Here is a 56840-nt window from a genome sequence, read left to right as displayed (position 1 = left end):
GACACAAAAGGAGTTCGGTGCAATCCGTTGCTGGCAACTTCTTGCCGCTGACGTTTCGTTCGTCATTAAACATTATGCCGCGAAAGGAAGAGTTGAACCAAATCATAAAATCGATTCAGCTAGCGCTTTTCCTGTAACGATTAATTTCGCGCATCAAAATAATTAGTTTGGTTAAATACCAGTTCCGGCGGGCTGAATCAATGCCAGGCGAGTTGAAACTTTGAAGCAGGCCACAAAAAAGCACCCAAAAGGGTGCTTTTTTACGCGTTTTTAACATGCTGGCACTACTGTTGCAGTTCTTTCTCTGTAAAGAGATCGGCAAACAGTGCAGTGCTCAGATAACGCTCACCCGATGACGGTAGAATAACCACTATATTCTTATTGGTAAAGGTTTCATCTTCCTGGAGCTTAAGCGCGGCAGCAACCGCAGCACCGGAAGAGATACCCGCCAGAATACCTTCTTCTTCCATCAGGCGACGCGCAGTAGAAATAGCTTCATCATTAGTGATGGCAACGACTTTATCGATAAGCTTCAGATCAAGGTTACCCGGAATGAAGCCTGCGCCAATGCCCTGAATTTTATGCGGGCCTGGTTTGAGTTCTTCACCTGCCAGCGCCTGGGCGATAACCGGGGAGTCGGTAGGTTCAACCGCGACGGTGATCAGATCGGTTTTGCCTTTAGTGCCTTTAATGTAACGGGTCACACCAGTCAACGTACCGCCGGTACCGACGCCGGAAATAAAGACATCAACCTGGCCATCGGTATCTTCCCAGATTTCCGGGCCGGTGGTTTTTTCGTGGATTTCCGGGTTTGCCGGGTTGCTGAACTGCTGCAGCAGCAGGAATTTTTCCGGATCGCTGGCCACAATTTCTTCCGCTTTCTGAATCGCGCCCTTCATACCTTTTGCGCCTTCGGTCAGCACCAGGTTCGCGCCCAGCGCTTTTAAGAGCTTGCGGCGCTCAATGCTCATGGTTTCAGGCATGGTCAGAGTCAGTTTGTAACCGCGAGCTGCGGCAACGTAGGCCAGCGCAATCCCTGTGTTGCCGCTGGTTGGTTCGACCAGCTCTACACCCGGTTTCAGTACACCACGTTTTTCGGCATCCCAAATCATGTTGGCACCGATACGGCATTTGACGCTAAAGCTTGGGTTGCGTGATTCCACCTTCGCCAGAATGCGTCCGTTACCGATACGGTTCAGTCGAACCAGCGGCGTATGACCGATAGTCAGCGAGTTGTCTTCAAAAATCTTACTCATGGCCTGTCCTTAACTGTATGAAATTGGGATACCGCTTCAGCATACCTGTTGAGAAAGTATGGGGAAGTAAGGAATTCGTATATCTATATGCCACCAGGAAATAATGCGTTGCAGTATGGAATAAGAGCGGGCATAAGCCAGCCCGCTTTTACACATTTTTGCATTACTTCCATAACGCGTGCTTAGCACGATAGCAGTCTACCCACATCGCCGTGGCACCACAAACCGCGACCGGCATGATGAACAGATTGAGCACCGGAATCATGGTGAACAGGCTGGTCAATGCGCCAAATTGCATATTGGTGACCTTGCGTGTGCGCAGCGCGACGCGCATCTCCTTAAAAGGCACCTTATGGTTATCAAACGGATAATCGCAGTACTGAATGGCCAGCATCCACGCGCTGAACAGGAACCACAGCACTGGGGCGACGGTCTGACCAATACCCGGAATAAAATAGAGGATCAGCAACACGACGGCGCGCGGGAGATACCATGCCAGCTTTTGCCATTCACGTTTCATGATACGGGGAACATCTTTCATGATGCCGAGAACGCCGGTATCAGGCGGTGTTGCGCCCGTTAAGCGTGCTTCCAGCTGTTCTGCCAGCAGACCGTTAAACGGCGCGGCAATCCAGTTGGCTATGGTGGAAAACAGGTAGCCGAACACCAGTAGTACGGAGATAGTGACAATCGGCCACAGCAAGTAGCTGAGCCACTGAAGCCAGTCAGGGACGTGACTCATCAGCGCGGGGATCCAGCTATCGAGTTGTGTGAATAGCCACCAGAATGCGCCGCCCATCAGCAGGATATTCACCAGCAAAGGCAGGATGACAAAGCGACGAATGCCCGGTTGGGTGATGAGCTTCCATCCCTGTGAAAAGTAATAAAGGCCGCTGCGAGGTACGACTGCAGATGATGAAACCATGGTCAGGACATACTCCTTGTTATATAAGCTCTGGTAAACTTTGCGTATCTTACCGGGTTGTTGAGCGTTAAGCTGTTCAGAAATGTTCGAAAAAACAGCAAAAAGCACAATTTTGTTCATCTTTATGCCGTGAAAGCCAAGAGTGCACTTGCACTTGGCGTAATCGACAAATACTCTTAGTGAGTAAATGTTTGCCGTGGTGGCAAGGTGTTAGAACAACAGAGAATATAATGATGCAGGATTTGCGTCTGATATTAATCATTGTTGGCGCGATCGCCATAATCGCTTTACTGGTACATGGTTTTTGGACTAGCCGTAAAGAGCGGTCTTCTATATTCCGCGATCGCCCACTGAAACGCATGAAGTCTAAACGTGAAGACGAGGATTCGTTCGACGACAACGTCGAGGAAGACGAAGGCGTGGGCGAAGTTCGCGTTCATCGTGTGAATCATGCTCCCGGTAACGCGCAGGAACATGGTGTTCCTCCTCAGTCGCCGCAACACCAGTACCAGCCGCCTTATGCGTCTGCTCAGCCGCGTCAATCCGCGCCGCAGCCTGCACAAGCGCCGGTACCGCCGCCGCATGCTCAGCAGCAGCCGCAGCCCGTGCAACCGCAGCAGCCGGTGCAACATCAGCCTGTTCAGCAACAACCTGTGCAGCAGCCGATGCAGCATCAGCCCGTTGCTCCGCAGGTTCAGCAGCCCGTGCAGCAAGCACCGCAACCTGCGCCGCAGGCTTTCCAGCCCGCAGAGCCTGCCGTTGAACATCAACCGCAGCCTGAGCCGGTAGTTGAAGAAGCGCCTGTTGCTGAAAAACCGCAGCGTAAAGAAGCGGTCATTATTATGAACGTTGCGGCGCATCACGGTAGTGAGCTCAACGGTGAAGTGCTGCTCAACAGCATTCAGCAAGCCGGTTTTAAATTTGGCGATATGAATATTTTCCATCGTCATTTGAGCCCGGATGGCAGCGGTCCTTCGCTGTTCAGCCTTGCCAATATGGTTAACCCAGGAACGTTTGACCCCGAAATGACGGGTGATTTCAGCACCCCTGGCGTGACTATTTTTATGCAGGTTCCGTCCTACGGTGACGAGCTGCAAAACTTTAAGCTGATGCTGCAGTCCGCACAGCACATTGCCGATGAAGTGGGTGGTGTGGTGCTCGACGATCAACGTCGCATGATGACGCCGCAGAAACTGCGCGAGTATCAGGACCGCATCCGCGAAGTTAAAGAATCTCACGCCTGATTTTCCTCTGGCGTGACATATCCTTGCTAAACCCCCGCCTGTCGGGGGTTTTTTATCATTGATGGTGCGATATGGAATCAATCGAACAACAACTGACAGAACTGCGAACCACGCTTCGCCATCATGAGTATCTCTACCATGTGATGGATGCGCCGGAAATTCCCGATGCGGAATACGATCGCCTGATGCGTGAACTGCGCGAGCTGGAAGCGCAGCATCCGGAACTTATCACCCCCGACTCGCCAACCCAACGTGTTGGCGCCGCTCCGTTAGCAGCGTTCAGCCAGATTCGCCATGAAGTGCCAATGCTGTCGCTGGATAACGTGTTTGATGAAGAGAGTTTTCTCGCCTTCAACAAGCGCGTGCAGGACAGACTAAAGAGTACGGATAAACTAACCTGGTGCTGCGAACTGAAACTGGACGGGCTGGCGGTCAGTATCCTGTATGAAAACGGTGTGCTGGTCAGTGCCGCAACGCGTGGTGATGGTACTACGGGTGAGGATATTACCTCGAACGTGCGCACCATCCGTGCGATCCCGTTAAAACTGCGAGGCGATAACATTCCGACGCGTCTGGAAGTGCGCGGTGAAGTGTTCCTGCCGCAGGCCGGATTTGAAAAAATTAACGAAGAGGCCCGCCGCACTGGCAACAAAGTGTTTGCTAACCCGCGTAACGCAGCGGCCGGGTCATTGCGCCAGCTCGATCCGCGTATCACAGCGAAGCGACCGCTTACTTTCTTCTGCTATGGCGTTGGTGTGCTGGAAGGTGGTGTGCTGCCTGATACCCACCTGGGCCGTCTGCTGCAATTTAAAGAGTGGGGATTGCCGGTGAGCGACAGAGTTACGCTTTGCGACTCTCCGGAGGAAGTACTTGCTTACTATCACAAGGTTGAAGAAGACCGACCGACGCTGGGATTCGATATCGACGGTGTGGTGATCAAAGTCAACTCTATGGTGTTGCAGGAACAACTGGGTTTTGTTGCCCGCGCGCCGCGCTGGGCGGTGGCCTTTAAGTTCCCGGCGCAAGAGCAGATGACCTTCGTACGTGATGTTGAGTTTCAGGTTGGACGTACCGGGGCGATTACACCTGTCGCCCGCCTTGAGCCAGTTCAGGTTGCCGGGGTGTTGGTCAGTAACGCCACCTTGCACAATGCGGATGAAATTGAGCGTCTTGGTTTGCGTATTGGCGATAAAGTCGTCATTCGCCGTGCGGGCGATGTCATCCCGCAGGTAGTGAATGTCGTGCTTTCCGAGCGCCCGGACGATACGCGTGAAATTGAGTTTCCCACACACTGTCCGGTATGCAACTCAGACGTTGAGCGTGTGGAAGGCGAAGCGGTTACTCGCTGTACCGGTGGTTTAATCTGCGGAGCGCAGCGTAAGGAATCGCTGAAACACTTCGTTTCCCGCCGCGCGCTGGACGTTGACGGCATGGGCGACAAAATTATCGATCAACTGGTCGAGAAGGAGTATGTCCACACACCAGCGGATCTCTTCACACTGACCGCAGGTAAGCTGACCGGTCTTGATCGTATGGGGCCGAAATCGGCTCAAAACGTGGTGAATGCGCTGGAAAAAGCAAAAGAAACGACGTTTGCCCGTTTCCTCTACGCGCTGGGTATTCGCGAAGTCGGCGAAGCTACGGCGGCTGGTCTGGCGGCGCATTTTGGCACCCTTGAGGCGCTGGAAGCGGCCTCTATTGAAGAGCTGCAAAAAGTGCCGGATGTCGGCATTGTGGTAGCGACCCACGTGTTTAATTTCTTTGCTGAAGAGAGTAACCGCGAGGTGATCGTCCAACTGCTGGCGCAGGGGATTCACTGGCCAGCGCCGGTGGTCATCAACGCTGAAGAAATCGACAGCCCCTTCGCGGGGAAAACGGTGGTGCTAACCGGGAGCCTGAGCCTGATGTCACGCGATGACGCCAAAGCGCGACTGACTGAGTTGGGTGCAAAAGTGGCCGGCAGCGTATCGAAGAAAACCGACCTGGTGATTGCCGGTGAAGCGGCGGGTTCGAAGCTGGCAAAAGCGCAGGAACTGGGTATTGCCGTGATCGATGAAGCTGAAATGATCCGCTTACTGGGTGCCTGAGATGGAAAAAGAGCAGCTGGTTGAAATCGCCAATACCGTGATGCCCTTTGGCAAATATAAAGGGCGTCGGCTGATTGATGTACCGGAAGAGTATCTGCTGTGGTTTGCCCGTAAGGATGAATTCCCGGCGGGCAAGCTCGGCGAGCTGATGCAAATCACGCTGCTGATTAAAACTGAAGGGCTGACGCAACTGGTGCAGCCCCTGAAACGCCCGCTCTAAGCCTTTGCGGCGTGGCTTTTCTGCTGCGCCTGCAATGCGTCCGTTTGTTGCTTGTAGCGACGTGCCAGCACGGCACACACCATCAGCTGAATTTGATGGAAGATCATCAACGGCAGCACCATCATTCCTATCACTGACGTCGGGAACAGAATATTTGCCATTGGGATCCCATTCGCCAGGCTCTTTTTCGATCCGCAAAAGACAATGGTGATCTCATCGGCTTTGTTGAAGCCGCATTTCCGCGCAACAAAGACGTTGATGCCAATCACAATTGCCAGCAATACGATGCTGACCACCACGATAAACAGCAGTGAGCCAATCCCCACTTTGTGCCAGATCCCGTTAACCACGGCTTCACTGAAGGCGGAGTACACCACCAGCAAGATGGAGGATTGGTCCGTTTTGGCTATCCATTTTTTATGTCGGGACACCCAGTTACCAATCCACGGACGTGAAAGATGTCCCAGTACGAACGGCAGCAGCAGCTGCAGCATGATTTTCCCCACCTGCTCCAGACTGCCTTCTGCGCCATGCATATTCATTACCAGGCCAACCAGTAACGGCGAGAGAAAAATACCCAGCAGGCTGGAGGCCGAAGCGGAACACACGGCGGCAGCAACGTTACCCCCCGCCAGCGACGTAAAAGCGATTGCCGACTGCACCGTGGCCGGCAAAATACACAGGTACAGGAAACCGGTGTACAGCATCGGGTCAACATTTACCGGTGCCCACCAGGCGAACAGAACGCCCAGCACCGGGAAAACAACAAACGTGCTGCACATCACCCACAGATGTAAACGCCAGTGACTACCGCCGGCAATAATGGCTTCACGCGAAAGCTTCGCCCCGTGCATAAAAAACAGTAGGGCAATGGCAGCGGTGGTTAAGCCTTCAAAGAAAGGTACAAAGCCACCTTCGGCCGGGAAAAAGGACGCCAGTAAAACGACCGTAATCAACGTTATCGTGAACGGATCAAGGATACGAAAAAGTTTCATAAAAGCTCCTGAAATTCGGTAGGAACATTTTGCGTTTTTCTGTTTGAGAAATAAAATTGATTTATTGCATCCATATATGAATCGAATAGATGAATTACTCTCTGCGTCAGCTCCGTATTTTTGTTACCGTCGCTCAGGCCAAAAGCTTTAGCCGGGCGGGGGATATCATTGGCTTAAGCCAGTCTGCGGTCAGCCACAGCGTTAAAGAGCTGGAAGGGCAGACGGGTGTGCGGTTGTTAGATAGAACAACGCGGGAAGTGGTGCTGACAGAAGCAGGGCACCAGTTGGCGGCGCGGCTGGAACGTATTCTGGATGAACTGCACAGCACGCTGCGCGAAGCAGGCCAGGTGGGAACGCAGTTAACCGGAACGGTGCGCGTTGCCGCCAGCCAGACAATATCTGCTCACCTTATTCCACAGTGTATTGCCCAGAGTAATCAGCTTTATCCAGCAATCGATTTTGTGCTGCACGATCGTCCGCAACAGTGGGTGCTGGAGAGTATTCGTCAGGGCGAGGTGGATTTTGGCATTGTGATAGATCCAGGTGCTGTGACCGATCTACAGTGTGAAGCGGTGTTATCCGAACCGTTCCTGCTGTTGTGTCGAGAGGATCATCCGCTAGCCCAACGCGAATGGGTAAATTGGCAGGATTTATATCATGAGCGCCTGGTATTACAGGATTACGCTTCCGGCAGTCGACCGTTGATCGATGCGGCACTGGCTCACTTTTCCATTGAGGCCAATATCGTTCAGGAGATAGGTCATCCTGCCACGCTTTTCCCGATGGTTGAGGCGGGGATTGGTATCAGCGTGCTGCCTGCGCTGGCGCTTCCTCTGCCACAGGGCAGCCATTTGCAGGTTAAACGCCTGACGCCGGTTGTGGAACGACAATTGATGCTGGCACGACGTAAAAATCGTTCTTTATCGACTGCGGCCCAGGCGCTGTGGGACGTAGTACGGATGCAGGCCAGTGAATTAACCGCCGGTCGGGCACGGGATCCTTTGTACCAGCTTTAACGATATGGCTGGTGTTTGTCATGTCGTTAAGTTTGGCTTTCAGTATCGATGAACTGATCGTTAACTTTTATATTTTTACCCGGCACCGGACTACCTCTTTATATTTATAAATTCTCCTGCGATATTCTTAGGCAATTGCTTAGCTTGCGGATTTGTAAGGCTATTTTAAATTATTACTTTTTTTCTTGACCTTCCACTTGCTGGAAGGTTGATACTCTTTATACGCAAGTACGGATAGCAGTATCTAATACAATGATGTATAGCGATTGATTAATGAAATGACTAAGCAATTTATACAGTAACTCGTTATAGGTAGAATTAACACGATCCCGATGGAGTAATATTAGTGACATGTTAAATAATCCTACAATAGCTGGTTGCTGAAACTAATCCGGTAAATATATTTAACTAATGGGGTATTGGCGGCGATGATAAGAAAAAATAAAATTTTAATTGCAATGCAAATTAGTATGCTGGCATGGTCTGGTTATACGTTTGCAGCAGACAGAGTGTATGTAGCAAATGAAGGTGCAGATTCAGTTAATGTACTTGATGCTGCGTCTTTAAAGACTGTAGATAAAGTACATGTTGGTAAAATGCCGCATAACGTTCAGGTGTCACCAGACAATAAAACAGTTTGGGTAACCAACCTTGGTGCTAACGGGACACATTCATCAGGCTCTGAACATATGGATATGAGTAAAGATGCTCATTCTGAGAAAATGGATATGGGCAAAGATTCTCATGCAGGCAAAAAGGAACATGGCGAAGTTTGGGTTATTAATGCCGAAAATGATACGGTTATTGCAAAACTTCCGGTTGGCGCACACCCTGCGCATGTTGTCGTCACCCCTGATGGGAAAATGGCGTATATCTCAAATAGTGCAGATAACACTATCAGCGTGATTGATGCAGAACATTTGAAAAATTTAACGACAATTAATGTAGGTAAATTCCCTCATGGCCTCAGAGTGAGTCCTGACGGTAAAGAAGTTTATATCGCGAATATGAAAGGGGGCTCGGTATCCGTTGTCGATACAGCCAGTAATAAAGAAGTCGCGCAGATCCCATTAGGTAAAATGCCAGCCCAGGTAGGTTTCTCACCGGACGGAAAACGGGTGTTTGTTTCCCTGTCTGGTGAAGACGCTGTAGCGGTGATTGATACAGCAACGCGTAAAGTTGTGAAGAAAATTAATGTCGGTACCGTACCAATCCAGCTGTTTGGCACTCCGGATGGTAAAAGCATGCTGGTAACCAATCAGGGCTCGAAGAGCAAGCCGGGTAACACAATAAACATGATTGATATCGCAAGCCTTACGGTAGCGAAAACCATCACCACTGGCGATGGGGCCCATGGCGTGGTTGTCGATAAAAATGGCAAGTATGCTTACGTAACTAACTCATTTGCAAACTCTGTTTCGAAGATTGACATTAATGAGCATAAGGTAGTGAACACGCTCCCGGTAGACAACAACCCAAATGGTATCAGCTGGGGCTCTGTCGAAGTGACGCCTAAATAACTGTGCTAGCATTTATCAATACCCGTCATTCGCTGGCGGGTATTTTCATGAATATTCTATAAATAAAGGAACGACAGATGAGAAAGCCGGAGCGGACAAAAACGCTGCCTAGTAAGTTCAATTTTGATGATACTGTAAACAGACTCGTCAGCGTATTAAATGCTAAAAATATTCGTATTTTTGTGCAGGTTGATCAACAGCAAGCGGCAACGGAAGCAGGTCTTGCTCTGCGACCGACGATGTTATTTCTGTTTGGTAACCCAAAGGGTGGTACTCCTGCCATGCAAGCAAATCCTCATGCGGCAATAGAGTTACCCCTACGGGTGGTTATTTGGCAGGATGACAATGGTGATACCCATATAGATTATCAGGATGCAAGTACTGTTCTGGAGTTTGACTATGGTGTTGCACATAATATTGTTGCTCCAGTTAGCATCCTGACAACCCTTCTTAACGAAGTGGCCGGTAATTAATTGCAAATAACACTAAATGCCTCGTGGATATTTAGTGTTATTTTTCTGCGTTTATTATGAAATATTTAACCCACTATAATAAACCTATTGAATAATACATATGATGTTCATTACTCTTCAATGTTTGTCGATTCGTCTATTTTATAAATAGGAGGGTTTTTGTTTGCAATATTATGTGAAGAGTATATCTTGATGCTCAAATATTAATATGTAAGTTATGAGGATAGTTATGAAAAAGACATTAGTCACATCATTGGCCGCTTCTTTGTGTTTTCTCAGTCTGTCTGCCTTTGCTGCTACAGAAATCTCGCAACAAGAAGCCAATAGTTTAAAGCATGTCAAGTCAATCACCGTAACGGAAAATACGGTGAATCAATGTATGCACAAAATTTCGAAAATGGCAGATAAAGAAGGTGCTGATTTCTTTGTTATTAAGAACTTCTCTTCTATAGGCAATGGTTCTCAGGCTGTAGTGACCAGCGAACTCTATAAGAAGTAAACAGCTGTTTCCCCCGTTTTAATTATTGATTAGCGAAAGTGTGTTGTTGTACCTGCTTTCGCTTATTAATAATCAACAAATGTTTGTCAGTCATTTGCAAGGCGGGCTTTGTCTGCCCACTCGTCTGACGAATTCCTGATGTGTTGGTACTCCTTGCCATTTCTGGCAGAAAAAAAATGTGAGTTCAGGCCGATTTAGCACATGCCATCTATACCGATTTACTATCGGTTATCGGGATAAACGGTATTGGTAATCGATTGCGTAGTCTCGCTATAACAATGCGGTACGCTACGTTATTTCGATTACTCAGTATTAAGGACATCTCATGAGCCACTCTCTTTTCTCGCAAAATCCCTGGTATAGCGCTGATATCATTCGTGGTTACAAACCGGATTTTACGCCGCGCGTAGCCTTTATCCTCGGCTCTGGCCTGGGGGCGTTGGCGGATCAAATTGAGGATGCGGTTGCCATCTCTTACGAGAAACTACCAGGGTTCCCGGTGAGTACCGTACACGGTCATGCTGGTGAACTGGTGTTGGGAAATCTGGCGGGAATTCCGGTGGCCTGTATGAAAGGACGTGGACATTTCTATGAAGGTCGCGGTATGACGGTGATGACGGATGCCATTCGTACGCTGAAGCTGCTGGGCTGTGAGCTGCTGTTTTGCACCAATGCTGCAGGCTCTTTGCGTCCCGAAGTCGGACCGGGTAGCCTCGTTGCGCTTAGCGATCACATCAATACGATGCCGGGTACGCCGATGGTAGGGCCAAACGATGAGCGTTTTGGCGAGCGATTCTTTTCACTGGCGAATGCCTATGATGCTGACTACCGCGCGATCCTGCAAACTGTTGCCGCTGAGGAAGGATTCCCGCTGAGTGAAGGGGTTTTTGTCTCTTATCCGGGGCCGAACTTTGAAACCGCGGCAGAAATCCGCATGATGCAAATTATCGGTGGTGACGTGGTGGGGATGTCGGTGGTGCCTGAAGTTATCTCTGCGCGCCACTGCGGTTTGAAAGTGGTTGCGGTGGCGGCCATCACCAACCTGGCGGAAGGTCTGGGTGATGTTAAATTATCTCACGCGCAGACGCTGGCTGCAGCGGAACTCTCCCGGCAGAATTTCATCAATTTGATCTGCGGATTCTTGCGCAAACTGGCCTGAATAACTAAAAAATGACCCCGCTTGCGGGGTCTTACTTTATGGCAAGGAACGGAAAAATGGGTATCGCATCTCGCTTAAAGCTCATGTCGTTTTTGCAATATTTCATCTGGGGAAGCTGGTTGGTAACCCTGGGTTCCTACATGATTAATACCCTGGATTTTACCGGTGCGAACGTCGGTATGATTTACAGTTCGAAAGGGCTGGCGGCGATTATCATGCCGGGCATTATGGGCATCATTGCCGATAAATGGCTACGCGCCGAGCGCGCCTATATGCTTTGTCATCTGGTGTGTGCGGGCGTGTTGCTATATGCCACAACCGTTACCGATCCGCAGACCATGTTTTGGGTGATGCTGGTTAACGCAATGGCGTATATGCCGACGATTGCGTTATCGAATAGCGTCTCATACTCGTGCCTGGCGCAATCAGGTCAGGATCCGGTCACCGCGTTCCCGCCAATTCGTGTATTTGGCACCATTGGGTTTATTGTGGCGATGTGGACTGTCAGCTTGATGGGATTGGAACTGAGCAGCGCGCAGTTGTATATCGCTTCAGGCGCATCGCTGCTGCTGGCTCTGTATGCGCTTACGTTGCCGAAAATTCCGGTTGCTGAGAAGAAAGCAAACACCACGCTTGCCAGCAAGTTCGGTCTGGACGCCTTTGTCCTGTTTAAAAAACCGCAGATGGCAATCTTCTTTTTGTTTGCGATGATGCTGGGGGCGGTGTTGCAAATCACCAACGTCTTTGGCAATCCGTTCCTGCATGATTTTGCCCGTAACCCGGAATTTGCCGACAGCTTTGTGGTGAAGTACCCCTCCATATTGCTTTCCGTTTCACAGATGGCGGAGGTGGGCTTTATTCTCACTATCCCGTACTTCCTTAAACGCTTTGGCATTAAAACGGTGATGCTGATGAGCATGCTGGCATGGACGCTGCGCTTTGGCTTCTTTGCCTTTGGCGATCCGTCGCCGTTTGGTTTTGTGCTGCTGCTGATGTCGATGATCGTCTACGGCTGTGCGTTTGATTTCTTCAATATCTCGGGATCGGTATTTGTCGAGCAGGAGGTTAGCTCTAACATTCGCGCCAGCGCGCAGGGGCTGTTTATGACGATGGTAAACGGCGTTGGCGCGTGGGTGGGATCAATTCTGAGTGGTATGGCGGTGGACTATTTTTCTGTCGATGGCGTCAAGGATTGGCAAACTATCTGGCTGGTGTTTGCCGCGTATGCGCTGGCTCTGGCGGTTATCTTTGCATTGTTCTTTAAGTACAAGCATGAGCCTGAACGACTGGCACAGAAATCACCGGCACATTAACACTCCATTGGCGGCGGGTTCTGATACCCGCCGTTTCATTTTCTGCGAGGCAATGTGGTAACTTTGCGCATTATCCTTTTTTCAGGAGCGCATTATCCATGGAACGCACGCACCGCATCGATCTGAAGTTACTGCGTTATTTTCTTGCTGTCGCAGAAGAACTGCATTTTGGACGTGCTGCTGCTCGCCTGAATATGTCGCAACCGCCGCTCAGTACCCATATTAAAGAGCTGGAGCAACAGCTCGGCACTTTGCTATTTATCCGTCATTCCCGCAGCGTGGCGTTAACTCACGCGGGAAAGATATTGATGGAAGAGTCGCGCCGACTGTTATCCAGTGCTAATCAGGCGCTGGCGAGAGTGGAGCAAATTGGTCGTGGTGAGGCAGGGCGAATTGAGCTTGGCGTTATCGGTACAGCGATGTGGGGAAAAATGCGTCCGGTGATGCGGCGTTTTATGAAGGATAATCCCAATGTTGAGGTGCTGTTTCGCGAGAACATGCCCGCGATGCAGATGACGATGCTGGAACGGCGTGAACTGGATGCGGGAATTTGGCGGATGGCTACGGAGCTTTCTCCCGGGTTTACCAGTTTGCGTTTGCATGAGTCCTCTTTTCTGGTTGCCATGCCGGAAGAACATCCTCTTACTGCCTGTGAGTCCATACCGCTGGAGGCGTTGAGAAATGAATATTTTGTCACAATGCCTTCCATTCATACTGACTGGGCATTTTTGCAGCGAGTTTGCCTGAGTGCTGGATTTTCCCCGATGATTATTCGTGAGGTGAGGGAGCCGCAAACGGTGCTGGCGATGATCAGCATGGGGATTGGTATTACGTTAATTGCTGACAGCTATGCGCAGATGAATTGGCCTGGCGTGGTATTTCGACCGTTAGAGGAACGTATTCCGGCGGATTTGTATATTGTGTATGACCAACTGCAGGCGACACCCGCGCTGGAGAAACTGGTAGCGGCATTGACGATGTGATGTCTGTGCCGGATGGCGACTGACGTCTTATCCGGCCTACGCGTGTTGTGTTGTCTGTGCCGGATGGCGACTGACGTCTTATCCGGCCTACGCGTGTAGTGTTGTCTGTGCCGGGTGGCGACTGACGTCTTATCCGGCCTACGCGTGCGGTATTGTCTGTGCCGGATGGCGACTGACGTCTTATCCGGCCTACGTGTGTAGTGTTGTCTGTGCCGGATGGCGACTAACGTCTTATCCGGCCTACGCGTGTTGTGTTGTCTGTGTCGGATGGCGGCTGACGTCTTATCCGGCCTACGCGTGTTGTGTTGTCTGCACCGGATGGCGACTGACGTCTTATCCGGCCTACGCGTGTTGTGTTGTCTGTGCCGGATGGCGACTAACGTCTTATCCGGCCTACGCGTGTTGTGTTGTCTGCGCCGGATGGCGACTGACGTCTTATCCGGCCTACGTGTGTAGTGTTGTCTGTGCCGGATGGTGGCTGACGTCTTATCCGGCCTACGCGTGTTGTGTTGTCTGTGCCGGATGGCGACTAACGTCTTATCCGGCCTACGCGTGCGGTATTGTCTGTGCCGGATGGCGGCTGACGTCTTATCCAGCCTACGTGTGCGGTATTGTCTGTAGGCCTGATAAGCGTAGCGCATCAGGCGATGCAGGTTCGAATCTTATAAATCGCAGATAGCAAAAAGGCGCCTTTAGGGCGCCTTTTTACATTGGTGGGTCGTGCAGGATTCGAACCTGCGACCAATTGATTAAAAGTCAACTGCTCTACCAACTGAGCTAACGACCCGAAGTGGTGGGTGATGACGGGATCGAACCGCCGACCCCCTCCTTGTAAGGGAGGTGCTCTCCCAGCTGAGCTAATCACCCCCGCTGTGTGGAGTCGCATTATAGGGAGAGTTGAAAATGAGTCAACGCATTTTCTAAAGAATTTGTTCGTTCGTCGTAAATTTAAACAAAACGATCGCAAATCAATCCATGCAGCATGATTTGTATACGAAAATGGCAAAGCGTGATGTTCCAACCTGAACAACATTGAGGAATCAGACCACAGTGATAGAATACGAGCCTGATAATCTTTCCAGGATTTGCCGGTTGTCGGCATCTTTATAAACGTAAGGCCATTTCATGAAAATCAAAACTCGCTTCGCGCCAAGCCCGACAGGTTACCTGCACGTCGGTGGTGCGCGTACTGCTCTATATTCCTGGCTTTTTGCACGTAACCATGACGGTGAGTTTGTGCTGCGTATTGAAGACACCGATCTCGAACGCTCCACTCCGGAAGCTATTGAAGCCATTATGGATGGCATGAACTGGCTGAATCTGGAATGGGATGAAGGCCCGTACTTCCAGACCAAACGTTTTGATCGCTACAACGCCGTGATTGATGAGATGCTGGAAGCCGGTACCGCGTATAAATGCTACTGCTCCAAAGAGCGTCTGGACGCACTGCGCGAAGAGCAGATGGCAAATGGTGAGAAGCCACGTTACGACGGTCGCTGCCGCCACGGCCATGAACATCATGCTGCTGATGAACCCTGCGTGGTGCGTTTTGCCAACCCGCAGGATGGATCCGTTATTTTTGACGACCAGATCCGTGGGCCGATCGAATTCAGCAACCAGGAGCTGGACGATCTGATCATCCGCCGTACTGACGGTTCCCCGACCTACAACTTCTGTGTTGTTGTCGACGATTGGGATATGGAAATCACCCACGTTATTCGTGGTGAGGACCATATCAACAACACTCCGCGTCAGATTAACATCCTGAAAGCGCTGAATGCGCCGGTGCCGGTTTATGCACACGTGTCGATGATCAACGGCGACGACGGTAAAAAACTCTCTAAACGTCACGGTGCGGTCAGCGTTATGCAGTATCGCGACGACGGTTACCTGCCGGAAGCGCTGCTGAACTATCTGGTGCGTCTGGGCTGGTCCAGCGGCGATCAGGAAATCTTCACCCGTGAAGAGATGATCAAACTGTTCTCCCTTGGTGCGGTGAGCAAGTCTGCCAGTGCGTTCAACACCGAAAAACTGCAGTGGCTGAACCATCACTACATTAATTCGCTGGCACCTGAATATGTGGCAACGCATCTGCAATGGCATATTGAGCAGGAAAATATCGATACTCGCGTCGGCCCGCAGCTGTCTGAGCTGGTTAAACTGCTGGGTGAGCGCTGCAAAACGCTGAAAGAGATGGCGCAGAGCTGCCGCTACTTCTACGAAGACTTTGCTGAGTTCGATGCGGATGCAGCTAAGAAACACCTACGTCCGGTAGCGCGTCAGCCGCTGGAAGTGGTTCGCGATAAGCTGGCTGCTATCAGCGAGTGGACGGCAGAAAACGTGCATCACGCGATTCAGGCAACCGCTGATGAGCTGGAAGTGGGTATGGGTAAAGTTGGGATGCCGCTGCGCGTAGCCGTAACCGGCGCGGGTCAGTCTCCGGCGTTAGACGTAACGGTGCATGCGATTGGTAAATCCCGCAGCATTGAGCGTATTAATAAAGCGCTGGCGTTTATTGCTGAGCGTGAAAGCCAGCAGTAAGACCGGTTGAGCGATGAAACAACGGCAGGAGCGCATCCTGCCGTTTTTTTTGCCTGTTATTCAGACTCATCAATACCCAGACGGGTAAGGAAAGTGCGAATACCTTCGCGCGAAATATACATTGCCAGCTTTTCTTGTTCCGTTGGGGACATGTTGTCCAGTGCGCTAATTATCTGGCGACAGGCGTGACTACGCACCACGTGGGTGTATTCTGCCAGCGGTTCCTCAGCCTGATAAATTTCAGGGGCTTTGCGAAAAGCCGGAATATTGAGCAGAAACGTACGGACGCTGGAGTCGATATGGATCAGTCTTGCACGACCCCCTTTAATGCCGGGAAACTTTTCGGTGGTCCAGTTTTGTTCTCTGATCCAACGATTGACGGTTTGTTTGGCAACCCCGAGACATTCCGCCAGTTCTTCGGTCGTCATTTTGCTGCGTAATTTTTTCATATTATTTGTTGTCGCGGATCCCTAAGCGTTGTAACAAACCCGTAATGCCTTCACGCAGGATCAGTGACGTAAACATTTTTTGTTCTGACGGAGTCATCTCTTTGGCGAGCCTAATCAGTAGAGCTTCGATAGAGGTATCGCCGGATAACGATAAATTATCTGATAAACCTTCGGCTGAACGCTCAGCACTGCGAATGTATTCACGAACTTGTTCGGTGACGTGAACCAGACGCGCTTTACCGCCCTGTACGCCTGGTTTTGGTGATGTAGCCCAACCCTCCTTGCGCACCCATTTATTGATGGTCTGTCGGCTGTATCCGGTCAGATTAGCAAGTTCTTCTGGCGTCATCCGTTCCTTGAACATAACGATTCCCTGAATAGTCGTGGGGTTAATTAGTGGCTCATTTTATAGCACCATTTTAGTAGAAACCGTGACGCGTTTAACTACTGAATGCGAGTTGTTACGCAATGTTCTTCATTTGACTGCTTTTTCAGCGATTGAATTCTATGAGTTAATTTTGCCGTTGACACACGCGAAGGGAATTCATATGATGCCGCCCGTCAACTCGACAAGCTTTACGTAATGGGGCTATAGCTCAGCTGGGAGAGCGCTTGCATGGCATGCAAGAGGTCAGCGGTTCGAGCCCGCTTAGCTCCACCAAATTTAATCCCAATAAATTTGGTACGTACGTAATAGCATCGTGGGGCTATAGCTCAGCTGGGAGAGCGCTTGCATGGCATGCAAGAGGTCAGCGGTTCGATCCCGCTTAGCTCCACCAAAATTTAAACCCTCGCTGAAAAGCGGGGGTTTTTTGTTTCTGTTTCCACCCTGTATCTCTTCGGTTTGCTGAATAGCAGGCATAAAAAAACCGGGGAGAAGAATCTCCCCGGTCTTATCAATACGACGTTATCTTACGCTTACAGCACCAGTGCGGCGATAGATGCAGACAGTACGCTCACCAGCGTAGAGCCGTACACCAGCTTCAGACCGAAGCGGGAAACCACGTTACCTTGCTCTTCGTTCAGACCTTTAATCGCACCGGCGATAATACCGATGGAAGAGAAGTTAGCGAAGGAGACCAGGAACACGGACAGGATACCTTCTGCACGCGGAGAGAGCGTGGCGGCAATTTTCTGCAGATCCATCATCGCAACGAATTCGTTGGAAACCAGTTTGGTTGCCATGATACTGCCCACCTGCAGCGCTTCGCTGGACGGCACACCCATTACCCATGCAACAGGGTAGAAGATGTAGCCCAGGATGCCCTGGAAGGAGATGCTGTAGCCAAACCAGCCGGTCACGGTGGCGAACAGGGCGTTCAGGGCTGCGATTAGCGCGATGAAACCAATCAGCATCGCTGCAACGATAATTGCCACTTTGAAACCTGCCAGGATGTATTCACCCAGCATTTCGAAGAAGCTCTGGCCTTCGTGCAGGTTAGACATCTGAATGTTTTCTTCGCTGGCATCAACGGTGTACGGGTTGATCAGCGACAGCACGATAAAGGTGCTGAACATGTTCAGAACCAGCGCTGCAACCACGTACTTCGGCTCCAGCATGGTCATGTACGCGCCGACGATAGACATGGAAACGGTCGACATCGCCGTTGCAGCCATGGTGTACATACGGTTGCGAGACATTTTGCCGAGAATATCTTTATAGGCGATAAAGTTCTCGGACTGACCCAGGATCAGGGAGCTGACGGCGTTGAAGGATTCCAGCTTGCCCATACCGTTCACTTTGGATAACAGGAAACCAATCGCGCGGATGATAACCGGCAGAACGCGGATATGCTGCAAAATACCGATAAGAGCGGAAATGAAGACGATTGGGCACAGCACTTTCAGGAAGAAGAATGCCAGGCCTTTGTCGTTCATGCTGCCGAAGACAAAGTTTGTCCCTTCATTAGCGAATCCGAGGAGTTTTTCAAACATCTCGGAGAAGCCTCTCACGAAGCCCAGACCGACATCAGAGTTCAGGAAGAACCATGCCAGTAACACTTCAATAACAAGCAATTGAATAACATAACGAATGCGGATTTTTTTACGGTCACTGCTTACCAGCAGTGCGAGTACCGCAACCACGGCAAGGGCCAGGACGAAATGAAGAACGCGGTCCATATTTGCTCCAAATATGAGGCAGGTTTAGTTTTCGTGCACATTCTATGTAACAACCATAAAGAAAACGAGATCAAACACACACTATAATAAGGACCTGTGACGAGATTCAAAATTAGTGATCGGTGATACACTTCTGTTATGTTTAGTATGGAAGTGAAAAGTTATGTCATTGTGCTAATCTCATAACAATAATTAAACATCTCACCGGTATTTCCAGAATCCTTATCGATCCATAGACAAACGCTATCAGAGAAATCAACTTCACCCATTAAAATGAATTTGATAATCATTCTCAACAGGCGTAGCTTGAAACATAGCAAAGGCTATGTTTCTGAGGCACTAAAATGACTAACGATCGCGTTGAGAGTAGCACTGGACGGGCAGCGCGCAAGTTGAAGCTCGCATTAATGGGACCTGCGTTCATCGCGGCGATCGGCTACATCGATCCGGGCAACTTCGCCACCAACATCCAGGCAGGGGCCAGCTTTGGCTATAAACTATTGTGGGTGGTGGTCTGGGCAAATCTGATGGCGATGCTGATTCAGGTGCTGTCGGCAAAGCTGGGTATTGCCACGGGTAAAAACCTGGCGGAGCAAATTCGCGATCACTATCCTCGTCCGGTGGTGTGGTTCTACTGGGTGCAGGCCGAAATTATCGCCATGGCGACAGACCTTGCTGAATTCATTGGTGCCGCGATTGGTTTCAAATTGATCCTCGGCGTGTCGTTATTGCAGGGGGCCGTGCTCACCGGTATCGCGACTTTTTTGATTCTGATGTTGCAGCGCCGTGGGCAAAAACCGCTGGAAAAAGTGATTGGCGGCTTGCTGCTGTTTGTAGCTGCGGCTTACATTGTGGAACTGATCTTTTCCCAGCCGAACTTCGCGCAACTTAGCAAGGGAATGGTTATCCCGAGCCTGCCTAATTCTGAAGCGGTGTTCCTGGCGGCTGGCGTGCTCGGCGCGACTATCATGCCACACGTCATTTATCTGCACTCTTCCTTAACTCAGCATCTGCACGGCGGAACACGTCAACAGCGCTATGTGGCCACGAAATGGGATGTGGCAATCGCCATGACGATTGCTGGATTTGTCAATCTTGCGATGATGGCGACGGCTGCCGCTGCATTTCACTTTAGCGGGCATACCGGTATTGCCGATCTCGATCAAGCGTATCTGACACTTGAACCGCTGTTGAGTCACGCTGCGGCGACGGTATTCGGTTTAAGCCTGGTGGCTGCGGGACTTTCTTCTACCGTGGTCGGTACGTTGGCCGGGCAGGTGATGATGCAAGGGTTTATCCGCTTTCACATTCCGCTTTGGGTACGCCGTACCGTTACTATGATGCCATCATTTATTGTGATTTTGATGGGACTGGATCCGACGCGTATTCTGGTGATGAGCCAGGTATTGCTCAGTTTTGGTATTGCACTGGCGCTGGTGCCGCTACTGATCTTTACCAGTGACGGTAAGCTGATGGGCGATTTGGTGAATACCCGTTGGGTAAAACAGGTAGGCTGGGTGATTGTTGTGCTGGTGGTGGCGCTCAATATCTGGCTGTTGGTAGGAACCGCACTCGGTTTGTAAAAACAAAAGGGCCCGTTGGCCCTTTTGTTACATTAATGATGATGTTTGTGGCCACGCCCGCGACCGCGGTGGTCGTCACGATCGTTCCAGCCTTCACGATAACCACGCTCATAAGCTTTGCGTTTGTCCCAGCCACGATGGTAGCCATTGTCATGACGCCACCAGCGATTTTTGCGCCACTCATAGTTATGGTGCCAGTAATCCCGGTCGCGCCAGCGGCCGCCATCCCAGTAGTTACCGTAGTTATCGCGATCGCCAATTTGTAATTTTATTGATGGCAGCAGGGTGATTTCGCCAGCGTTCGCGGCCAGCGGTGTAAAAGCCAATAAGACTGCCGCCAGAATCAGTGACCTGAACATGTTTTCTCTCCTTCACGATCGAGCCGTAGCCGGCCTGTTAACGTAATATTACGGGGCAGTAAAGCCCCGTTTCATCGCCTTAACTCTTAAATCGCAAGTGAGAGCACTTTTTGTTAATAAATGTGTCTTTATTTCAATCAACTCAGGATAGCATCAATCTCCGCGCACTCTTCAGACGTAAAGTGACGGTTTGCCAGCATACCGACAGCGTCTTCAATCTGCGCCGTTTTACTCGCGCCAATCAGCACGGACGTGACTTTGTCATCCCGTAACACCCATGCTAGCGCCATTTGGGAAAGCTTTTGCCCGCGTCGTTCTGCCAGCACATTCAGCGCCCGCACTTTTTCCAGTTTTTGTGGAGTGATCTGGTCCGGATTCAGAAAGCGACTGGTGCTTGCCGCACGAGAATCCGCAGGAATGCCGTTCAGATAGCGGTCGGTTAACTGTCCGCCAGCCAGCGGTGAGAAGGCGATACTGCCGACACCTTTTTCCTGTAATAACGACAGCAAGCCACCTTCGACCCAACGTTCAAACATGGAATATTTGGGCTGGTGAATAAGGCATGGCGTACCTAAATCGTCGAGTATTTCAATCGCCTGCCTGGCAAGATCTGCCGGATAGTTAGACAACCCGACGTACAGCGCTTTGCCCTGACGGACGATGTGATCCAGCGCGCGCATGGTTTCTCTGAGCGGTGTTTCAGGGTCGGGGCGATGGTGGTAGAAGATATCGACATACTCCAGCCCCAGACGCTTCAGGCTTTGATCGAGACTGGCAATCAGATATTTGCGTGAACCCCAGTCACCGTAGGGGCCTTCCCACATGGTGTAGCCCGCTTTTGTGGAGATAATAAGCTCATCTCGCCACGGTAAAAAATCTTCCTGCAGGATCCGACCAAAATTACGTTCTGCCGAACCCGGTGGTGGACCATAGTTATTTGCCAGATCAAAATGGTTGATCCCCAGATCGAATGCGCGCTGTAACAATGCGCGACTGTTCTCGACCTGTGTGGTATCGCCAAAATTGTGCCACAAACCCAGAGAGACAATCGGGAGCTTGAGGCCGCTCTGACCGCAGCGGCGGTACTCCATTGTCTGATAACGATTTTCATCTGCGTGATAAACCATGTCACCCCCCTTCCACGATGCGTGTGCCTTTCAGTGTATACGGTTACACCGTCGATTCTTCAATGAATTTTTACCGCCAAAACTGTAAATCCTGCTTTCCACCCCTTCACAGCGACTTTCCTGGACAGTCATCACAGTTCTTCGATACTCAACATGAGGTTACCGTCAGAAGGATAGCTGTCATGCAAACCCCGTATTCCGTTGCTGATTATCTGCTGGACAGGCTGGCAGGCTGTGGTGTCGGCCATCTCTTTGGTGTGCCGGGCGATTATAATTTGCAGTTTCTTGACCGCGTGATTGAACATCCCAACGTATGTTGGGTCGGGTGTGCGAATGAATTGAATGCGGCTTATGCGGCAGATGGCTATGCCCGGGTATCCGGGGTTGGGGCGCTGCTCACCACGTTTGGTGTGGGGGAGTTAAGCGCAATTAACGGTATCGCGGGTAGCTTCGCGGAATATGTTCCTGTTTTGCATATTGTCGGCGCACCCTGTCGCGGCGCGCAGCGTCGCGGAGAGTTGATGCATCACACTTTGGGTGACGGTGACTTTCAGCATTTTTACCGCATGCAGCAGGCAGTAACAACGGCCAGCGCGATACTGGATGAACAAAATGCCTGCTATGAAATTGACCGTGTGTTGCGAATGATGCTCAGCGAGCGCAGGCCGGGCTATCTGATGCTACCTGCTGATGTGGCTAAACAGCCTGCTACGCCACCGAATGATATTATGAGAGTTCCTCTGAGCGAGCCGGAAAGCAGCGTGATAGAGGCGTTTCGCTACCATGCCCGTGAACGATTGCTGGACAGCCCACGCGTAGCGTTGCTGGCCGACTTCCTCGCGCTGCGTTTTGGTCTGCAGCCGGTTTTACAGCGCTGGATGGCGGAAACGCCGATGGCTCATGCCACGTTGTTGATGGGCAAAGGACTGTTTGATGAGCGTCACCCGGCGTTTGTTGGCACGTACAGCGCTGGAGCCAGCAGCGATTATGTACGTCAGGCGATAGAAGATGCCGATACGATAATGTGTGTCGGCACACAATTTGTCGACACCCTCACTGCTGGGTTTACACAACAGCTACCGCAGGATCGCACCATTGACGTTCAGCCCCATGCGTCACGAATTGGATCCCACTGGTTTAACATCCCGATGGAGCAGGCGGTCACCACATTACGTGAGTTGTGCCTGGAAATGTCGTTTTCTCTACCGCCAGAACGTCCGCCAATTAGGCGTGTTCAGGTTGAGAAGGGCCCACTGACGCAGGAAAACTTCTGGCACACGGTGCAGCAGTTTCTGAAGCCTGATGACATTATCCTCGTCGATCAGGGAACCGCCGCCTTTGGCGCGGCTGCGCTCTCACTACCTTGCGGGGCGGAAGTACTGGTTCAACCGTTGTGGGGATCTATCGGCTACGCGCTCCCGGCGGCATTCGGTGCGCAAACGGCCTGTCCGGACCGTCGGGTGATCCTGATTATTGGTGATGGCGCGGCGCAGCTCACCATTCAGGAGCTGGGCTCCATGCTCAGAGACGGGCAATCGCCGGTTATTTTACTGCTCAACAATGACGGTTATACCGTGGAGCGGGCCATACACGGGGCAAATCAGCGCTATAACGACATCGCCGCCTGGAGCTGGACGTCGGTGCCGCAGGCGTTTAGTCGTGAATGTCAGGCCGAATGTTGGCGGGTGAAGCAGGCGGTACAGCTGGAAGAGGTGCTGGCCCGGTTGTCCCATCCGCAACGACTGTCGTTAATTGAGGTGGTGCTACCGAAAGCCGATCTTCCTGAATTATTGCGCACGGTGACCCGTGCGCTGGAATCTCGCAACGGCGGATAGCTATTTATCAGGGCGCTCAGCGACCATCATCGGTTTGCCCGCCAGCAACAGCCAGGCGGGCAGCATGACGATGCACAGCAGCGGCAGCAGGGTGGAATCTGGCACCACCACTGCTGCCATAAACAGGCTCAGCCAGGCGTCACGGGTGACGACCAGCACCAGCCCGAGAATAGAGCAAGAAACCGTGATGGCAGCCGGCACCGCTTCAACATGGGCGTGCAGCATCAGGCCAAGCGCGACGCCAACGAATACCGCCGGGAAGATTCGTCCGCCGCGAAAACCACTCGCCGCTGCAACCACTAATGCCGTTAGTTTGATCACGGCGAGCATGAAATAATCTGATGTCCCCAGCGTTTGGCTAAACGCCATCTGCTGCATTTCGTCCAGTCCCTTAAACAAGGTAAGCGGCCCGCCGATAACACCCAAAATGCCAAGGATAAAACCGCCTGCCCCGAGGATCAGCACCGGGTGTTTTAATCGATGCATTAAATGGTGCAAACGCGGCAGACACCAGACGGCAACCATCCCAGCGGCAATGGCGATGGCAGCAACAACCGCGCCGCTGAGGATATCGATCAAGTGCATCTGCGTGTAGTGCGCGATGGGTAGTGAAAAATGGGGGTGAAAAAACAGGCTGGTGGTTAGCGAACCCGCGGCGGCGGCCATTAACGGTGCAAACAGGCGATCCCACAAGGGCACATCGTTTGAGCTATTCAGCGTTTGCGAAAATATCAGCGCGGCGGCAACGGGGGTACCAAATAGCGCGCCGATGGTACCGGCAGAGGCGAGAATGGTCCAGTCCAGCTTTGCAATGCGCGGAAACATGCGGCTACCAAGTGCCACTGCCAGAGCGATATTTACGGTCATGATGGGGTGTTCCGGACCCAGACTGACGCCACCCGCGAGGCCGAGGATTAGTGCTGCCAGCAGGCCCGGTATTGCTGACGTTGGCACCGGCATACCAATTAACGGTTCACAGGCCGGATCCGGGCCTGCGTGGCCATGGCTGTAACGGATTACTAACCCGACCATGATCCCCGTGAGTGTCAGCATACCGATAATCCAGACCGGAGAGTCCTGGGCTATACCGATGCTAACAGGCAGACGTTCCCACAAAAACTGCTGTAAAACGGAAGCCACTTTCATCACAACGATCAACACCAGGCTGGACGCTATGCCAATGATTAGCGCTGGGGTTGATAGCAAGAGCATCGTTCTGGCTCGCGGATGGAGCATTTTCTATTCCTTAAAACAGAGTCATAGACATAGTTTGCACAGCCTGTCTGACGACATCGCTGCAAATGGTGCTGAAACGATAAAGTAATTGTGTGATCTGGATCGATTTTCCACGGGCATCAGCCTTCAGACCGTTGTTGTTATGTCCCCATGAATTTACAGTGTGGCAAAGATTTATTCTGACTTTAGCGGAGCAGTGGAAGAATGACAAAATATGCTTTAGTAGGGGATGTTGGCGGCACCAACGCGCGTCTTGCTCTGTGCGATATTGCCAGCGGCGAGATTTCGCAGGCAAAAACCTATTCCGGGTTGGATTTTCCAAGTCTGGAGGCGGTGGTGCGCGTGTACCTGGATGAGCATAGCGTTAGCGTTGAAGATGGTTGTATTGCCATTGCCTGTCCGATAACCGGCGACTGGGTGGCAATGACCAACCATACCTGGGCGTTCTCTATTGCTGAGATGAAAAAAAACCTGGGCTTCAGCCATCTGGAAATCATCAATGATTTCACCGCTGTGTCGATGGCGATCCCGATGCTGAAAAAAGAGCATTTAATCCAGTTTGGTGGTGCGGAACCTGTTGAAGGTAAACCTATTGCTGTTTATGGCGCAGGAACCGGGCTCGGCGTGGCGCATCTGGTCCACGTGGATAAACGCTGGGTAAGCCTCCCTGGTGAAGGCGGCCACGTGGATTTTGCGCCTAACAGCGAGGAAGAGGGAATTATCCTTGAGGTTCTGCGCGCGGAAATAGGTCACGTGTCCGCAGAACGCGTGCTGTCTGGTCCGGGACTGGTGAATCTGTATCGCGCGATCGTCAAATCTGACGGACGCCTGCCGGAAAATCTGCAGCCGAAGGATATCACCGCACGGGCGCTGGAAGATTCCTGCATTGACTGTCGTCGTGCGCTGTCGCTGTTCTGCGTCATCATGGGACGTTTTGGTGGCGATCTGGCGCTAACGCTGGGCACATTTGGCGGTGTGTACATCGCCGGCGGTATTGTGCCGCGCTTCCTCGACTTCTTTAAAGCGTCGGGCTTCCGCGGTGGTTTTGAAGATAAAGGCCGTTTTAAAGCCTACGTGCAGGATATTCCGGTGTATCTGATCGTGCACGATAATCCTGGACTACTTGGCGCTGGTGCGCATTTACGTCAGACGCTGGGCCACATTTTGTAAGGTCAGGGCCGGATGGTGCTCAGCGCTTATCCGGCCTTGTCGTTCTGGCTGTTCATATTTTCTAAAATTATCTTGATCATCTGTTGTTCAAATAAATCGGCATGCAGGTATCTTGTGTTTTTATATTTTTTATCGGTATCCAGATAGGGTTGATGCAAACAACATTCTGGCGGCGTGCATGAGATCAGGGTGTTAATAAGGTCAATTGGTTTAGGGTATTCAACAAATAGAGGGCCATGGCGATAGTTATTTTTATTTTGCCATTCCGCCAGATCGTCCATGAAACACTCTGCGGTTGGTTTTGGCATCGCGCTGGCTTTATCTTTGCCCAATACAATATAAGCCATGTTGTATAACCCGTGCGCGTATGGCCAGAACATTTTATGGAGCTTAGTTAGTCCCGGTTCTCTCAATGCAGATACGCTTTTACAATATAAATCGAGTTGTGTCCCTGCTTCTGTCACATCCTCATCCAGGAGCGCCATCAGGTAGCGGAGGATGAACATATCGCTTGCTGTCTGCTTCGTGGCCAGTACCTTTTGCGCTCTTTTTCTGGCATCCACTGCAAAGTCTGCACGTTTGTACCACACCGCCATCATTAAATTCGTCATGGCCAGGTTAACAGGGTGACCGTTATCACTCATACCAAATTTTTCAGGCAATAAGAGTGGTACTCGGTCAAATAAACCCGCGGCAAGAATCTCTAGTGTCGTCCATACATTAATACTGTGATCGCAGCCTGAGTCCACACCCTGCGTCACATGTTTAATCATCGCAGACTGTCTCAGGGATAAGTGTAGAGATTCCATATCATTTGACTGTATCGCGGTTTTATATCCTAATAACTCCGGGCTGCGCTTCATGCGCAGCATAAAAAGCCATGAACTCAGCTGTTGTTGCAGTGAATAATCCAGATGGCATTGTTCATGAATATCCAGGCACTCGGCTAAATAATCGTCCGTACTTATCCAAATCAGGGCATTTTTTTCCGCTTCTTTTGCGTATTCGCGTAGATACGTACGTTGATATTTTTCGCTCAGCTTCGCCATGACATCACCTGTAAAAAATAGAGTGACGACCAATATACTACAAACTTAGTTCCGCTATCCCGTTCGTTGCGGAAACGACTGAAAGCGTGCGCTGTACTTTCCATTCGTCACGCTTTTTCAGCACTATAAATGCATTAATTGTCTGAATTCTTTCACTTTGCTCCGACTAACCGGGATTTCAAATTCCAGATCCTTTAAACGCAGAATATAAGTGTTGTTAAACCAGGGTTCGATCTCGCGGATTTTATTCAGATTTACGCAGAACGAGCGGTGGCAGCGGAAGAAATGCGAAGCCGGCAGTTTGCTGCAAAATTCGCTGATGTTCATCGGCATGACGTATGATTCTCGTCGCGTATAGACGAACGTCATCTTTTCATGCGCTTCAGCGTAGTAGATGTCGTTGATTGGGGTCACGATGATCCGCTCATCTTTGATCAGGTTGATCGTATCGTTTTCGCGGGCCACCGGACTTACAGGGGACGTTCCCGTTTGCTGTTGCTGCCAGGCGGCTTCCAGCTTTTGCAGCATGCTGACAATGCGTGATTCCTGGTACGGCTTCAGAATGTAGTCAAAAGCTTCCAGTTCGAAGGCTTCAACAGCATGCTCTTTCCACGCGGTAATAAACACAATAAAGGGTTTATGTGCGAACTGGCTGATATTTTGTGCCAGCAATACGCCGTCCAGCGAGGGAATATTAATATCCAGAAAAATGGCGTCAACGCGGTTGTGCTGGAGATATTTCAGCACGTCCAGACCATCGTCAAACGTGCCGACAATCTCCATCTGGCTGTGCTCTTTTATCAGCCAGCTCAGTTCCTGTTGGGCCAGGAATTCATCTTCAACAATGATGACTTTCACGACTTCACTCCTGGTTAAAGCAATAATGTAGTTGGCGCGGCTGCGGGCGAGTGCACATTAGGTACATAAAAGGCAATCTCTGTGCCTGGCTCCAGACGGCGGATATGTAATCCCTCACCGTAGAGCAGCTTAACGCGATGGTGCACATTCAACAGACCAATTTTATTGCCCGGCATTTCATTGGACTCGACCCGTTCAATCACTTTTGGGTCGATACCATGACCCGTATCTCGTACGGCAATCCGTACCCGGTTGCCGCACTCCGCAACGCTGATGGTGACCACACCTTTCCCTTTGCAGGGCTGGATCCCATGGACGATAGCGTTCTCGACCAACGGCTGAATCAGCAGGCTGGGAATAAAACAGCTTACCTCTTCATCGATATCATAAATAACGGTCAGCTTGTCGCCAAAGCGGGCCTGTTCGATGGTGATGTAATCCTTGATTTGATACAGCTCTTTCTTGATGTCGATCTGCTCATCGTCTTTTAATTCAATATTATAGCGAAGATAGCGCGACAAATTAAAAATGAGCTGACGTGCGGTGTCCGGGTTAAGCCGCACCGACGATGAAATCGCGTTCAGGGCATTAAACAGAAAATGGGGATTTATTTTGCTTTGCAGCGCGCGTAGCTCTGCCTTATTTGCCATTTCTCGTAGTTGCTCTGCGCGGGAGACTTCAAGCTGGGTGGAGATGATTTGCGACAGACCGATCGCCATTTCCTGTAACGAGGAAGTGATTTGATGAGCGTGACAGTAGTAGATCTTCAGCGTGCCGGTCACGACGCCTTTCTCCCAAAGCGGGATCACCAGCATAGAGTGAATTTCCGGGGTGCGATGTGCTTCATCATTGTTTTTTATGATGATTTTACCGTGATTTATGGCCTCCTGCGTGGTGGGGCTGACGAAGTCATCGTTATCGCGGTAGTTAATCTCTCCAACGCCAACATAGGCCAGAACGTGCTGAGTATTGGTGATGGCAACCGCGTCTGCGTGGATATCGTGGCGAATAATTTCGCACACCTGACGTAACGACTCGCTGTTGACCTGGCGAAAGAGCGGCAGCGTTTTGTTGGCGATATCCAGCGCCAGCTTGGCCTGTTTTGCAGCGCTGGCTTCTTTCTCACCTTCAACGCTTTGTACCAGCATCACGATAAAACCAATACAGACGCTGCCGAGGATCATCGGGATACCTATTTTTGAGACAATATCCAGCCCTAGTTCGGTGGTGGGTGCCCAGGCGACGACGAGGATCATGGTCAGTGATTCGCACAGCATTCCGCCTAAAATACCCGCGCGCCAGTGCTGCGCTTTGGGGATCTTACGGTTGATCCACCCGGCAATGCAGCCAGCCAGAATGCTGGTAATAAAGCAGGGTAGGGCAGTTACGCCGCCAATATCGATCAGGTAACGGTGGGTGCCTGCGATCAGCCCCGTAATAATGCCAACCCATGGACCGAACAGGATCCCTCCTGACATGACCGCGATAATACGCACATTGACCAGAGAACCTTCTACCGGTACGCCTGACCAGGTACTGAATAGGGCAAACATGGAGAAAATCGCGGTAACGGCGAGCAGCTCTTTTGGGGAGTGGGCTGACTTGTGCAACAGTTCGCGAAACAGGCGGATACGAATCAGGAAAAACAGACAGAACAGCATCAGTGCTGCCCGGTCAAATACCGCCAGCAGCATATTGAATATTTCGTGCACGGGTGACTCTTGCGCAAGGGTTAAACCACTATGATAGGTAACCTGAGGCAGGATGACCAGCACCCCCGCAGTTCAGAGCTAATGGGGAAAAACCATAATATTAAAAGGGGATTGTTGCATGATTGTTGTATTTACAATACCTGTCCTGTGAGCACTGCGTTCAAGGTAATGTATTTAACAACAAAATGTTAAATGATGGTAATTTTTGGCGGGTTGTGAAAATGGTTATTTCCTCATTTTGCTCAGCTGTTCCTCTTTTTCGTCAGGAAAAAATATTTTGTTTTGCCTCTCGACAGAAGGAAATTATTCAGGCTATTTTCTAAACGTGCCACCATCGTGGCAGCGTCGCTCGGACGGTCCGGGCGCTAACGTTAATCTGAGGATATTATGGCTGACTCCCGCCCTGAACGTCGCTTTACGCGTATTGATCGCCTTCCCCCGTACGTTTTTAACATCACCGCTGAACTGAAGATGGCTGCGCGTCGGCGCGGCGAAGATATTATCGATTTCAGTATGGGGAACCCGGATGGGGCCACGCCTCCTCACATTGTCGAAAAACTGTGTACCGTGGCGCAGCGCCCGGATACTCACGGTTATTCCACCTCACGCGGCATTCCGCGTTTGCGTCGGGCGATTTCCCGCTGGTACCAGGAACGCTATGACGTTGAGATCGATCCTGAATCCGAAGCCATTGTGACCATCGGTTCCAAAGAGGGGCTGGCGCACCTGATGCTGGCAACGCTCGATCACGGTGATACGGTCCTCGTGCCCAACCCAAGTTATCCCATCCATATCTATGGCGCGGTGATTGCCGGAGCGCAGGTGCGTTCAGTGCCGCTGGTTGAGGGTGTCGACTTCTTTAATGAGCTGGAACGCGCAATACGCGAAAGTTACCCGAAGCCGAAGATGATGATCTTAGGTTTTCCATCCAACCCGACCGCGCAGTGCGTCGAGCTGGAATTCTTTGAGAAAGTGGTGGCCCTGGCTAAACGCTATGACGTGCTGGTGGTTCACGACCTGGCCTACGCTGATATTGTTTATGACGGCTGGAAGGCACCATCGATTATGCAGGTACCCGGCGCTCGCGACGTCGCTGTTGAATTTTTTACCCTGTCGAAAAGCTACAACATGGCGGGATGGCGTATCGGGTTTATGGTGGGCAACAAAACGCTGGTGAACGCGCTGGCGCGAATCAAGAGCTATCACGATTACGGGACCTTTACGCCACTGCAGGTTGCGGCAATTGCCGCGCTGGAAGGCGATCAGCAGTGTGTGCGGGATATCGCTGAGCAATATAAACGTCGTCGTGATGTGCTGGTCAAAGGACTGCATGAAGCAGGCTGGATGGTCGAGATGCCAAAGGCCTCAATGTACGTTTGGGCGAAAATTCCAGAGCAATACGCCGGGATGGGGTCACTTGAGTTTGCCAAGAAGCTGCTGAACGAAGCGAAGGTATGCGTTTCGCCAGGGATTGGGTTTGGTGATTATGGTGATACGCATGTGCGATTTGCATTGATTGAAAACCGTGACCGTACCCGCCAGGCTATTCGCGGTATCAAGGCGATGTTTCGCGCAGATGGCCTGTTACCGTCCAGTGCAAAATCGGCTTCTGAAAGTACCGACTGACAGAATGTTTCCCCAAAATGCAAAACAGGAGCCTGATGGCTCCTGTTTTTTTGGCTGCGTCTTTTAATTTAGATCATCAGGGCGAAAGTACCGGCCCAAACGATGACCATAAAAGAAATGCCCATAAAGAAATATTTCACTTTTCATCTCTCCGCGTACCTGGGGTACGTCTAAATGAACATATGCTTACCTGACAGAGAGCTGATGCACTCGCGAACGAAAGGGAGAATACCCCTCATTTGCTTGGCTGCATCACCTCAGAATTCTGAGCTTTAATGCTCCAGACGGCGCTAATGTACGCCTAAAAATGAGGAGAGACAAGAGGCATTTTTTTATTTAATTTTAATAACTTACAACTGTCGTGATTCGGCGACAGTTTAATTTCTGCCGGTAATAAATTGCTATTGAGCGACGGAATGGTTACTCGGAGAATTCTCATATCGCCATGATGTTAATGCGGTTAATTTTTCGCGGAATGAGATAATGAAAAGGTTAAAAATGACCAGATTAATGATGTTAGCACTCGTTTTTACGCCACTGACGTCGATGGCGGCCTCACCGTTGGCGTTTAATTTCAGCTGCGCAAGTATTGGTGGTGTGAATAGTGATGGCAAAGGCAATGTTTGGATTGATGGCTCGAAGGCGACGGTGAAGGCCTTCAATGAAAATTACTGGGAAGCCAAAAGCGGCAACAATACGGTTTCTATTTCTCGTAAAGATGACGGAAATCCGGACGTTTCCTGGAGTGGGCCGAATCGAAAGCACGGGGTATGCCTGCCTGAAGATAATATTGACTTTTCTGGGGCCAAAAAATCGACCAGCACTGGACCCTCTTTTTCCTGCGCTGCGGTTGCAAAGGGCAGTATCGAAGAGATTATCTGCCAGAGTCCTTCGCTCTCAGAAATGGATTTAGCGTTAAACGGGGCCTACAAGCAGGCGCTGGTTAAATCGAGCAATAACCCGACGCTGAAAGCAGAGCAGCGCGGTTGGGTGAAAGGGCGTAACGAGTGCTGGAAGGAACAGGATAAATCAGCCTGCATCGCCCGCAACTACAACGAGCGAATGGCTGAACTGCACAGCAAATGGGGCGTTAAGTAATTCAACCGTAGAAAAAAAGAAAGGCCTTACGGCCTTTCTTTTTAGATATACAACGAAGCTTCACCCATCGGGCGAGTTTTGAAGCGACGGTGGATCCAGAGATACTGCTCGGGTGCACGCATGATCTCTTTTTCGATAATTTTGTTCATATACGCCGCAGCCTGGCTTTCATCTGCCGGGTAACCTTCCATTTCTGGGGTGATGAACAGGCGGTAACCGGTGTTATCTGCTTTTCTCACCATGGTTACGGTCAGCATTGCTGCGCCCGATAATCGTGACAGCACGTAGGTACCGTTGGTGGTCGCCACGTCTTTGACTGCGAAGAAGGGGGCGAATGAACTCCCTTTACGACCATAGTCCTGATCGGGGGCAAACCACACTGCCTCGCCTTTTTTCAGGGCGCCGACAATACCACGCAGATTATTTCTGCCGATCATCGCCTTGTTGGAGCGCATACGACCGCGGGTTTGGATCCACTCCATCAACTTATTATTGTGCGGACGATAGGTTGCCATCATTGGCTGGCAAAGCCCCATTACGCGACCACCCAACTCGAGCGACATAAAGTGTACGCCAACGACCATCACGCCACGATTTTGCATCTGAGCGCGCTTCAGGTTGTCCAGCCCTTCTACATCAAACCATTTACGCACCCGACGGTCCGGCCAGAACCAGGCCATACCTGTTTCAAGCAGCCCCATGCCGAGCGAACGGAAATTCTCATCGACCAGTTTGTCTCTTTCTTCCTGTGACAGATTTGGGAAACAGAGTTCGAGATTTTTACGTGCAATAGATTCACGGCGTTTTAAAAATGGACGAGCCAGCGTTCCTGTACGGGTACCAAGAAAACACAATACGGGATAGGGAAGCTGTACCAGTAACCAGAGCACACCAACACCAAACCATGTGAGCCAGTAGCGCGGATGCAAAAACGCGCGTGAAAATTTACATTGGGGGAACATAAGCACCTGTTGTTGATACGAAATAGATGTATCGCGAAGATTCTTTGCCTGTCGCTTTACACTCTGCACTGATCGTTAGGCCGCCATGAGCGACATTGGTTCCTGTAAAGAGTGTAAAACTGAGTCAGGACAAAACCACGAGGGGGCATGAATGATCGGACGCACAATGTACACCCGAAAATTAATGTCAGCCAGAAATAATTACTCAAGATTCGTAAATGTTTTTAGGGCGATTAAGGGCAAAATTTCGCCTATATATAATTCGTTGTTTTTATGATGATTAAATAAACGACGGAGAAACAGTGTAATAGTAAGCGGTCGAATAATTTTTGTGAATAAAATGTTGCTCAAATTGCATGCAGATAGGAATTGTCTTAGAATATAAAGTTAAGGGAGTGTAAGGACTTACGTTAAGTTTACGGCAGACAGGAGGTATCGCTATGCTCTATTTCTGGACCTTTCTCATACTGAGCATTCTGTGCGTCAGTTGCTATATCTGGCAGGTTATAGGCGCTGCGGCGTCAATTAGCGCTTTTCTCGGCATGGCCATCCTTACGGCATTAATTTACGTTTTTACTATGCGGCTGACCAATGGTAACGAAATGGTAACTGGATTATTCCTGTTTCTTGCTCCGACATGTGGTTTGATTATTCGCTTTATGGTCGCGGATGGTAAGCAATAATTTGCAATGTTACGTTTAGCAATAAATTATCACTTTGAGTTATTTATTATTTATCTGAGTTTATCGAAGTGCCAGCATCGCTGGCACTTTTTTGTGAGACCGAAATGAATTACCGGGCATCCGCCAACTGGAGTGATGCTTCCTCTTGCTGAGCATTTTTTCGCTGTTGCTCAAGTTCCAGCGCACCGCGATGAGAGAGGTAGCAGAACAGGATGCAGCAAACAATACCCCCCATCAGCAGATAGAAGCCGCCGTGCCACCCCATTTTGTCGACCATTACGCCAAACAGACTGGTGCCCAGCGATGCGCCAAAAATGTAGCTCATAAATCCGCGCAGTCCTACTGCAGAACCTACTGCGAAGCTGGGAACGATTTCCATCGTCTGAACAGAAGCGAGGAACTGTGGAACATAGATCAGGCAACCCACAATGGCGGCAAAAATAGTGACCATCAGCAGGGATTCACTTTTCCAGTAGCCGATCAAACAGACGAAAATCAGCGCCATACAAATCATGGCCAGCGGCATGCGACGGCCTTTAAACAGTTTATCGGTAAGCCAGCCCGCCAGTAATGTGGAAGGGATTGCCGCCCATTCAAAAAACAGAAAAGCGATGCTCATTTGCTCTTTCGAGAAATGTTTTTCGGTTAACAGATAAATAGGCAACCAGCTAATCATGCCAAAACGCACCATATAGACGAAGACATCTACCAGTGAAACATACCAGGCATTCTTATTACGCAGCACATAGGTGCAGAAAATCTGGAAGGCACTCATATTTTCTGGTGCCTGGACAGCGTGTCGGGAATTTAATACTACTTTTTCTTCCGGCATCATTTGTTCCAGAGCCGGTAAGCCTTCCTGGCGCGGTGAACCTTTCCCCAGCATCAGCACAATAAAAGCAAACAGTACGGCAACACCGGCCGGGACAATATAGCTGGCGCTTTGCCAGTGCTCGCTCCCTAAAATGGCAAAGGCGGCACCAACAATCGGAGCGACAATACCACCGCCAACGTTGTGAGAAATATTCCAGAATGCGCCGACGCGTCCACGTTCTTTACGCGGAAACCAGTTGGCGATGGTAATAAATGAAGGACCAACGCCCATTCCCTGAAACAAACCGTTGAAAACGACCAGAGCGGCAAAAATCCAGAATCCGGTACTGAATCCTAAACCGACGTTTACGATGGCGCACAGAACCAGGCCGCATGCCATAAAGACCTTAGGGCTGGCCTTGTCTGCCAGACTACTCATAATGCCTTTACTGATCCCATAGGCAATAAGCATGCAGCTGCTGAGTAGACCAATTTGCGTGGCACTGAGATCCAGATGTTCTTTCAGGTACGGTGTTGATAGCGTGAAGTTATTACGCACAATATAGTACGCAAGATAGCCAAGAAATACGCTGAGTAATGCCTGAATGCGGTATCGGCCATAAGTTTCCTGGACTTTCTCCGCCGGGACTTTATTTGCCGCTGGCCCTGCCTTAAATATGGATAACATATCATCACCTAAATTTATATTGATGTGAATATCAGGATTTTTCGCAGTGAAGAGTGAAATAGACGGCAGAGAAACTCAAGTTGATGAAATGAGTCACTATTGACACAATTTGTGGATTGCGTGGCTGATTTTGACTCTTTTTAAATAATGGCTTTTCAATTCCATTCTTTTACGAACGCTTTTATCATCGGCGTGTGCGGATATTAACAAATTCAGACTGCGTTTTCGGGTATTCTTTACCGATGTCGTCACTTTCCGTTTGGTTATTCTACGAATAACCTTATTCTTCCCCCAGTCGGTGATAAACGGGTAAGTTTTGTCTCAATATTATTTTTTGCATATGTTGGTATTTATGAACGGGATCACAAACAGACTTTTGGGCCGGGGGCGTTGTTGGGCGTTCTCGCTCTGTTTTATGTCGTTGTCGGTGAGTTGCCTGGCGCAGGGTAAAGAGCTGGTAATGGCGACAACCTTTTCCCCTGGGGCAACGGCCTGGATTATTCAGCGTTGGCAGACTGAACCGGGGTCGGTGATGATTCGCACGTTAAACCGGACCAGCAGTTCGTTGGAGCAACTGCTGGATACCGCGAATGCGGAAAATGTTGATCTGATTTTGACCTCATCCCCTATGCTGTTGCAGCATCTGCAGGAGCATCAGAAGTTGGCGCCTTTCGAAAATGCGTTGCCGGAAAGCCAGCGGCTGGTGCCAGACTCTATCCGTTCGACCTCCGTGGCAGTGGCGATATCTGGTTTTGGTCTGTTGATTAATCGTTCTGCTCTGGTGGCACGGCATCTGTCGCCTCCTGCCGACTGGGGGGATTTAACGCTGCCCAAATATCAGAACGCGCTGTTGATGAGTAGCCCATCGCGTTCGGATACCAACCATCTGATGGTTGAGTCATTGCTACAGCAAAAAGGGTGGGAAGAGGGGTGGGCGACGCTGCTGGCGAGTGCTGGAAATCTGGTGACGATTTCATCACGCAGTTTTGGCGTAGCCGACAAAATTAAGAGTGGCCTGGGCGTGGCGGGGCCGGTCATTGATAATTATGCCAACCTGTTGCTTAACGATCCTCACCTGGCTTTTACCTATTTTCCACGCTCGGCGGTATCGCCAACCTATGTTGCTGTTCTCAAGAACAGCCAGCACCCCAATGAAGCGCGTCGTTTTATCCGCTATTTGTTAAGCCCGGAGGGACAGCGGATCCTTGCTGATGCGAATACGGGGAAATATCCGGTAACGCAGCTCGCATCTGATAATCCCCGCGCTGCTCAGCAGGCTATTTTACTGAACCAGCCTCCGCTTAATTATCGGCTGATCCTTAAGCGACAACAGTTAGTCCAGCGGATGTTTGATACCGCCATCAGTTTCCGTCTTGCGCAACTGAAGGATGCATGGCGGGCACTATACAGTGCGGAAGCACGCCTGAAACGCCCGCTACCCGAAATCAGAGCCTTACTGACCAGCGTTCCGATAGATGCCAAAAGTAGTGAAGATGAAGCCTGGCTTGCGCAGTTTGATAATAAAAGCGTTGCCGAACAGCAGATGATGGAGTGGCAGCTCTGGTTTCTTAAAAACCAGCGTCAGGCGATATCAAAACTGGAAGAATTAAAATGAAAGGTGGATCGATACTGCAACGCCTTCGCCAACTCAGCATCAGCAGCAGCCTGCGGGGAGCCTTTCTAACGGGCGCATTACTGACGTTGAGCGTAAGCTGCGTCAGTTTGTACTCCTGGCATGAGCAGAGCTCGCAGATACGCTATTCGCTTGATGATTACTTCCCGCGCGTGCATTCCGCTTTCTTGATTGAAGGAAATCTTAACCTGGTTGTGGACCAGCTAAATGAATTCCTGCTGGCTCCCAATACAACAGTAAGGCTGCAACTGCGCAATCAGATAATCTCGCATCTGGATAAAATCGAAGTGCTGAGCAGGGGGTTGCAACCAGCAGAACAGCAGCAGCTGGCGGTGATTTTGCAGGATAGCCGGGCGCTGATGGCGGAACTGGACCGGGTGCTCTACAACATGTTCCTTGTACGCGAAAAAGTGAGCGAGCTTTCCGCGCGCATTGATTGGCTACATGATGATTTTACTACTGAGCTGAATTCACTGGTGCAGGATTTTACCTGGCAGCAGGGGACGTTGCTGGATCAAATCGAGGCCAAAAATGGTGATGCGGCGCTGTATCTCAAACGTGCCCGAGAGGTGCAAAACGAGCAGCAGCAGGTCTACACCCTGGCAAGAATTGAAAACCAGATCGTTGATGATTTACGCGACAGGCTCAATGAACTGAAATCGGGTAGCGACGATGGCATGCTGGTGGAGAATCACATCCGCTACCTGGAAAATCTGAAGAAAACGGCGGATGAAAATATCCGTACCCTCGATGACTGGCCCAGCACTATCACACTGCGACAAACTATCGATGAGCTGCTGGAAATCGGGATGATGAAAAATAAAATGCCCGATACGATGCGCGATTATGTTGCAGCGCAAAAAGCGCTGGTTGATGCCAGCCATGCCAGAGAGGCTACGCTTGGGCGCTTTCGAATACTGCTGGAAGCGCAACTGGGGAGTAGCCATCAGCAAATGCAGACGTTTAACCAGCGGCTGGAACAAATTGTTCGCGTCAGCGGTGGACTTATCCTGCTGGCGACGCTGCTGGCGCTACTTCTCGCCTGGGGGCTTAACCACTACTTCATTCGCTCGCGTCTGGTTAAGCGTTTTACTGCGCTCAACCAGGCCGTGGTGCAAATTGGTCTTGGCAGAACGGATGCCTCTATCCCGGTATATGGACGCGATGAACTGGGGCGTATTGCAGGCTTGCTGCGTCATACCCTGGGCCAGTTGAGTGCGCAAAAAAATCAGCTGGAGCAGGAAGTGACCGAGCGCAAGGAGATTGAATCCGATCTTCGTGCAACGCAAGATGAGCTGATCCAGACGGCAAAACTGGCGGTGGTCGGCCAGACTATGACCACGCTGGCGCACGAGATTAATCAACCGCTGAATGCGCTGTCGATGTACCTGTTTACGGCAGGGAGGGCAATCGAACAGGGGCAACCCGCTCAGGCCAGAAGCACATTAACCAAAGCGGAAGGGCTGATTACTCGCATCGATGCCATTATCCGTTCACTGCGTCAGTTTGCTCGCCGGGCCGAACCTGGCACGCCTCTGCATCCGGTCGATCTCCGACAAACGTTCAACGCTGCCTGGGAACTGTTGGCCATGCGACACAAGCCACAGCAGGGTACGCTGACGCTCCCAGACCGGGGCGTGTGGGTGGCTGGTGATGAAGTGCGTATCCAGCAGGTGCTGGTAAACGTCCTGGCAAATGCGCTGGATGCCTGTCCGGTTGCGGCGAAAATAGAGGTTCACTGGCAGACCGAAGGCAGCCGGTTGTGCGTATTTATCAGCGATAACGGCCCCGGTTGGCCTGGAGCATTATTACCATCACTGTTAAAACCGTTTACCACCAGTAAGGATGTTGGCCTCGGTATTGGCTTATCGATTTGTGTATCGTTAATGATGCAAATGAACGGCGAACTGCGCCTGGCGTCGACCCCGGGGCGCAATGCCTGCGTCGTTCTGCAATTTAATCTGACGGATGTAAACGATGTTGAGTGATGAATATTCTGTTCTGCTTATTGATGATGATGCCGATGTTCTTGACGCTTACACCTTGTTGCTTGAACAGGAGGGATATCATGTATTCGCATGCAGTAACCCTTTTGATGCCCGAAATTGGCTGCAGGCCGACTGGCCAGGGATTGTCCTGAGCGACGTGTGTATGCCTGGCTGTAATGGAATTGACCTGATGACGTTGTTTCATCAGGATGACAATCAGCTTCCGATCCTGTTGATCACCGGACATGGCGATGTCCCGATGGCGGTGGACGCGGTGAAGAAAGGTGCGTGGGATTTTCTGCAAAAACCGGTTGATCCAGGCAAACTGCTGGTGTTGGTAGAGGATGCGTTGCGTCAGAGAAAATCTGTGATTACACGTCGTCACTATTGCCAGCAAAAGCTCCAGGTTGAACTGGTCGGCTACAGTGACTGGGTTAATCAGTACCGCCAGCGCTTACGGCAACTGGCTGAAACGGATATTGCCGTCTGGTTTTATGGCGAGCCGGGAACGGGGCGTATGACCGGAGCCCGTTATTTGCATCAGCTTGGGCGCAGCGCTGAAGGACCGTTTATCCGCGGGGAATTGACGTTAGAGAATGCGGGGCAACTCAATGACCTTATTGCCCAGGCGCAAGGGGGAACGCTGGTCCTGAGCCATATTGAGTGCCTGACGCGCGAACAGCAGCACCAACTGGTGCATTTGCAAAGCCAGGAGCGGCGTCCGTTTCGCTTAATTGGCATTGGCGCCACTTCGTTGGTGGAACTGGCGGCAACTAATCAGATTGTGGCCGAACTTTATTACTGTTTTGCGATGACGCAAATTGGTTGCCAGCCGTTGTCTCAGCGCCCGGATGATATTGAGCCGCTGTTTCGCCATTATCTGCAGAAAGCCTGTCTGCGCCTGAATCATCCCGTGCCCGAGGTTGACGGGGAATTACTAAAAGGAATGCGGCGTCGCGTGTGGTTAAGCAATGTTCGAGAGCTGGCCAATGCCGCCGAGCTTTTTGCCGTTGGGTTATTGCCACTGGCTGAAACCGCGAATCCACAGCTACATTTGCCCGAACCGACACCGCTCGATCGTCGGGTCGACGAGTACGAGCGACAGATCATTACCGAAGCGCTTAATATTCATCAGGGACGTATTAATGAAGTGGCGGAGTATTTACAAATTCCGCGTAAGAAACTGTATTTGCGCATGAGAAAATACGGACTGAGCAAGGAACACTATAAGTTTTAGCAGATGGCGTGTGGGGAAGAAGAGCGGTTGACGGTATTTCGGTGGCGGCGCTAGCGTTCACCGAAATACGCGACGGAACTCTGGGTGATTATCGGGGTGTTTTTCTTACCACATCAAATCGTCAGGAATGACAAAATCAGCATACGGATCGTCTTCGTCCTTCGCTTCCTGGCTCAGTTCGCAATTGAGAACAATATAGCTTGCATCGCGCTGGGCAATCTTGTCGGCGACAACAGCCGGGATAATGGCATATTCGCTCTCGCTGCTGCATTCAGCCGTCAGGCGGGCAATGGCCAGACGGCCCTTGATCAACTGAGACTGGGTTACCTTATCAACATAAACTTTTTTGATTAGGTTATTGTCAGTAAAGTTGTAACCAATATCGCCACGGGAAATGGTGATTTTGTTCATCTCAATCAGTTGCTTGATCTGCGCTTTGTATTCTTTAGACAATGCGGCCTGCTTCTGCTGTTCGCTGAGCTGCTTATCACGCTCGACCTGTGCTTTTTTATTTTCTTCAACCGCTTCTCTGGCTTCACGAGCCTGAACGCGCGATTTTTTCGCCGTTCTCTGCACTTTCGCCATTTTTTTGCTGCTGACCAGACCCGCTTTAAGCATCTGTTCTTGTAGGGTAAGTTTTGTCATTGTCGCTTCTAATCCAAAAAATCGTTGTAAGGATTATAACCTTAACGTTCGGCGGGACGCCAGAATGATGGCCGCGCCATGGCTGTTATCTCGGGCTGCTGTCACTGTCATGTGCTTCTCTCTCTATCTGAATCAGTTGATGATTACCTGATTCTTTAATAAAAAATAATATGCCAAATAAGTTAGCAAAATGGAGCATAGATTCGCATGTGTTAATTATTTAGAGTTTTATTCTAATTGAAGTAATTAAATAGAGTTATCTTGGCAAAAATTTAATCTAAAAAACAAACAGTTGCCCATTGTTCAAATTTAAAGAGCCGCTTCTTTACGCCGATAACCATAATGAATATATGGATAATGGAGGGAAGTGGCATGTGGTGGGTTTATCGAATGCCGATGAAAATGAAGTTAATAATTGCGCTACAACCATTATTACTGGCGTTATGTTGGTTTGCTGGTTCAGGAATATTAACGCGCATTGAGACAGAACGGCAGATGGAGAATATTGCCCAACTGACAGCGCTCGCACGCAGTGCCGGAAATGTAGTGCATGAATTGCAAAAAGAACGCGGCATGAGTGTCGGGTTTCTGGGGGCTGAAGGGAAGACGTTCAAAGATGAGTTAAACGCACAGCGGGCTTTGACCGATCGCGAGATCGAGGTATTTGTGCGGTCACTGTCCGATACTGCCTTACCGGAAGGGGATGTCGCCACTTCTGTCGCTGCGTTTAAGAAAAATATTCTTTCGCTCGCTACCATCCGCGAAAACGTCACGCAGTTGGGGCTTCCAGCATCAGATGTGGTTAAGTTTTATACCAATGTCATTGCTGATGTGCTGAATTTTGTGGGTAGATTGGGGCAGTTGACGGATTCAGGCGAGATGGCAAACGCGTTCGCCGCCTACTACAACCTGCTGAATTTGAAAGAACAGGCGGGTATTGAACGGGCGCTGTTATCAAATATCTTTTCCTCCGGCCATTTCGCCGACGGACAGTTACATCAACTCAGTGATGTCGTCAGTAAACAGAACGTTTGGTTGGCAGAATCGTTACGTCTGAGTTCACCGGAACAGGCGGCCATGTTGAAAAGCCGCTTACAGTCAGCAGAAGCGTCAAAAGCCCTCGCATTTCGCGAGATCGCGTTTAACCATGTCGAGAACGGTGGATTTGGTGTCGATCCTACGGTCTGGTTTAAAGTACAAACCCAGCGTATTGAAGTAATGCGGCAGATAGAAAATGTGACAGCGAATCGTCTGTTGGCGAATGCAGAAAAACTCGCGCAAGATGCACGAAAAAACTGGCAAATATATATGGCTGTTAGCCTGTTAGCACTCCTGGCATCATTGACGTTCGCAGGGGCCATCGCAATCAATATGCACCGTCAGTTTAGTGACACGCTACGCAAGATTGCGGGTATGAATGGCGATCTGACTCAACGTCTGGCGACCCCGGGCAAAGATGAGCTTTCCTCACTTAATCGTGCCTATAACACGATGCTGGAAAGTATTCAGCATATCGTACAGGAGATTAAGCAAGGCTCCGTGGTTTTGTCCGATGCCAGCAGCAGTATTACGGCGGGAAATCAGGATCTGGCTCAACGTACAGATGAACAGGCTGCATCAATAGTAGAAGCTGTGGCCAGTATGGAGCAGCTATCAACTGCGATTACGCAAACAGCGGATAATGCCCGCGAAGCTGAGCATCTGACAATCAGACTGGAAAAAGAGGTCCGACAGGCCAGTAACGTTGCCAGTGCGGCGAACCAGAGCATGGGGGATATTCGCGCTTCCAGTGAGAAAATCTCGAATATTGTGACCTCGATTGATGATATTTCGTTTCAGACTAACTTACTGGCGCTGAATGCGGCAGTGGAAGCTGCACGTGCTGGAGAGATGGGCAGGGGGTTTGCTGTCGTAGCCAGTGAAGTGAGAAATCTTTCGCAGCGTTGCGCCAAAGAGGCTAACCAAATCCGTGAGCTGGTCGCGCAGAATATGGTCAAAATTAGTGAGGGTGTTGAGCGGGTTACTGCATCTGCTACCGCGCTGGAAGCTGCGGCGGATAATACCACCAGTATGAAGCAATATATTGCGGATATCGCTCGTGTGGCGACGGAGCAGTCACAAGGGGTAACCCAGATAAACCTGGCATTGCGACCGATGGAACAGGTCACACAGCAAAATGCGGCGTTGGTATCTCAGGCTGCGAGCGACAGCCAGCGGCTGGACAATCTGTCGGCAACCATGAAGGATCTGGTTAACCGTTTTGTTGTCTGACGTGATGCAGTTTAACCGACCCGGACAACATACCGGGTCGGTTAAGTCTCATCGCCTTATTGTAAGTTGCGTACTGTTAACGCTGGCTCAGAACAACTTTTCGCTGAGCACATAATATGACTACTGACAGCTTAAAATCCAATTGTCTTGTCATGAGTTTTCGGGATTTAAGTTCTTTCATCGTAACACCGCGAATATGACCTTCATCTATCAGTTTCTTTATCTCTGCAGTGCTGAGTAAAAGCTGTCGCTTCAATATCGATAGCACATTAATCTGAAAAGAATGGGAAAGTCTGATGCTGACGGTGACGTTCTGGCCGCTGTTGATGCTGACCTGCCACTGTTCCTGAATACGAAAATCAGGTTTACCTGCAAGCTCAGCATTATTCCGGTTCAGGGACGCTTTATCATTGGCAAAATAGTGAACTGTACTGGCATCGTTAGTGATAAATCGATGATACAGCTCGCGATTGATTTTGCTGACGTGAAGCCGTGAAAACAGCGAGATGTTCCATGTGTATTCGCAGTGGATGCATTTATAAATGCTCCAGATATCGAGCACTTTTTTTTGCGAATTGACTCTGAATGCTCCGGAAGGTGCGAATTCGCGTTTTACATTACATGATGGACAACGCTTAGCTATACGCTGGTACCCGACAGGGGTAACAGTCCATGTGACTTTCATACCGTACCTTTTTTAACCCAAATAAATTCGGATCCGTTTTGAACGAACCATCGTTTTTATGTGAGAAAAATATTTTTAAATATTTTTCAGTGGGTTAAGAAAAGATTTCTAACACAGTGACCCTTTCTGCCAACAAATGAATCTCGCGAGATTATCAGTGTGGATACACTCAAGTATATGAGTTCAATCAATATTTATTATGTTGCCCGGAGGGAGTGCAACTTATAGCGTCGGTCATCCTGGTAATTTCTTCCTGCAGGTATTCGAGGGGAGGTTGTTGAAAAGAGAAAGGGACTGACGTGAGTCACAGAGCATCCCCGCCTTTATGGCGGGGAAACATCATTAACGATAAATGGCTACAACAGGTTTTCCGTCATTACCTATGGTTCCCCGGTACATCCCTTCAGAATTGAAGGACATGGTGTAATTACCTGCTTTATCAAGCACAATAACCCCACCGCTGCCATTCAGCGCCTTAACTTCATCCAGGGCATTCTGTGCTGCGTCCTTTAAAGGGATATTGCGGTATTTCACTTGGGCTGCAATGTTATAAGCGGTAAGCGTGCGGATAAACATTTCTCCTGAACCGGTTGAGGATACCGCCACGGTTTCATTCTCGGCATAATTACCTGCGCCAATGATAGGTGAATCTCCTACTCGTCCGTAACGTTTGTTGGTCATTCCGCCTGTAGACGTTCCGGCAGCCAGATTACCTTCTTTATCCAGTGCAACAGCACCGACAGTGCCATATTTATAGTCATACATCATCGGATCAGCAAACAGAGCTGCGCTCTTTCCGTCGTGATCCAGGAGCACTTTTTCTTTTTTGATTGCATTCTGTAATTGCTGCCAGCGAAAATCAGTTTTGAAATAAGTCGGATCAACGATTGCGAGTCCCTGTTCTTTTGCAAAGGTATCCGCGCCTGTCGAGACCATGAGAACATGTGGACTTTGCGTCATAACGGCATACGCCGCATTAATTGGGTTTTTAACAGTGGTTACACCGGCAACGGCACCGGCTTTTCGGCTTTTCCCGTCCATAATGGACGCATCCAGTTCATTGCGGCCATCGTGGGTAAAAACGGCGCCTTTACCTGCGTTGAAGAGAGGGGAATCCTCCATAACATTAATCGCTTTCTGAACGGCTTCCAGGCTGCTACCGCCTTTATTCAGAACGGCATAGCCAGCATTCAGAGCTTCAGTGAGTTTTTCTGTATACTGCTTTTCTTGTTCTGGTGTGATGGTATCTTTTGTAATAGTACCGGCACCACCATGGATCACCAGCCGTATCGGCGATTGCGTGTCTCCCCATGCGGGAGTAGTTAGTAAGGTACATAGGGTCAAGGTAGCGATACAGGTCTTGATTCTGATCATATGAATAAATTCCTTTTTTCTAGGCGATGAATCATTTCGGACAATGTCACCGGTAATTTTTATTGTTACCGGTATTAACCAGCCTGCTTGGGAGTAGCTTCCCTGATGAGTAGGCTAAAAATTAATCATAGCTATATTTCAATAGTCATAATTCATGTGAATTGATTTTAGTCATAAAATATTTTTAATGATTGATTTACCAAATAATGAAGCGTTTCCGCAGAAGTTTCTCTCATTCCACTGACAATGCCTGCAGCCTGTCGGTGGTAAAGTGAGCAACCAATACCGAAATCTGGCCAGAAGGGAATTCAGTGTGACCGAGCGTATTGATTATCAGGCTGAAAAATACAGTTTTACTGAGGCGAGAGAGTGTTCCCGTCTTACCGGCCAGTGGGCTGATGTTATTGCTGAATGCCGGGAAATGAAGGCGGGGCCCCAAGAACGTCTGCGTATTGCTTTATTGAATGTGGACTACGTGACCAGCTTTGAGCTGCCTTTCCGCCTGTTATTACTCCGTACCCCGCAACTGATTGCCAGTGTGCGTGAAGAGCTGCAGCTTAGTCAGAAAAACGTCATCTTTAACGGCAAACGCTTTGGCTGTGTTTACAGCCTGAAAGCGAGTCTCGGCGGGATCCCGGATGAATTTCAGTACCACCTGTCACATCGCATCCGGCGCATTAGTCCTGCAGGTTCAAGCGAAGCGCCATATCAGCAGATTGCTAAAACAGTAAAAGCGCCGCGTGAACGTCTGAAGCTGGCACTGGAATCGGGCCTTGATGTTACTGCGCTGGACGGGCTTTTCTGGTTTGGCAGCCAGCGTATTGCCGCTGATGTGTTGAGGCTGAGAAAAGCAGGGATGTGGATAGCGACAAAGCAGACAATGGTGTCCGACAATCTTACTGCAACAGTGAGGAATGTGCCGTTTTACCGCCTGGCCCAGGGATGAACTGACTGGTAAATGAAAGAATTTTGACTGGATGCCTAAGAATTCATGGTGTCCCCTGCAGACATCTACTTGAAGCGGCAGGGGATTGATTGGAATGGTGTTTTTTAGATGTGAAAAATATTTTACCCGCTATTTTACCCATTGGCGCGGCTTAAGAGTTTATTTTTGAACTCACAATGGTCACGATATAACCATCTTGCTCGCCCGTGGATAACTTTGGCTTTAGGCAGGTCGCCGGACTTAATCCGGTCATAGATGAAGGTTTTACCAAAGCCAGTATCAGCCATGATGAATTTCAAATCAACCAGTGAATCAGGCTGTAGTTCGTGTTGCATGAGTGCTATCTCCGAATAGGGAATCGAACCTGCAAATCAGGCAATAAAAAACCGCATTGATGCGGCGATGGTAGGTCTGGATATCTTGAGAAATGAACAGGCCTCATCGAGTGTGAGGCTGTGGTTAGTCCTTGCGTAACTCGCTAATTCTTCTGTAAGTCTCTGGTGCTTTGTTTCCGTGTATCTTCATTTCAGACTTCAACAGAGCAACGAGGGAATCCCATTCGTTGAGGATGCCTTTGAATGCCGGAACGCGCTTTGCAACCTTGTCGAATGAATCTCTGATTTCTGGGATCTGCTCAACAAGTGCAACGCATCGTCGGAAATCGGCTGCGTCATGTGGAGCGCCGAAGTGATGACCATAGATATTCTTTTTCAGTCCACATGCGATTGAGGCAAGAGTTGCGCTACTGATGCCGACATCGCCAGTCGATTGCCATTTCAAAACCTTCATAGCCAAATCTGACATTTCTTGTCTCCAATAAAAAACCGCCATCAGGCGGCTTGGTATTCTTTCAGTTCTTCAATTCGAATATTGGTTACGTCTGCATGTGCTATCTGCGCCCATAGCATCCAGTGGTCATAGCAGTCATTGATGTTCTCTGCTTCGATAACTCTGTTGAATAGTTCTCCATTCCATTCACCTGTAACTCGGAAGTGCATTTATCATCTCCATAAAACAAAACTCGCCGTAGCGAGTTCAGATAAAAGAAAAGCCGCTTAGGACATTCCCGCTCTTACACATCCCCGCTCTGAAAAAGGGCATTACCAGAAACAAATCTCTATGGTTTTGCGTTTCTTTGCGAAGCCAACTCTATCTAATCATTAAGGAAATTATCTATGGGTACTATTGCAACTAAAAGCAAGAAAGCGGCTCGCATCGAGTCAGCCTTGCTGAACAAACTGGCACTGATGGGGCAGAAGACATTCGCTCGAGCGATGGGGGGTCCTGAATATCAGGTAAGCCGATGGAAGAATGGTTTCTTCTCGCAGGTAAGCATGATGCTGGCTGTTCTGGAATACGGAATCGAAGACGATGAAATGGCTGAGCTGACTAAGCGGCTTGCCAATTACCTGACAAAAGAAAAAGCCCCGAAGAACGGCGAATTCTTCGAGGCCTGATGTAGAAAGACTGGATCAATCCACAGGAGTAATTATGACAAAACGTCGTAAGAAATACCAGGAAAAAGAAGAGATTCGATAGCCGATACGGACAAATAACGTTTAAACATTTTCAAAACAATCCAACATGGGCTGCTGCGGCTGGATATGACTTTAATTATCTTGATTGTCTGTCAGTCGCATGTATAGCAACTGCCAATGTTGCTAACAACATAATCGATGAATTCTTGGATTTTCCAGACTATCAGGTCAGAGAGTTGCCTGCATTTTTTGTGAAAGTATCTGCTGCTACAGCTCTGTTATTTATTTTGTTATTCGCATATCCATTGCTTGCCGTATTTGTTTATGTGAGATGCAAGCACTCACAAAAGAAATACAGCGGAGAGCATACCGATATTACCAGCCAAAATATGCGTGTGTGGTTGAGGAGATGCTAAGAGAAATGTGGGAGACGTCATGGCTAACCTACGCAAAGAAGCACGCGGCAGAGAATGCCAGGTACGTATTTACGGCGTATGCAATGGTAATCCTGAAACTACAGTTCTGGCACATTACCGGATGGCTGGAATTTGCGGAACGGGAATGAAGCCTGACGACCTGATCGGCGCATGGGCTTGTAGTGACTGCCACGCGGAGATCGACCGACGCACCCGGATTCTCGACAACAAAGACGCCAGACTTTACCACCCCGAAGGCGTGATCAGGACGCAGGCGATACTGCTGAAGGAGGGGAAGATTAAGCCATGAACGAATATCAGTTTGTGCTTCCATACCCGCCGTCGGTGAATACCTACTGGCGAAGACGGGGAAGCCAATACTACATCAGCGATAAAGGCCAGAAATACCGAAAAGACGTTCAGCAAATCATCCGCCAACTTAAGTTAGACATTTTCACCAAATCACGACTCCGCATCAAAGTCATCGCAGACGTTCCAGACTCCCGCCGCCGCGACTTCGATAACATCCTGAAGGGTTTACTCGACTCCCTTATCCACGCCGGATTTGCGGAAGACGACGAGCAATTCGATGACATTCGCGTAATTCGTGGCGTGAAAGTACCAGGCGGAAGGCTTGGAATAAAAATCACCGAACTGGAGAACGTATGAACGCCACAATTCAAACGATACCAGAGCTTCTTATCCAGACACGAGGCAATCAGACCGAAGTGGCGAGGATGCTTTCCTGTGCAAGAGGAACAGTGCTCAAGTACAACCGAGACAGCAAAGGCGAGCGTCATGTAATAGTTAACGGCGTCCTGATGGTCAAACAGGGCAAGAGGGGAAGACGATGAGACTCGAAAGCGTAGCTAAATTTCATTCGCCAAAAAGCCCGATGATGAGCGACTCACCACGGGCTACGGCTTCTGACTCTCTTTCCGGTACTGATGTGATGGCTGCTATGGGGATGGCGCAATCACAAGCCGGATTCGGTATGGCTGCATTCTGCGGTAAGCACGAACTCAGCCAGAATGACAAACAAAAAGCTATCAACTATCTGATGCAATTTGTACACAAGGTATCGGGGAAATACCGTGGCGTTGCAAAGCTTGAAGGCAATACTAAGGCAAAGGTACTGCAAGTGCTCGCAACATTCGCTTATGCGGATTATTGCCGTAGTGCTGCGACGCCGGGAGCAAGATGCAGAGATTGCCACGGTACAGGCCGTGCGGTTGATATAGCAAAAACAGAGCAGTGGGGGAGAGTTGTTGAGAAAGAGTGCGGAAGATGCAAAGGCGTCGGCTATTCCAGGATGCCAGCAAGCGCCGCATATCGCGCTGTAACGATGCTAATCCCAATCTTACCCAACCCACCTGGTCACGCACTGTTAAGCCGCTGTATGACGCTCTGGTGGTGCAATGCCACAAGGAAGAGTCAATCGCAGACAATATTTTGAATGCGGTCACACGTTAGCAGCATGATTGCCACGGATGGCAACATATTAACGGCATAATATTGACTTTTTGAATAAAGTTGGGTAAGTTTGACCAAACGATGGGTTAATTCGCTCGTTGTGGTAGTGAGATGAAAAGAGGCTGCGCTTACTACCGATTCCGCCTAGTTGGTCACTTCGACGTATCGTCTGGAACTCCAACCATCGCAGGCTGAGAGGTCTGCAAAATGCAATCCCGAAACAGTTCGCAGGTAATAGTTAGAGCCTGCATAACGGTTTCGGGATTTTTTATATCTGTGTAACAGGTAAGAGCATTCTCCCTTATGGGGCTTGGCTTAAATGCACCGAGTGCTCTTTCCGTTGTGCTGAATTAAGCGAATGCCGGAAGCAGAACCGGATCACCAAATGCGTACAGGCGTCATCGCCGCCCAGCAACAGCACAACCCAAAGTGAGCCGTAGCCACTGGCTGTCCTGAACTCATCAGTGATAGTTATGCTGCGTCCTTCTACACATGACCTTCGTGAAAGCGGGTGGCAAGAGGCTGCGCTAACAACCTCCTGCCGTTTTGCCCGTGCATATCGGTCACGAACAAATCTGATTACTAAACACAGTAGCCTGGATTTGTTCTATCAGTAACCGACCTTATTCCTAATTAAATCGAGCAAATCCCTTATTGGGGGTAAGACATGAAGATGCCAGAAAAACATGACCTGTTAGCCGCCATTCTCGCGGCAAAGGAACAAGGCATCGGGGCAATCCTTGCGTTTGCAATGGCGTACCTTCGCGGCAGATATAATGGCGGTGCGTTTACAAAAACAGTAATCGACGCAACGATGTGCGCCATTATCGCCTGGTTCATTCGTGACCTTCTCGACTTCGCCGGACTAAGTAGTAATCTCGCTTATATAACAAGCGTGTTCATCGGCTACATCGGTAACGGGCCTGACGGCGATATCGAACATCACACCGAAATAACCCTTCCTTCCTGAGAATCTTCATGTTTGTGAAACCTGTTAAAGGGCAGTCAGTTCCTGACCCTGCCCGCGGCGACCTTTTGCCCGCCGAGGGGCGAAATGTTGATGAGAACAACTACTGGCTGCGCCGTGAAGCAGCGGGTGATATCCGGCGCGTGAATAAAAAGGTGAACACCGATGACGATAAGCTTTAACACCATTCCGTCGAATACGCTGGTTCCGCTGTTTTATGCGGAAATGGATAACTCGGCGGCGAATACTGCACAGGACAGCGGAGCATCGCTGCTGATTGGTCATGCCAATAACGGTGCAGAGATTGTTGCCAACAGTCTGGTGCTGATGCCGTCTGCAGACTATGCACGCCAGATTTGTGGTGCGGGAAGTCAGCTGGCGCGTATGGTCGAGGCTTATCGCCAGACTGACCCGTTTGGCGATCTGTATGTGATTGCCGTTCCGGAAGCCACAGGCGCGGCGGCAACGGTTACGCTGACGGTGGCCGGGGCGGCAAACCGAACCAGAATAGGAACGTTTGGGGAAGAGTTAGATTAAGGGATGAACTAATTGATGATTCATGCTTTTAATTACAACAGTGTAACTGGAGGTGTATTATTATAAAATAAAAAACGAGCGTGAGAAGGGGCAAAATAGACAATGGCAGCGCTTTTTATTTTGTGCTTTGAGTGTTTAACTCAAAGCACATGTTCTAATTATTTACTTTCGTATTTTAAGGAGTGTAGTTATGACCATTTGGTCAAACAAAACGTTTTAAAAATTCTGCGATGGGTTTTTCTATATACATATGAATGACGCTGCCAAGCGCACAACTTATTATAAAGTATATTCCAATATATAGAAATACATTGGAATAATCAATAAGTCCGAAAGACACAAACATATATGATACCCAAGCTGTAATTAAACCATGCGTCAAATATATGCTATATGAAGCATCACCGAGGAAAATAATAAGTTTAGCCGGTTTTATTTTACCTTCAAGGCTCAACGCTGCCCAGACACCATAAAAAGCGAAAAACCCCCATATCAAAGGACGGTGCCATTCCCCCCCCATGTTTGTTGTAATATTAAAGTATTCACATAATAAGAATGTGGGAATAAACAAAGTTAATATTGTAAGCGCAATTGTTTTTTTTAACATAGCGCCCAGTAAGTATAATCGATACATAAACATACCCATAGCAAATACGACCATTTCTGGTCTTGCCAGTGTTTTCATGAACGGAAAAATTTCGAATATGATGCTGTTATTTTGATAAGTTAAAATATTAGCTACTATGGATATAGTTAAAAATAAGATCTCTATATACTCTAACCTTGATAATTTGATAGCAATAAAAAATGCAAAAGAAGTATAAAACAAAAACTCAAGTTGCAATGTCCACCCTATACTTAGAATTGCATCGCGATGCCAGTGAGTGAATGTAATACTCTCAAGATACCACTGAAGACTGATTTTTGTTTCGGGCCACCAATAAGCAATAGGTGGAGTTGGGGAAGATATATAATGTTTTACTATGAAGGCTGATAGAACGCAAAGGGCGGTAATTAAAGCATATACCGGGATTATTCTTATTACTCTTCGCATAAAAAAATTCCCTGCAGATATTTTGAATTCTCCTTCTGATTGAGAGCCACCATATGCTACGTAAGGTATAATAAACCCACTAATTATGAAAAATATAATAACGCCAAATCCTCCCAGAGATGCAAGGATTTCGATATTCCCAATGCCATATTGTCCAAGTTCGGCATGTGCCAAAACCACCATGGCTGCAGCAATAAACCTTAGTGCTTGTATATTGAAAAGCGTTTTTCTTTTATTCATTTATATACTGACCCAATTTTGTAATTATGAAACTTTAATTGATTAGGTAAGCATACTAAATAACTGATAAAAATAATAGATCAATTGAAGGGAACACAATCAGGGTTGTACCATCTGCTAAACTCCAAATATTAAAAATCACTAATCCCAGTGCACTAATGGGGCTCTCCATGATGTACTGGGGACAATTGGACAAAATGGGAAGGGAAATGATTGTTGAGCGAACGCGGGCGGGATTAGCTGAGCACTCACTGGAGGTTGGATAGGTGGCCGTAGGCCAAACCTAACGGATGAGCAATGGGCGCAGGCCGGGCGACTAATTGCATCAGGAGTTCCTCGCCAGAAGGTGGCGATCATCTATGATGTTGGCGTATCGACTTTGTATAAGAGGTTTCCAGCCAGGGTTATATAAAACCGCAGATACGACGTATGCAGGACGCGCTGCGGCTGGCTGGTAAACTTTTAGATAGTGCGAGTATTGAATGATTTCCAGCCGTTACCGATTTTACTATGTTTTCAGTAGAACACTTAGACAAAACTGAGACACACAAAGCTTTGCACTGGATTGCAAGGCTTTGTGCTCTTCGATAGTGGTTAAGGTGGATCACTCCACCTTTTCATCAATCCAGTCCGCCCACCATTGCATCATTTCTCTGCGTTTATCGAGATACTGAGCATGGTTGTAAATCCCACGCACAGATCCGCCGTTGGCATGTGCCAGTTGCACTTCAATGGCGTCGGCAGGCCATTCGTGCTCGTTCATAATCGTGCTGAATTCATGCCTGAATCCGTGACCGCTTTCCAGACCCTCATAGCCGATTTGTTTGATCACAAGCAATACCGCGTTCTCGCAGATTTGCTTCTTCTTATCGTTGCGCCCGGCAAAAACAAACTCTGATACTGGTTTGGTGATTGAGTTTAGCGTAGTGAGAAGTTCAACTACCTGGTCTGACATAGGAACCACATGAATTTTGCGTCCTTTCATCACACTGGCGTCGATGGTGATAATCCTGTTTTCAAAATCGACGTTCTTCCATAGCATGGAACGAAGCTCTTTTGTTCTGAGGGCTGTGTAGCGTAAAACTTTGGTCGCAATGAGCGATACGATACTTCCTGAAAATGTTGCCAGTGCTTTGTTGAATGCCGGGATCTGGTCTGCAGGAAGAAACGGGAAGTTCTTCTTGCGGTATCCTTTCATGGCGTCTGCAAGGTCAGGTGCCGGGTTATATTTAGCCCTTCCGGTGACAATAGCGTAACGGAAAACCTCGCCGCATCTTCTGCGTGCTTTGTTGGCTCGCTCCATTGCCCCGCGATCTTCAAATCTGCGGATTACTTCCAGCAGTTGCATCGGCTCAATATTCTGAATTTCAAGGCCGCCGATGATAGGTAAAATGTCGTCATCAAACATTTTTGCAAGTTCAGTCGCATAGGCGGCTGACCAGACTTGCCTCTTATGCTCGTACCATTCCTTGTAAATCGCACTAAAGGAATTGTTGTTAGACGAAGCCTTTTTCGCCTTTACCGGATCGATGCCAACCGAGATGTCTTTCCTCGCAGTCCATGCTTTATCCCTTGCCTCTTGCAAAGTCATAAGCGGATATTTTCCGACGGTCAGGATTTTCTCCTTACCGTCAATCTTGTAGCGAAGCTGCCATACCTTTTTCCCTGACACAGGGACATAAAGGTACAGGCCATTACCATTGAGAAGGCGGTATGGTTTTTCTTTCGGCTTTGCTGCTTCAATCTGCTTAACGGTGAGCATGGGTAAAAATCCGTTGGGTAAAATTATTTTATCCACCGGATTTTTACCCGTCATGGAGTGCGGCTGTCAACGATCTGACGCGAACCATTACGAACTGTAAATCTACGGAAGGCTTGATATTCAGGGGATTTTGCGGACTGGAACGGATGAGAGCGAACTGATAAATGGTGTCCCCTGCAGGAATCGAACCTGCAACTAGCCCTTAGGAGGGGCTCGTTATATCCATTTAACTAAGGGGACGAAGCGGCACGAGTATAGCGTTTTTTACTCACAACGGTAAGTCTCAGGCCGCCCGACTGCTCAAACAGTCACCATTCAGGCCTGTTTTTTCTGGTTTTTCTGCTTTTGCTCATCATGCTTTGCTTGCAACCTGGCTTCTTCCTTGCGTTTGTTGCTCATATCATTGCGGATCTGCGCATGGCTCATAAGCGCGAAAATAAACGTTCCGCCACAGATATTCCCGGCGAGCGTTGGTAGCGCAAAGGGCCAGAAAAAATCACTCCAGTGCAGCGTGCCATTAAAGACCAAATAGAGAATTTCCACCGAGCCGACGACGATATGCGTGGTATCACCTAACGCAATCAGCCAGGTCATCAGAATAATGACCACAATTTTTGCCGCTCCGGCGGCGGGGAACATCCACACCATCGTGGCAATTAACCAGCCAGAAATGATGGCGTTGGAAAACATCTCTGTTGGCGTATTTTTCATCACATCCATACCAATTTTCACGAAGGCATCGCGGGTCTCTTCATCAAAAATCGGCATATGTTCAAACGCCCATGCGGCAACCCCGGTGCCAATAATATTACCCAGCAGAACCACGCTCCACAGGCGCATTAACAGGCCAAAATTGCCGAGGGTAGGGTTTTGCATCACCGGCAGTACGGCGGTGACGGTATTTTCGGTAAAGAGTTGCTGGCGGGCCATAATGACAATAATAAAACCGAAGGTATAACCGAGGTTCTCGAGTAAAAATCCCCCTGGCACGCCTTCCAGCTGTACGTGAAAAATCCCTTTAGCCAGTAGCGAGGCGCCCATCGACAGTCCTGCTGCGATGGCTGACCACAGTAGGGCCATCGCGTCGCGCTCCATCTCTTTCTCCCCATCCTGGCGAATATGTTCATGGATTGCCATGGCGCGGGAGGGGAGTCTGTCCTCATCAAGCTCTATCTTTTTTCCTGTTAGCTTTTCATCGCTTTCCACCTCGAGTTCGTCGCTGTGTCGATCAATCTTATCTTTCTTGATGTCATTCATGGCCGAATCCTGAATAAGCACGTATTGCTAAAGCGTAGCGGCTTTTGTCTGAAAATCAGCGGGAGAAAGTCTGAGATAGCAAAAATAGTAACGTTTGTTTTTATCGGGTTAGTTAGAATAGAACCGCCGCGGAGTGCGCATTACCAGGCTATGATCAAATCAGTAAGACAGGGTATATAGACATCATTTGACGTGCTGTTACAATCGCTCACATCTAAACAGGCGGATACGTCATCGTTCCGTCATGGATGGCAATCAGCGATAGCCATAAAACACAGGGAGACACTTATGAAGCTTCGCCTGTCGGCGCTTGCGCTGGGAACCACACTTTTGGTGGGGTGTGCGAGCTCCGGTACTGAACAGCAGGGGCGTTCGGATCCATTTGAAGGGTTCAACCGCACCATGTACAACTTCAACTTTAATGTTTTAGATCCATACGTTGTTAGACCCGTAGCTGTTGCCTGGCGTGACTATGTTCCGCAGCCGGCGCGTAATGGTTTAAGCAACTTTACGGGGAACCTTGAAGAGCCGGCCGTCATGGTCAACTATTTCCTGCAAGGCGATCCTTATCAGGGGATGGTGCACTTTACCCGTTTCTTCCTGAATACCCTGTTAGGTATGGGCGGCTTTATCGATGTGGCAGGTATGGCTAATCCGAAGTTGCAGCGCGTTGAACCACACCGCTTTGGCAGCACGTTAGGCCACTATGATGTTGGTTACGGGCCGTATATGCAGCTTCCGTTCTACGGTAGTTTCACGCTGCGTGATGACGGTGGTGATATGGTCGATACGCTGTATCCGGTACTGTCCTGGCTGACCTGGCCGTTGTCGATAGGCAAATGGACGGTTGAAGGGATTGAAACTCGCGCGCAATTGCTCGACTCTGACGGTCTGCTGCGTCAGTCTTCCGATCCTTACATCATGGTGCGTGAAGCTTACTTCCAGCGTCATGACTTTATTGCGAACGGCGGGAAACTCAAACCAGAAGAAAACCCGAACGCGAAAGATATTCAGGATGATTTAAAAGAGATCGATTCTGAGTAAGGAATTGGGCAAATAAAAAGGTGAGCTAAAAAGCTCACCTTTTTTACGTCTGAAGAAAATCAGAATGCGTAGTTGAAGTTTGTACCAAACAGCCAAGCTTTACCTTCAGAGTCGAAAGTATAGTTGCCTTCTTGCACTGTTACTTTTTGTCCGTGCATGTAAGACACACCGACGTCGATAGAAGCATCGTCATTGAACGCATAAGTTGTACCTGCACTCAACCACAGGCGATC

The 56840-nt window shown here is 49.4% G+C and carries 55 protein-coding genes, 5 tRNA genes and 3 pseudogenes (1 of these 63 only partly in view); 35 read left to right on the top strand and 28 right to left on the bottom strand.

The window, feature by feature from the left end:
* Positions 1-284: 284 nt before the first annotated feature.
* Entirely contained in the window at positions 285-1256 is a 972-nt protein-coding gene (gene cysK / locus OGX97_RS22370) for a cysteine synthase A (protein WP_003038091.1), read from the bottom strand.
* Positions 1257-1419: 163 nt separating this feature from the next.
* Complete coding sequence (gene cysZ, locus OGX97_RS22365; protein ID WP_057066948.1) at positions 1420-2181, bottom strand: sulfate transporter CysZ; 762 nt, start codon at positions 2179-2181, stop codon at positions 1420-1422.
* A 230-nt stretch (positions 2182-2411) separates the two neighbouring features.
* Between cysZ and zipA the strand changes: the two genes are divergently transcribed.
* From zipA to OGX97_RS22350, 3 genes are all read left to right on the top strand, one after another.
* Entirely contained in the window at positions 2412-3425 is a 1014-nt protein-coding gene (zipA, locus tag OGX97_RS22360) for a cell division protein ZipA (RefSeq protein ID WP_060683463.1), read from the top strand.
* A gap of 71 nt (positions 3426-3496) precedes the next feature.
* A complete protein-coding gene (gene ligA, locus OGX97_RS22355) occupies positions 3497-5512 on the top strand; it encodes an NAD-dependent DNA ligase LigA (RefSeq protein WP_060683464.1) in 2016 nt (671 codons plus the stop codon).
* A gap of 1 nt (position 5513) precedes the next feature.
* Positions 5514-5732 carry a DUF3820 family protein gene (locus OGX97_RS22350; protein ID WP_032944144.1) on the top strand — a complete coding sequence of 73 codons (219 nt, stop codon included), beginning with the start codon at positions 5514-5516 and terminating at the stop codon, positions 5730-5732.
* Here the strand turns inward: OGX97_RS22350 and OGX97_RS22345 are convergent.
* Entirely contained in the window at positions 5729-6727 is a 999-nt protein-coding gene (locus OGX97_RS22345) for a bile acid:sodium symporter family protein (RefSeq protein ID WP_032944142.1), read from the bottom strand. The genes OGX97_RS22350 and OGX97_RS22345 overlap by 4 nt on opposite strands.
* A gap of 89 nt (positions 6728-6816) precedes the next feature.
* Here OGX97_RS22345 and OGX97_RS22340 point away from each other — a divergent pair, with 89 nt between their 5' ends.
* The 7 genes from OGX97_RS22340 (at position 6817) to OGX97_RS22310 (ending at position 13690) form a co-directional block, all read left to right on the top strand.
* On the top strand, positions 6817-7743 hold the full coding sequence (locus tag OGX97_RS22340) for a LysR family transcriptional regulator (protein WP_003834913.1): 927 nt from the start codon (positions 6817-6819) through the stop codon (positions 7741-7743).
* A 428-nt stretch (positions 7744-8171) separates the two neighbouring features.
* Positions 8172-9263 (top strand): YVTN family beta-propeller repeat protein, encoded by a 1092-nt coding sequence (locus OGX97_RS22335; protein WP_279850725.1) that lies wholly within the window; start codon positions 8172-8174, stop codon positions 9261-9263.
* 77 nt (positions 9264-9340) lie between these two features.
* On the top strand, positions 9341-9736 hold the full coding sequence (locus OGX97_RS22330; protein WP_032944134.1) for a DUF302 domain-containing protein: 396 nt from the start codon (positions 9341-9343) through the stop codon (positions 9734-9736).
* Positions 9737-9965: 229 nt separating this feature from the next.
* Positions 9966-10235, top strand: coding sequence for a YdgH/BhsA/McbA-like domain containing protein (locus OGX97_RS22325; protein ID WP_008785396.1), 270 nt, complete (start codon positions 9966-9968; stop codon positions 10233-10235).
* A 325-nt stretch (positions 10236-10560) separates the two neighbouring features.
* Positions 10561-11394 carry a xanthosine phosphorylase gene (gene xapA, locus OGX97_RS22320; RefSeq protein ID WP_008785395.1) on the top strand — a complete coding sequence of 278 codons (834 nt, stop codon included), beginning with the start codon at positions 10561-10563 and terminating at the stop codon, positions 11392-11394.
* Between the two features lie 56 nt (positions 11395-11450).
* The gene (locus OGX97_RS22315; protein ID WP_048234778.1) at positions 11451-12707 is read left to right on the top strand and encodes a nucleoside permease; all 1257 of its coding nucleotides are present in this window, start codon (positions 11451-11453) and stop codon (positions 12705-12707) included.
* Between the two features lie 98 nt (positions 12708-12805).
* Entirely contained in the window at positions 12806-13690 is an 885-nt protein-coding gene (locus tag OGX97_RS22310) for a LysR family transcriptional regulator (protein WP_048234780.1), read from the top strand.
* Positions 13691-14401: 711 nt separating this feature from the next.
* On the opposite strand, the gene OGX97_RS22305 is transcribed toward OGX97_RS22310, so the two are convergent.
* Both OGX97_RS22305 and OGX97_RS22300 read right to left on the bottom strand, forming a co-directional pair.
* Positions 14402-14477, bottom strand: a tRNA-Lys gene (locus OGX97_RS22305).
* A gap of 4 nt (positions 14478-14481) precedes the next feature.
* Positions 14482-14557, bottom strand: a tRNA-Val gene (locus OGX97_RS22300).
* Positions 14558-14815: 258 nt separating this feature from the next.
* Here OGX97_RS22300 and gltX point away from each other — a divergent pair.
* Positions 14816-16231, top strand: a complete 1416-nt coding sequence (gene gltX, locus OGX97_RS22295; protein ID WP_008785393.1) for a glutamate--tRNA ligase — start codon at positions 14816-14818, stop codon at positions 16229-16231.
* Between the two features lie 56 nt (positions 16232-16287).
* Here the strand turns inward: gltX and OGX97_RS22290 are convergent, their stop codons facing one another.
* A complete protein-coding gene (locus OGX97_RS22290; protein ID WP_125363395.1) occupies positions 16288-16680 on the bottom strand; it encodes a MerR family transcriptional regulator in 393 nt (130 codons plus the stop codon).
* A gap of 1 nt (position 16681) precedes the next feature.
* Positions 16682-17044 carry a YfeC-like transcriptional regulator gene (locus OGX97_RS22285; RefSeq protein ID WP_003028277.1) on the bottom strand — a complete coding sequence of 121 codons (363 nt, stop codon included), beginning with the start codon at positions 17042-17044 and terminating at the stop codon, positions 16682-16684.
* Positions 17045-17265: 221 nt separating this feature from the next.
* Here OGX97_RS22285 and OGX97_RS22280 point away from each other — a divergent pair.
* Positions 17266-17341: transfer RNA gene (locus OGX97_RS22280), tRNA-Ala, on the top strand.
* Between the two features lie 42 nt (positions 17342-17383).
* Positions 17384-17459 (top strand) — tRNA-Ala (locus OGX97_RS22275).
* Between the two features lie 139 nt (positions 17460-17598).
* Here the strand turns inward: OGX97_RS22275 and nupC are convergent.
* Positions 17599-18801 carry a nucleoside permease NupC gene (gene nupC, locus OGX97_RS22270; RefSeq protein WP_003834893.1) on the bottom strand — a complete coding sequence of 401 codons (1203 nt, stop codon included), beginning with the start codon at positions 18799-18801 and terminating at the stop codon, positions 17599-17601.
* A gap of 273 nt (positions 18802-19074) precedes the next feature.
* Between nupC and OGX97_RS23315 the strand changes: the two genes are divergently transcribed.
* Both OGX97_RS23315 and OGX97_RS22265 read left to right on the top strand, forming a co-directional pair.
* The gene (locus OGX97_RS23315; protein WP_418219455.1) at positions 19075-19149 is read left to right on the top strand and encodes a hypothetical protein; all 75 of its coding nucleotides are present in this window, start codon (positions 19075-19077) and stop codon (positions 19147-19149) included.
* Positions 19146-20384 (top strand): Nramp family divalent metal transporter, encoded by a 1239-nt coding sequence (locus OGX97_RS22265; RefSeq protein ID WP_286592730.1) that lies wholly within the window; start codon positions 19146-19148, stop codon positions 20382-20384. Before OGX97_RS23315 ends, OGX97_RS22265 begins: the two co-directional genes overlap by 4 nt.
* A gap of 32 nt (positions 20385-20416) precedes the next feature.
* On the opposite strand, the gene ypeC is transcribed toward OGX97_RS22265, so the two are convergent.
* Complete coding sequence (gene ypeC / locus OGX97_RS22260) at positions 20417-20743, bottom strand: DUF2502 domain-containing protein YpeC (RefSeq protein ID WP_003834889.1); 327 nt, start codon at positions 20741-20743, stop codon at positions 20417-20419.
* Positions 20744-20880: 137 nt separating this feature from the next.
* The gene (gene mgrA / locus OGX97_RS22255) at positions 20881-21870 is read right to left on the bottom strand and encodes an L-glyceraldehyde 3-phosphate reductase (RefSeq protein WP_048234784.1); all 990 of its coding nucleotides are present in this window, start codon (positions 21868-21870) and stop codon (positions 20881-20883) included.
* A 182-nt stretch (positions 21871-22052) separates the two neighbouring features.
* On the opposite strand from mgrA, the gene OGX97_RS22250 reads away from it, so the two are divergent.
* Complete coding sequence (locus OGX97_RS22250; protein ID WP_048234787.1) at positions 22053-23705, top strand: alpha-keto acid decarboxylase family protein; 1653 nt, start codon at positions 22053-22055, stop codon at positions 23703-23705.
* On the opposite strand, the gene OGX97_RS22245 is transcribed toward OGX97_RS22250, so the two are convergent.
* Positions 23706-24941: an ion channel protein gene (locus OGX97_RS22245; RefSeq protein WP_008785389.1), complete on the bottom strand. Its 1236-nt coding sequence runs from the start codon at positions 24939-24941 to the stop codon at positions 23706-23708.
* A gap of 204 nt (positions 24942-25145) precedes the next feature.
* Here OGX97_RS22245 and glk point away from each other — a divergent pair, with 204 nt between their 5' ends.
* Positions 25146-26111 (top strand): glucokinase, encoded by a 966-nt coding sequence (glk, locus tag OGX97_RS22240; protein WP_100272062.1) that lies wholly within the window; start codon positions 25146-25148, stop codon positions 26109-26111.
* A gap of 26 nt (positions 26112-26137) precedes the next feature.
* Here the strand turns inward: glk and OGX97_RS22235 are convergent, their stop codons facing one another.
* The 3 genes from OGX97_RS22235 to OGX97_RS22225 all read right to left on the bottom strand — a co-directional run bounded on the left by OGX97_RS22235 (position 26138) and on the right by OGX97_RS22225 (position 29730).
* Entirely contained in the window at positions 26138-27160 is a 1023-nt protein-coding gene (locus OGX97_RS22235; RefSeq protein ID WP_235127042.1) for a hypothetical protein, read from the bottom strand.
* A 123-nt stretch (positions 27161-27283) separates the two neighbouring features.
* Positions 27284-28018, bottom strand: coding sequence for a LytR/AlgR family response regulator transcription factor (locus OGX97_RS22230; protein ID WP_003834866.1), 735 nt, complete (start codon positions 28016-28018; stop codon positions 27284-27286).
* A 14-nt stretch (positions 28019-28032) separates the two neighbouring features.
* The gene (locus tag OGX97_RS22225; protein ID WP_008785387.1) at positions 28033-29730 is read right to left on the bottom strand and encodes a sensor histidine kinase; all 1698 of its coding nucleotides are present in this window, start codon (positions 29728-29730) and stop codon (positions 28033-28035) included.
* A gap of 387 nt (positions 29731-30117) precedes the next feature.
* On the opposite strand from OGX97_RS22225, the gene alaC reads away from it, so the two are divergent.
* A complete protein-coding gene (gene alaC, locus OGX97_RS22220) occupies positions 30118-31356 on the top strand; it encodes an alanine transaminase (RefSeq protein ID WP_100272064.1) in 1239 nt (412 codons plus the stop codon).
* A 68-nt stretch (positions 31357-31424) separates the two neighbouring features.
* On the opposite strand, the gene ypdK is transcribed toward alaC, so the two are convergent.
* A complete protein-coding gene (gene ypdK / locus OGX97_RS22215; RefSeq protein ID WP_010723117.1) occupies positions 31425-31496 on the bottom strand; it encodes a membrane protein YpdK in 72 nt (23 codons plus the stop codon).
* 343 nt (positions 31497-31839) lie between these two features.
* Between ypdK and OGX97_RS22210 the strand changes: the two genes are divergently transcribed.
* Entirely contained in the window at positions 31840-32454 is a 615-nt protein-coding gene (locus OGX97_RS22210; protein WP_032944115.1) for a lysozyme inhibitor LprI family protein, read from the top strand.
* Positions 32455-32495: 41 nt separating this feature from the next.
* On the opposite strand, the gene lpxP is transcribed toward OGX97_RS22210, so the two are convergent.
* Positions 32496-33416 carry a kdo(2)-lipid IV(A) palmitoleoyltransferase gene (gene lpxP / locus OGX97_RS22205; RefSeq protein WP_020996694.1) on the bottom strand — a complete coding sequence of 307 codons (921 nt, stop codon included), beginning with the start codon at positions 33414-33416 and terminating at the stop codon, positions 32496-32498.
* 440 nt (positions 33417-33856) lie between these two features.
* Here lpxP and OGX97_RS22200 point away from each other — a divergent pair, with 440 nt between their 5' ends.
* Entirely contained in the window at positions 33857-34099 is a 243-nt protein-coding gene (locus OGX97_RS22200) for a DUF2545 family protein (protein WP_008785383.1), read from the top strand.
* Between the two features lie 109 nt (positions 34100-34208).
* Here the strand turns inward: OGX97_RS22200 and pgtP are convergent, their stop codons facing one another.
* Positions 34209-35600 (bottom strand): phosphoglycerate transporter PgtP, encoded by a 1392-nt coding sequence (gene pgtP / locus OGX97_RS22195; RefSeq protein WP_079939112.1) that lies wholly within the window; start codon positions 35598-35600, stop codon positions 34209-34211.
* Between the two features lie 415 nt (positions 35601-36015).
* Between pgtP and pgtC the strand changes: the two genes are divergently transcribed.
* Genes pgtC through pgtA form a run of 3 tightly spaced genes read left to right on the top strand, consistent with a single transcriptional unit; the run spans position 36016 to position 40458 of the window.
* Positions 36016-37215, top strand: a complete 1200-nt coding sequence (pgtC, locus tag OGX97_RS22190) for a phosphoglycerate transport regulator PgtC (protein ID WP_104856825.1) — start codon at positions 36016-36018, stop codon at positions 37213-37215.
* 11 nt (positions 37216-37226) lie between these two features.
* Complete coding sequence (gene pgtB / locus OGX97_RS22185) at positions 37227-39221, top strand: two-component system sensor histidine kinase PgtB (protein WP_218659711.1); 1995 nt, start codon at positions 37227-37229, stop codon at positions 39219-39221.
* Complete coding sequence (gene pgtA, locus OGX97_RS22180) at positions 39211-40458, top strand: two-component system response regulator PgtA (RefSeq protein ID WP_060683478.1); 1248 nt, start codon at positions 39211-39213, stop codon at positions 40456-40458. Before pgtB ends, pgtA begins: the two co-directional genes overlap by 11 nt.
* A gap of 105 nt (positions 40459-40563) precedes the next feature.
* Here pgtA and OGX97_RS22175 read toward each other — a convergent pair whose 3' ends face one another.
* Complete coding sequence (locus OGX97_RS22175) at positions 40564-41103, bottom strand: DUF2058 domain-containing protein (RefSeq protein WP_100272066.1); 540 nt, start codon at positions 41101-41103, stop codon at positions 40564-40566.
* A 372-nt stretch (positions 41104-41475) separates the two neighbouring features.
* On the opposite strand from OGX97_RS22175, the gene OGX97_RS22170 reads away from it, so the two are divergent.
* On the top strand, positions 41476-43374 hold the full coding sequence (locus OGX97_RS22170; RefSeq protein WP_020996691.1) for a methyl-accepting chemotaxis protein: 1899 nt from the start codon (positions 41476-41478) through the stop codon (positions 43372-43374).
* Positions 43375-43450: 76 nt separating this feature from the next.
* Here the strand turns inward: OGX97_RS22170 and OGX97_RS22165 are convergent, their stop codons facing one another.
* Both OGX97_RS22165 and OGX97_RS22160 read right to left on the bottom strand, forming a co-directional pair.
* The gene (locus OGX97_RS22165; RefSeq protein ID WP_235127043.1) at positions 43451-44059 is read right to left on the bottom strand and encodes a DUF1062 domain-containing protein; all 609 of its coding nucleotides are present in this window, start codon (positions 44057-44059) and stop codon (positions 43451-43453) included.
* Between the two features lie 342 nt (positions 44060-44401).
* The gene (locus tag OGX97_RS22160; RefSeq protein WP_235127044.1) at positions 44402-45433 is read right to left on the bottom strand and encodes an isoaspartyl peptidase/L-asparaginase family protein; all 1032 of its coding nucleotides are present in this window, start codon (positions 45431-45433) and stop codon (positions 44402-44404) included.
* A 313-nt stretch (positions 45434-45746) separates the two neighbouring features.
* Here OGX97_RS22160 and OGX97_RS22155 point away from each other — a divergent pair, with 313 nt between their 5' ends.
* Positions 45747-46379, top strand: coding sequence for a DNA-binding protein (locus OGX97_RS22155; protein ID WP_279850727.1), 633 nt, complete (start codon positions 45747-45749; stop codon positions 46377-46379).
* A gap of 134 nt (positions 46380-46513) precedes the next feature.
* Here the strand turns inward: OGX97_RS22155 and torI are convergent, their stop codons facing one another.
* From torI to OGX97_RS22140, 3 genes are all read right to left on the bottom strand, one after another.
* Complete coding sequence (gene torI, locus OGX97_RS22150) at positions 46514-46714, bottom strand: response regulator inhibitor TorI (protein ID WP_001163428.1); 201 nt, start codon at positions 46712-46714, stop codon at positions 46514-46516.
* A gap of 124 nt (positions 46715-46838) precedes the next feature.
* Positions 46839-47183, bottom strand: coding sequence for a hypothetical protein (locus tag OGX97_RS22145; protein ID WP_001281192.1), 345 nt, complete (start codon positions 47181-47183; stop codon positions 46839-46841).
* 26 nt (positions 47184-47209) lie between these two features.
* Positions 47210-47377 (bottom strand): hypothetical protein, encoded by a 168-nt coding sequence (locus tag OGX97_RS22140; protein ID WP_235127045.1) that lies wholly within the window; start codon positions 47375-47377, stop codon positions 47210-47212.
* A 177-nt stretch (positions 47378-47554) separates the two neighbouring features.
* On the opposite strand from OGX97_RS22140, the gene OGX97_RS22135 reads away from it, so the two are divergent.
* The 8 genes and pseudogenes from OGX97_RS22135 to OGX97_RS22100 all read left to right on the top strand — a co-directional run.
* Positions 47555-47836 (top strand): CII family transcriptional regulator, encoded by a 282-nt coding sequence (locus tag OGX97_RS22135; RefSeq protein WP_286592729.1) that lies wholly within the window; start codon positions 47555-47557, stop codon positions 47834-47836.
* A gap of 456 nt (positions 47837-48292) precedes the next feature.
* Positions 48293-48583, top strand: coding sequence for a DUF1364 domain-containing protein (locus OGX97_RS22130; RefSeq protein WP_235127046.1), 291 nt, complete (start codon positions 48293-48295; stop codon positions 48581-48583).
* Positions 48580-48942: a RusA family crossover junction endodeoxyribonuclease gene (locus OGX97_RS22125; RefSeq protein WP_235127047.1), complete on the top strand. Its 363-nt coding sequence runs from the start codon at positions 48580-48582 to the stop codon at positions 48940-48942. Before OGX97_RS22130 ends, OGX97_RS22125 begins: the two co-directional genes overlap by 4 nt.
* A complete protein-coding gene (locus tag OGX97_RS22120) occupies positions 48939-49127 on the top strand; it encodes a protein ninH (protein WP_000994516.1) in 189 nt (62 codons plus the stop codon). Before OGX97_RS22125 ends, OGX97_RS22120 begins: the two co-directional genes overlap by 4 nt.
* Positions 49124-49746 (top strand): annotated as a pseudogene (locus OGX97_RS22115) (antitermination protein Q). The gene OGX97_RS22120 and the pseudogene OGX97_RS22115 overlap by 4 nt, the downstream one beginning before the upstream one ends.
* Positions 49747-50413: 667 nt before the next feature.
* On the top strand, positions 50414-50716 hold the full coding sequence (locus OGX97_RS22110; protein WP_306458515.1) for a phage holin, lambda family: 303 nt from the start codon (positions 50414-50416) through the stop codon (positions 50714-50716).
* Positions 50717-50724: 8 nt separating this feature from the next.
* The gene (locus OGX97_RS22105; protein WP_130063682.1) at positions 50725-50895 is read left to right on the top strand and encodes a DUF2635 domain-containing protein; all 171 of its coding nucleotides are present in this window, start codon (positions 50725-50727) and stop codon (positions 50893-50895) included.
* Positions 50879-51217, top strand: a pseudogene (locus OGX97_RS22100) (phage tail sheath subtilisin-like domain-containing protein); the annotation flags it as partial. The gene OGX97_RS22105 and the pseudogene OGX97_RS22100, both read left to right, overlap by 17 nt.
* A gap of 235 nt (positions 51218-51452) precedes the next feature.
* On the opposite strand, the gene OGX97_RS22095 reads toward OGX97_RS22100, so the two are convergent.
* Positions 51453-52544: an acyltransferase family protein gene (locus OGX97_RS22095; RefSeq protein WP_235127048.1), complete on the bottom strand. Its 1092-nt coding sequence runs from the start codon at positions 52542-52544 to the stop codon at positions 51453-51455.
* A gap of 182 nt (positions 52545-52726) precedes the next feature.
* Between OGX97_RS22095 and OGX97_RS22090 the strand changes: the two are divergent.
* A pseudogene (locus tag OGX97_RS22090) lies at positions 52727-52956 on the top strand (helix-turn-helix domain-containing protein); the annotation flags it as partial.
* Between the two features lie 192 nt (positions 52957-53148).
* On the opposite strand, the gene intS reads toward OGX97_RS22090, so the two are convergent.
* From intS to OGX97_RS22075, 3 genes are all read right to left on the bottom strand, one after another.
* Positions 53149-54306, bottom strand: coding sequence for a prophage integrase IntS (gene intS / locus OGX97_RS22085; RefSeq protein WP_235127589.1), 1158 nt, complete (start codon positions 54304-54306; stop codon positions 53149-53151).
* Positions 54307-54471: 165 nt separating this feature from the next.
* Positions 54472-54546, bottom strand: a tRNA-Arg gene (locus tag OGX97_RS22080).
* A gap of 75 nt (positions 54547-54621) precedes the next feature.
* Entirely contained in the window at positions 54622-55563 is a 942-nt protein-coding gene (locus OGX97_RS22075) for a formate/nitrite transporter family protein (RefSeq protein WP_060683482.1), read from the bottom strand.
* 288 nt (positions 55564-55851) lie between these two features.
* On the opposite strand from OGX97_RS22075, the gene mlaA reads away from it, so the two are divergent.
* On the top strand, positions 55852-56607 hold the full coding sequence (mlaA, locus tag OGX97_RS22070) for a phospholipid-binding lipoprotein MlaA (RefSeq protein ID WP_003028190.1): 756 nt from the start codon (positions 55852-55854) through the stop codon (positions 56605-56607).
* A gap of 59 nt (positions 56608-56666) precedes the next feature.
* Here mlaA and fadL read toward each other — a convergent pair whose 3' ends face one another.
* Positions 56667-56840, bottom strand: the final stretch of a protein-coding gene (gene fadL / locus OGX97_RS22065; protein ID WP_003028188.1) for a long-chain fatty acid transporter FadL. It continues 1107 nt past the right edge of the window; the window shows 174 of its 1281 coding nt (coding positions 1108-1281); its start codon lies beyond the right edge, outside the window; the stop codon is at positions 56667-56669.

Origin of the sequence: Citrobacter sp. Cpo061, assembly GCF_030332845.1 — a bacterium.
Taxonomy (GTDB): Bacteria; Pseudomonadota; Gammaproteobacteria; order Enterobacterales; family Enterobacteriaceae; genus Citrobacter; species Citrobacter portucalensis.
This window is presented reverse-complemented; position numbering and strand designations above follow the sequence as displayed.

Coding starts and splice junctions, on each gene's coding strand:
- intS (WP_235127589.1), bottom strand. CDS start 54,306: ATGCTCACCGTTAAGCAGATTGAAGCAGCAAAGCCGAAAGAAAAACCA.
- OGX97_RS22200 (WP_008785383.1), top strand. CDS start 33,857: ATGCTCTATTTCTGGACCTTTCTCATACTGAGCATTCTGTGCGTCAGT.
- mgrA (WP_048234784.1), bottom strand. CDS start 21,870: ATGGTTTATCACGCAGATGAAAATCGTTATCAGACAATGGAGTACCGC.
- pgtA (WP_060683478.1), top strand. CDS start 39,211: ATGTTGAGTGATGAATATTCTGTTCTGCTTATTGATGATGATGCCGAT.
- xapA (WP_008785395.1), top strand. CDS start 10,561: ATGAGCCACTCTCTTTTCTCGCAAAATCCCTGGTATAGCGCTGATATC.
- OGX97_RS22325 (WP_008785396.1), top strand. CDS start 9,966: ATGAAAAAGACATTAGTCACATCATTGGCCGCTTCTTTGTGTTTTCTC.
- zipA (WP_060683463.1), top strand. CDS start 2,412: ATGATGCAGGATTTGCGTCTGATATTAATCATTGTTGGCGCGATCGCC.
- OGX97_RS22235 (WP_235127042.1), bottom strand. CDS start 27,160: ATGGCGAAGCTGAGCGAAAAATATCAACGTACGTATCTACGCGAATAC.
- OGX97_RS22095 (WP_235127048.1), bottom strand. CDS start 52,544: ATGAATAAAAGAAAAACGCTTTTCAATATACAAGCACTAAGGTTTATT.
- OGX97_RS22165 (WP_235127043.1), bottom strand. CDS start 44,059: ATGAAAGTCACATGGACTGTTACCCCTGTCGGGTACCAGCGTATAGCT.
- alaC (WP_100272064.1), top strand. CDS start 30,118: ATGGCTGACTCCCGCCCTGAACGTCGCTTTACGCGTATTGATCGCCTT.
- pgtC (WP_104856825.1), top strand. CDS start 36,016: ATGTCGTTGTCGGTGAGTTGCCTGGCGCAGGGTAAAGAGCTGGTAATG.
- OGX97_RS22335 (WP_279850725.1), top strand. CDS start 8,172: ATGATAAGAAAAAATAAAATTTTAATTGCAATGCAAATTAGTATGCTG.
- OGX97_RS22130 (WP_235127046.1), top strand. CDS start 48,293: ATGGCTAACCTACGCAAAGAAGCACGCGGCAGAGAATGCCAGGTACGT.
- OGX97_RS22285 (WP_003028277.1), bottom strand. CDS start 17,044: ATGTTCAAGGAACGGATGACGCCAGAAGAACTTGCTAATCTGACCGGA.
- OGX97_RS22210 (WP_032944115.1), top strand. CDS start 31,840: ATGAAAAGGTTAAAAATGACCAGATTAATGATGTTAGCACTCGTTTTT.
- OGX97_RS22340 (WP_003834913.1), top strand. CDS start 6,817: ATGAATTACTCTCTGCGTCAGCTCCGTATTTTTGTTACCGTCGCTCAG.
- OGX97_RS22315 (WP_048234778.1), top strand. CDS start 11,451: ATGGGTATCGCATCTCGCTTAAAGCTCATGTCGTTTTTGCAATATTTC.
- pgtP (WP_079939112.1), bottom strand. CDS start 35,600: ATGTTATCCATATTTAAGGCAGGGCCAGCGGCAAATAAAGTCCCGGCG.
- OGX97_RS22250 (WP_048234787.1), top strand. CDS start 22,053: ATGCAAACCCCGTATTCCGTTGCTGATTATCTGCTGGACAGGCTGGCA.
- OGX97_RS22245 (WP_008785389.1), bottom strand. CDS start 24,941: ATGCTCCATCCGCGAGCCAGAACGATGCTCTTGCTATCAACCCCAGCG.
- cysK (WP_003038091.1), bottom strand. CDS start 1,256: ATGAGTAAGATTTTTGAAGACAACTCGCTGACTATCGGTCATACGCCG.
- OGX97_RS22075 (WP_060683482.1), bottom strand. CDS start 55,563: ATGAATGACATCAAGAAAGATAAGATTGATCGACACAGCGACGAACTC.
- OGX97_RS22350 (WP_032944144.1), top strand. CDS start 5,514: ATGGAAAAAGAGCAGCTGGTTGAAATCGCCAATACCGTGATGCCCTTT.
- ligA (WP_060683464.1), top strand. CDS start 3,497: ATGGAATCAATCGAACAACAACTGACAGAACTGCGAACCACGCTTCGC.
- OGX97_RS22145 (WP_001281192.1), bottom strand. CDS start 47,183: ATGTCAGATTTGGCTATGAAGGTTTTGAAATGGCAATCGACTGGCGAT.
- ypeC (WP_003834889.1), bottom strand. CDS start 20,743: ATGTTCAGGTCACTGATTCTGGCGGCAGTCTTATTGGCTTTTACACCG.
- OGX97_RS22135 (WP_286592729.1), top strand. CDS start 47,555: ATGGGTACTATTGCAACTAAAAGCAAGAAAGCGGCTCGCATCGAGTCA.
- OGX97_RS22105 (WP_130063682.1), top strand. CDS start 50,725: ATGTTTGTGAAACCTGTTAAAGGGCAGTCAGTTCCTGACCCTGCCCGC.
- cysZ (WP_057066948.1), bottom strand. CDS start 2,181: ATGGTTTCATCATCTGCAGTCGTACCTCGCAGCGGCCTTTATTACTTT.
- OGX97_RS22110 (WP_306458515.1), top strand. CDS start 50,414: ATGAAGATGCCAGAAAAACATGACCTGTTAGCCGCCATTCTCGCGGCA.
- OGX97_RS22175 (WP_100272066.1), bottom strand. CDS start 41,103: ATGACAAAACTTACCCTACAAGAACAGATGCTTAAAGCGGGTCTGGTC.
- torI (WP_001163428.1), bottom strand. CDS start 46,714: ATGCAACACGAACTACAGCCTGATTCACTGGTTGATTTGAAATTCATC.
- OGX97_RS22125 (WP_235127047.1), top strand. CDS start 48,580: ATGAACGAATATCAGTTTGTGCTTCCATACCCGCCGTCGGTGAATACC.
- OGX97_RS22330 (WP_032944134.1), top strand. CDS start 9,341: ATGAGAAAGCCGGAGCGGACAAAAACGCTGCCTAGTAAGTTCAATTTT.
- OGX97_RS22170 (WP_020996691.1), top strand. CDS start 41,476: ATGTGGTGGGTTTATCGAATGCCGATGAAAATGAAGTTAATAATTGCG.
- OGX97_RS22140 (WP_235127045.1), bottom strand. CDS start 47,377: ATGCACTTCCGAGTTACAGGTGAATGGAATGGAGAACTATTCAACAGA.
- OGX97_RS22265 (WP_286592730.1), top strand. CDS start 19,146: ATGACTAACGATCGCGTTGAGAGTAGCACTGGACGGGCAGCGCGCAAG.
- gltX (WP_008785393.1), top strand. CDS start 14,816: ATGAAAATCAAAACTCGCTTCGCGCCAAGCCCGACAGGTTACCTGCAC.
- OGX97_RS22290 (WP_125363395.1), bottom strand. CDS start 16,680: ATGAAAAAATTACGCAGCAAAATGACGACCGAAGAACTGGCGGAATGT.
- OGX97_RS22345 (WP_032944142.1), bottom strand. CDS start 6,727: ATGAAACTTTTTCGTATCCTTGATCCGTTCACGATAACGTTGATTACG.
- lpxP (WP_020996694.1), bottom strand. CDS start 33,416: ATGTTCCCCCAATGTAAATTTTCACGCGCGTTTTTGCATCCGCGCTAC.
- glk (WP_100272062.1), top strand. CDS start 25,146: ATGACAAAATATGCTTTAGTAGGGGATGTTGGCGGCACCAACGCGCGT.
- OGX97_RS22160 (WP_235127044.1), bottom strand. CDS start 45,433: ATGATCAGAATCAAGACCTGTATCGCTACCTTGACCCTATGTACCTTA.
- OGX97_RS22120 (WP_000994516.1), top strand. CDS start 48,939: ATGAACGCCACAATTCAAACGATACCAGAGCTTCTTATCCAGACACGA.
- mlaA (WP_003028190.1), top strand. CDS start 55,852: ATGAAGCTTCGCCTGTCGGCGCTTGCGCTGGGAACCACACTTTTGGTG.
- OGX97_RS22310 (WP_048234780.1), top strand. CDS start 12,806: ATGGAACGCACGCACCGCATCGATCTGAAGTTACTGCGTTATTTTCTT.
- nupC (WP_003834893.1), bottom strand. CDS start 18,801: ATGGACCGCGTTCTTCATTTCGTCCTGGCCCTTGCCGTGGTTGCGGTA.